This window comes from Pseudomonas japonica (assembly GCF_013522925.1).
Classification (GTDB): Bacteria; Pseudomonadota; Gammaproteobacteria; order Pseudomonadales; family Pseudomonadaceae; genus Aquipseudomonas; species Aquipseudomonas japonica_A.
On record NZ_JAAMQU010000013.1, the window covers coordinates 112,137 to 169,807 of the forward strand.

At 57.2% G+C, this 57,671-nt stretch carries 57 protein-coding genes (1 of these 57 only partly in view); 14 read left to right on the forward strand and 43 right to left on the reverse strand.

Annotated features, from left to right (window positions below; all coding sequences use genetic code 11):
- Positions 1–102: 102 nt before the first annotated feature.
- The 13 genes from tssB (at position 103) to tssA (ending at position 18,942) form a co-directional block, all read left to right on the forward strand.
- On the forward strand, positions 103–633 hold the full coding sequence (tssB, locus tag G7016_RS20155) for a type VI secretion system contractile sheath small subunit (protein WP_181117501.1): 531 nt from the start codon (positions 103–105) through the stop codon (positions 631–633).
- A 2-nt stretch (positions 634–635) separates the two neighbouring features.
- Positions 636–2,138, forward strand: coding sequence for a type VI secretion system contractile sheath large subunit (gene tssC / locus G7016_RS20160; protein WP_181117502.1), 1,503 nt, complete (start codon positions 636–638; stop codon positions 2,136–2,138).
- A gap of 25 nt (positions 2,139–2,163) precedes the next feature.
- Positions 2,164–2,646 carry a type VI secretion system baseplate subunit TssE gene (tssE, locus tag G7016_RS20165; RefSeq protein ID WP_181117503.1) on the forward strand — a complete coding sequence of 161 codons (483 nt, stop codon included), beginning with the start codon at positions 2,164–2,166 and terminating at the stop codon, positions 2,644–2,646.
- Positions 2,646–4,475, forward strand: a complete 1,830-nt coding sequence (gene tssF / locus G7016_RS20170) for a type VI secretion system baseplate subunit TssF (RefSeq protein WP_181117504.1) — start codon at positions 2,646–2,648, stop codon at positions 4,473–4,475. Before tssE ends, tssF begins: the two co-directional genes overlap by 1 nt.
- The gene (gene tssG, locus G7016_RS20175; protein WP_181117505.1) at positions 4,439–5,509 is read left to right on the forward strand and encodes a type VI secretion system baseplate subunit TssG; all 1,071 of its coding nucleotides are present in this window, start codon (positions 4,439–4,441) and stop codon (positions 5,507–5,509) included. Before tssF ends, tssG begins: the two co-directional genes overlap by 37 nt.
- Complete coding sequence (gene tssH, locus G7016_RS20180) at positions 5,506–8,079, forward strand: type VI secretion system ATPase TssH (RefSeq protein ID WP_181117506.1); 2,574 nt, start codon at positions 5,506–5,508, stop codon at positions 8,077–8,079. Before tssG ends, tssH begins: the two co-directional genes overlap by 4 nt.
- A gap of 104 nt (positions 8,080–8,183) precedes the next feature.
- On the forward strand, positions 8,184–8,807 hold the full coding sequence (gene tssJ, locus G7016_RS20185; RefSeq protein ID WP_258195262.1) for a type VI secretion system lipoprotein TssJ: 624 nt from the start codon (positions 8,184–8,186) through the stop codon (positions 8,805–8,807).
- Positions 8,804–10,147 carry a type VI secretion system baseplate subunit TssK gene (tssK, locus tag G7016_RS20190; protein ID WP_181117508.1) on the forward strand — a complete coding sequence of 448 codons (1,344 nt, stop codon included), beginning with the start codon at positions 8,804–8,806 and terminating at the stop codon, positions 10,145–10,147. Before tssJ ends, tssK begins: the two co-directional genes overlap by 4 nt.
- Positions 10,144–10,857 (forward strand): type IVB secretion system protein IcmH/DotU, encoded by a 714-nt coding sequence (gene icmH / locus G7016_RS20195; RefSeq protein ID WP_181117509.1) that lies wholly within the window; start codon positions 10,144–10,146, stop codon positions 10,855–10,857. Before tssK ends, icmH begins: the two co-directional genes overlap by 4 nt.
- A 19-nt stretch (positions 10,858–10,876) precedes the next feature.
- Positions 10,877–14,524: a type VI secretion system membrane subunit TssM gene (tssM, locus tag G7016_RS20200; RefSeq protein ID WP_181117510.1), complete on the forward strand. Its 3,648-nt coding sequence runs from the start codon at positions 10,877–10,879 to the stop codon at positions 14,522–14,524.
- Between the two features lie 70 nt (positions 14,525–14,594).
- Positions 14,595–17,069: a type VI secretion protein IcmF/TssM N-terminal domain-containing protein gene (locus tag G7016_RS20205; protein WP_181117511.1), complete on the forward strand. Its 2,475-nt coding sequence runs from the start codon at positions 14,595–14,597 to the stop codon at positions 17,067–17,069.
- Positions 17,070–17,186: 117 nt separating this feature from the next.
- Entirely contained in the window at positions 17,187–17,705 is a 519-nt protein-coding gene (locus G7016_RS20210) for an Hcp family type VI secretion system effector (protein WP_181117512.1), read from the forward strand.
- 163 nt (positions 17,706–17,868) lie between these two features.
- The gene (tssA, locus tag G7016_RS20215) at positions 17,869–18,942 is read left to right on the forward strand and encodes a type VI secretion system protein TssA (protein ID WP_181117513.1); all 1,074 of its coding nucleotides are present in this window, start codon (positions 17,869–17,871) and stop codon (positions 18,940–18,942) included.
- 587 nt (positions 18,943–19,529) lie between these two features.
- Here the strand turns inward: tssA and G7016_RS20220 are convergent.
- From G7016_RS20220 to G7016_RS20270, 11 genes are all read right to left on the reverse strand, one after another.
- A complete protein-coding gene (locus G7016_RS20220; protein WP_181117514.1) occupies positions 19,530–21,164 on the reverse strand; it encodes a type I restriction-modification system subunit M in 1,635 nt (544 codons plus the stop codon).
- Positions 21,161–22,300, reverse strand: coding sequence for an AAA family ATPase (locus G7016_RS20225; RefSeq protein ID WP_181117515.1), 1,140 nt, complete (start codon positions 22,298–22,300; stop codon positions 21,161–21,163). The genes G7016_RS20220 and G7016_RS20225 overlap by 4 nt, the downstream gene beginning before the upstream one ends.
- Entirely contained in the window at positions 22,297–23,583 is a 1,287-nt protein-coding gene (locus G7016_RS20230; RefSeq protein ID WP_181117516.1) for a restriction endonuclease subunit S, read from the reverse strand. The genes G7016_RS20225 and G7016_RS20230 overlap by 4 nt, the downstream gene beginning before the upstream one ends.
- Positions 23,573–26,569, reverse strand: a complete 2,997-nt coding sequence (locus tag G7016_RS20235) for a type I restriction endonuclease subunit R (RefSeq protein WP_181117517.1) — start codon at positions 26,567–26,569, stop codon at positions 23,573–23,575. Before G7016_RS20235 ends, G7016_RS20230 begins: the two co-directional genes overlap by 11 nt.
- Positions 26,570–26,614: 45 nt before the next feature.
- A complete protein-coding gene (locus tag G7016_RS20240; protein ID WP_181117518.1) occupies positions 26,615–26,806 on the reverse strand; it encodes a hypothetical protein in 192 nt (63 codons plus the stop codon).
- Between the two features lie 2,286 nt (positions 26,807–29,092).
- Positions 29,093–29,554, reverse strand: coding sequence for a hypothetical protein (locus G7016_RS20245; RefSeq protein ID WP_181117519.1), 462 nt, complete (start codon positions 29,552–29,554; stop codon positions 29,093–29,095).
- A 1-nt stretch (position 29,555) separates the two neighbouring features.
- Entirely contained in the window at positions 29,556–31,616 is a 2,061-nt protein-coding gene (locus G7016_RS20250) for an integrase (protein ID WP_181117520.1), read from the reverse strand.
- Positions 31,609–33,171, reverse strand: a complete 1,563-nt coding sequence (locus G7016_RS20255) for a site-specific integrase (RefSeq protein WP_181117521.1) — start codon at positions 33,169–33,171, stop codon at positions 31,609–31,611. The genes G7016_RS20250 and G7016_RS20255 overlap by 8 nt, the downstream gene beginning before the upstream one ends.
- Positions 33,164–34,450, reverse strand: coding sequence for a tyrosine-type recombinase/integrase (locus tag G7016_RS20260; RefSeq protein ID WP_181117522.1), 1,287 nt, complete (start codon positions 34,448–34,450; stop codon positions 33,164–33,166). Before G7016_RS20260 ends, G7016_RS20255 begins: the two co-directional genes overlap by 8 nt.
- Positions 34,451–34,582: 132 nt before the next feature.
- Positions 34,583–35,095, reverse strand: a complete 513-nt coding sequence (locus tag G7016_RS20265; protein ID WP_181117523.1) for a single-stranded DNA-binding protein — start codon at positions 35,093–35,095, stop codon at positions 34,583–34,585.
- A gap of 9 nt (positions 35,096–35,104) precedes the next feature.
- Entirely contained in the window at positions 35,105–36,499 is a 1,395-nt protein-coding gene (locus tag G7016_RS20270; RefSeq protein ID WP_181117524.1) for an MFS transporter, read from the reverse strand.
- 199 nt (positions 36,500–36,698) lie between these two features.
- On the opposite strand from G7016_RS20270, the gene uvrA reads away from it, so the two are divergent.
- Positions 36,699–39,536 carry an excinuclease ABC subunit UvrA gene (gene uvrA / locus G7016_RS20275; protein WP_181117525.1) on the forward strand — a complete coding sequence of 946 codons (2,838 nt, stop codon included), beginning with the start codon at positions 36,699–36,701 and terminating at the stop codon, positions 39,534–39,536.
- A gap of 62 nt (positions 39,537–39,598) precedes the next feature.
- Here uvrA and bfr read toward each other — a convergent pair whose 3' ends face one another.
- The 32 genes from bfr to fusA all read right to left on the reverse strand — a co-directional run.
- A complete protein-coding gene (gene bfr / locus G7016_RS20280; RefSeq protein ID WP_181117526.1) occupies positions 39,599–40,069 on the reverse strand; it encodes a bacterioferritin in 471 nt (156 codons plus the stop codon).
- 156 nt (positions 40,070–40,225) lie between these two features.
- The gene (locus tag G7016_RS20285; protein ID WP_181117527.1) at positions 40,226–41,674 is read right to left on the reverse strand and encodes a catalase; all 1,449 of its coding nucleotides are present in this window, start codon (positions 41,672–41,674) and stop codon (positions 40,226–40,228) included.
- A gap of 172 nt (positions 41,675–41,846) precedes the next feature.
- The gene (gene rplQ, locus G7016_RS20290; RefSeq protein ID WP_181117528.1) at positions 41,847–42,233 is read right to left on the reverse strand and encodes a 50S ribosomal protein L17; all 387 of its coding nucleotides are present in this window, start codon (positions 42,231–42,233) and stop codon (positions 41,847–41,849) included.
- A gap of 43 nt (positions 42,234–42,276) precedes the next feature.
- Positions 42,277–43,278: a DNA-directed RNA polymerase subunit alpha gene (locus G7016_RS20295; RefSeq protein ID WP_040261517.1), complete on the reverse strand. Its 1,002-nt coding sequence runs from the start codon at positions 43,276–43,278 to the stop codon at positions 42,277–42,279.
- A gap of 22 nt (positions 43,279–43,300) precedes the next feature.
- Positions 43,301–43,921 (reverse strand): 30S ribosomal protein S4, encoded by a 621-nt coding sequence (gene rpsD, locus G7016_RS20300; protein ID WP_181117529.1) that lies wholly within the window; start codon positions 43,919–43,921, stop codon positions 43,301–43,303.
- A gap of 18 nt (positions 43,922–43,939) precedes the next feature.
- Positions 43,940–44,329: a 30S ribosomal protein S11 gene (rpsK, locus tag G7016_RS20305; RefSeq protein ID WP_002555466.1), complete on the reverse strand. Its 390-nt coding sequence runs from the start codon at positions 44,327–44,329 to the stop codon at positions 43,940–43,942.
- Between the two features lie 30 nt (positions 44,330–44,359).
- Positions 44,360–44,716 carry a 30S ribosomal protein S13 gene (gene rpsM, locus G7016_RS20310; RefSeq protein ID WP_181117530.1) on the reverse strand — a complete coding sequence of 119 codons (357 nt, stop codon included), beginning with the start codon at positions 44,714–44,716 and terminating at the stop codon, positions 44,360–44,362.
- Positions 44,717–44,846: 130 nt separating this feature from the next.
- Entirely contained in the window at positions 44,847–44,963 is a 117-nt protein-coding gene (gene rpmJ, locus G7016_RS20315; RefSeq protein ID WP_002555468.1) for a 50S ribosomal protein L36, read from the reverse strand.
- A gap of 28 nt (positions 44,964–44,991) precedes the next feature.
- A complete protein-coding gene (gene secY, locus G7016_RS20320) occupies positions 44,992–46,326 on the reverse strand; it encodes a preprotein translocase subunit SecY (protein WP_181117531.1) in 1,335 nt (444 codons plus the stop codon).
- The gene (gene rplO, locus G7016_RS20325; protein ID WP_040261513.1) at positions 46,327–46,761 is read right to left on the reverse strand and encodes a 50S ribosomal protein L15; all 435 of its coding nucleotides are present in this window, start codon (positions 46,759–46,761) and stop codon (positions 46,327–46,329) included.
- A 3-nt stretch (positions 46,762–46,764) separates the two neighbouring features.
- Positions 46,765–46,944, reverse strand: coding sequence for a 50S ribosomal protein L30 (gene rpmD / locus G7016_RS20330; RefSeq protein WP_181117532.1), 180 nt, complete (start codon positions 46,942–46,944; stop codon positions 46,765–46,767).
- Positions 46,944–47,444 (reverse strand): 30S ribosomal protein S5, encoded by a 501-nt coding sequence (rpsE, locus tag G7016_RS20335; protein WP_181117533.1) that lies wholly within the window; start codon positions 47,442–47,444, stop codon positions 46,944–46,946. Before rpsE ends, rpmD begins: the two co-directional genes overlap by 1 nt.
- Positions 47,445–47,447: 3 nt before the next feature.
- A complete protein-coding gene (rplR, locus tag G7016_RS20340; protein WP_040261511.1) occupies positions 47,448–47,798 on the reverse strand; it encodes a 50S ribosomal protein L18 in 351 nt (116 codons plus the stop codon).
- A gap of 10 nt (positions 47,799–47,808) precedes the next feature.
- On the reverse strand, positions 47,809–48,342 hold the full coding sequence (rplF, locus tag G7016_RS20345) for a 50S ribosomal protein L6 (RefSeq protein WP_181117534.1): 534 nt from the start codon (positions 48,340–48,342) through the stop codon (positions 47,809–47,811).
- A gap of 12 nt (positions 48,343–48,354) precedes the next feature.
- Entirely contained in the window at positions 48,355–48,747 is a 393-nt protein-coding gene (rpsH, locus tag G7016_RS20350) for a 30S ribosomal protein S8 (RefSeq protein WP_181117535.1), read from the reverse strand.
- A 190-nt stretch (positions 48,748–48,937) separates the two neighbouring features.
- Positions 48,938–49,243 (reverse strand): 30S ribosomal protein S14, encoded by a 306-nt coding sequence (gene rpsN, locus G7016_RS20355; protein ID WP_181117536.1) that lies wholly within the window; start codon positions 49,241–49,243, stop codon positions 48,938–48,940.
- 13 nt (positions 49,244–49,256) lie between these two features.
- A complete protein-coding gene (gene rplE / locus G7016_RS20360) occupies positions 49,257–49,796 on the reverse strand; it encodes a 50S ribosomal protein L5 (protein WP_181117537.1) in 540 nt (179 codons plus the stop codon).
- Positions 49,797–49,816: 20 nt separating this feature from the next.
- Positions 49,817–50,131, reverse strand: coding sequence for a 50S ribosomal protein L24 (rplX, locus tag G7016_RS20365; protein ID WP_040261506.1), 315 nt, complete (start codon positions 50,129–50,131; stop codon positions 49,817–49,819).
- 11 nt (positions 50,132–50,142) lie between these two features.
- Positions 50,143–50,511, reverse strand: coding sequence for a 50S ribosomal protein L14 (gene rplN, locus G7016_RS20370; protein ID WP_003243907.1), 369 nt, complete (start codon positions 50,509–50,511; stop codon positions 50,143–50,145).
- 23 nt (positions 50,512–50,534) lie between these two features.
- On the reverse strand, positions 50,535–50,801 hold the full coding sequence (rpsQ, locus tag G7016_RS20375; RefSeq protein WP_181117538.1) for a 30S ribosomal protein S17: 267 nt from the start codon (positions 50,799–50,801) through the stop codon (positions 50,535–50,537).
- Between the two features lie 2 nt (positions 50,802–50,803).
- A complete protein-coding gene (rpmC, locus tag G7016_RS20380; RefSeq protein ID WP_181117539.1) occupies positions 50,804–50,995 on the reverse strand; it encodes a 50S ribosomal protein L29 in 192 nt (63 codons plus the stop codon).
- Positions 50,995–51,408 carry a 50S ribosomal protein L16 gene (gene rplP, locus G7016_RS20385; RefSeq protein WP_009397508.1) on the reverse strand — a complete coding sequence of 138 codons (414 nt, stop codon included), beginning with the start codon at positions 51,406–51,408 and terminating at the stop codon, positions 50,995–50,997. The genes rpmC and rplP overlap by 1 nt, the downstream gene beginning before the upstream one ends.
- Positions 51,409–51,420: 12 nt before the next feature.
- Positions 51,421–52,107, reverse strand: a complete 687-nt coding sequence (gene rpsC / locus G7016_RS20390) for a 30S ribosomal protein S3 (RefSeq protein ID WP_168085194.1) — start codon at positions 52,105–52,107, stop codon at positions 51,421–51,423.
- Between the two features lie 13 nt (positions 52,108–52,120).
- Positions 52,121–52,453 carry a 50S ribosomal protein L22 gene (gene rplV / locus G7016_RS20395; RefSeq protein ID WP_168085195.1) on the reverse strand — a complete coding sequence of 111 codons (333 nt, stop codon included), beginning with the start codon at positions 52,451–52,453 and terminating at the stop codon, positions 52,121–52,123.
- 11 nt (positions 52,454–52,464) lie between these two features.
- Positions 52,465–52,740 (reverse strand): 30S ribosomal protein S19, encoded by a 276-nt coding sequence (rpsS, locus tag G7016_RS20400; RefSeq protein ID WP_040261498.1) that lies wholly within the window; start codon positions 52,738–52,740, stop codon positions 52,465–52,467.
- Positions 52,741–52,755: 15 nt separating this feature from the next.
- Positions 52,756–53,580, reverse strand: a complete 825-nt coding sequence (gene rplB, locus G7016_RS20405; protein ID WP_181117540.1) for a 50S ribosomal protein L2 — start codon at positions 53,578–53,580, stop codon at positions 52,756–52,758.
- Between the two features lie 14 nt (positions 53,581–53,594).
- A complete protein-coding gene (rplW, locus tag G7016_RS20410; RefSeq protein WP_168085197.1) occupies positions 53,595–53,894 on the reverse strand; it encodes a 50S ribosomal protein L23 in 300 nt (99 codons plus the stop codon).
- A complete protein-coding gene (gene rplD, locus G7016_RS20415; RefSeq protein ID WP_181117541.1) occupies positions 53,891–54,493 on the reverse strand; it encodes a 50S ribosomal protein L4 in 603 nt (200 codons plus the stop codon). The genes rplW and rplD overlap by 4 nt, the downstream gene beginning before the upstream one ends.
- Before the next feature lie 12 nt (positions 54,494–54,505).
- On the reverse strand, positions 54,506–55,141 hold the full coding sequence (gene rplC / locus G7016_RS20420) for a 50S ribosomal protein L3 (protein ID WP_181117542.1): 636 nt from the start codon (positions 55,139–55,141) through the stop codon (positions 54,506–54,508).
- An 81-nt stretch (positions 55,142–55,222) separates the two neighbouring features.
- On the reverse strand, positions 55,223–55,534 hold the full coding sequence (rpsJ, locus tag G7016_RS20425; protein WP_003186070.1) for a 30S ribosomal protein S10: 312 nt from the start codon (positions 55,532–55,534) through the stop codon (positions 55,223–55,225).
- 140 nt (positions 55,535–55,674) lie between these two features.
- Positions 55,675–56,868, reverse strand: coding sequence for an elongation factor Tu (tuf, locus tag G7016_RS20430; protein ID WP_181117543.1), 1,194 nt, complete (start codon positions 56,866–56,868; stop codon positions 55,675–55,677).
- Between the two features lie 30 nt (positions 56,869–56,898).
- Positions 56,899–57,671, reverse strand: the end of a protein-coding gene (gene fusA / locus G7016_RS20435) for an elongation factor G (RefSeq protein WP_181117544.1). Its footprint extends 1,348 nt past the window's final position; the window shows 773 of its 2,121 coding nt (coding positions 1,349–2,121); its start codon lies off the right edge, out of view; its stop codon occupies positions 56,899–56,901.

Below are 57,671 nucleotides of genomic sequence, written 5' to 3' on the forward strand. Positions count from 1 at the left end.
GCTCGGCGGCGCGCCTTGCTCCTGATGAGGGCTCTAACCCACTCGGCGCCCAGGACCGACCAGCAAACGATTTGCAGCGACTTGCTCGCATTGGAGATGACGATGGCGAAGAAGGAAAGTACTCAACACAAGCTCAACCGTGTTCGTGCCCCCAGAGTGCATATCACGTACGACGTGGATATCGGCGACGCTCAGGAAAAGAAAGAGCTGCCATTCGTTGTGGGCGTGCTGGGTGATTTCTGCGGAAAGCCGCTTGAAGCATTGCCGAAGCTGAAGAACCGCAAATTCGTTTACATCGACCGCGACAACTTCAACGGGGTGCTAAAGGGCATCAAGCCGCGCCTGAGCTATAGGGTGGAAAATACATTGGCCAAGGATGGGAGCCAATTAGGGATAGAGCTCAACTTCAATCGCATGGAAGACTTCGAGCCGCAGAACGTGGTCAAGCAAGTCGAGCCCTTGCGAAAATTTCTTGAAGTGCGAAACAAGCTGGCAGACCTGCGCAACAAGATGGGCGGCAACGACAAGCTGGAAGAGCTGCTGATGGACGTGCTGCAAAACACCGAGAAACTCAAGGAGCTTGGACAGGAATTCGGCAGAGCGGCCGTCGACGGCGAGTCAGCAGGAGCGTGATCATGAACGACAAACCAGACATGAGCGAACAGGGCACAACTTTTGTATCGGCCCAACCGCTCGCGCCTCATTCCCCCCTCTTGGATAGCATCATTTCCGAAAGCCGCGTGGCCCGGTCCGACACCGAGCGTAGCCGTACCCGGGATCTCATCGGCGAGCTGGTAGGACAGGTCCTGGAAGGCGAACTTACCCCCAACAAGGATTTGATCGCGGTGCTGGATGCGCGGATCGCCGAGATTGACGCGATGCTGTCCGAACAGATGAACGAGATCATGCACTCACAGGAATTCCAACGACTGGAAGCTTCCTGGCGAGGCATGAAGTACCTCGTGGACCAGACCGAGACCAGCACCACATTAAAGGTGCACTTGCTGAACGCCTCCAAGAAAGACCTGGTACGTGATCTCAAATCAGCCTCCGATTTCGACCAGAGTGCATTGTTCAAGAAAATTTACGAAGAGGAATACGGCACGTTCGGTGGTGCGCCTTTCGGCATGTTGCTGGGGGACTATGAATTCACCCGCAGCCCCGAGGACATGTATCTCCTCGAAGAGATTTCCCATGTAGCTGCCGCAGCTCATGCGCCTTTTATCTCGGCGGCATCGCCGGAGCTATTTGGCTGGGATTCGTTTACAGACATGTCTGGCCCGCGGGACTTGGCGAAGGTCTTCGACACGGTCGAATACACCAAGTGGAAGTCCTTCCGCACTTCGGAGGACTCCCGCTATGTAGGCTTGACACTCCCCCATGTACTCGGGCGCCTGCCCTACGGGCCGGAGACCGCCCCAGTCGAAGAATTCAACTTCGTTGAAAGCGTCGATGGCCGAGACCACGGCAAGTACTTGTGGATGAATGCGGCCTATGCACTGGGCACCCGAGTAACCAGCGCCTTCTCCCGCTACGGCTGGTGCGTTGCCATTCGCGGGGTGGAAGGCGGAGGTTTGGTCGAAGGTTTGCCGACTCACGCCTTCAAGACGGACGACGGCGAAATCGCGCTCAAGTGCCCGACTGAAATCGCAATTACCGACCGCCGTGAAAAAGAGCTTTCCGACTTGGGTTTCATCCCATTGGTGCATTGCAAGGGCACCGACTATGCAGCGTTCTTTGCCACCCAGTCGGCACAGAAACAGAAGCACTACAACACGGACCTTGCTAATGCGAACGCACGGCTTTCCGCGCAATTGCAATACATCTTCGCTACTTCGCGTATTGCCCACTACATGAAAGCCATTATGCGGGACAAGGTTGGCAGTTTCGCCTCGCGCAAGGATGTCGAGCGCTTCCTGAATAAGTGGCTGGCCAACTACGTGCTGCTGGATGACACCGCCAGCCAGGAAGCCAAGGCCAAATTCCCACTGCGCGAAGCGCGTTCCGAAGTGGCTGAAGTCCCCGGCAAGCCAGGCGTGTACAAGGCTGTGACATACCTGCGCCCGCATTATCAATTGGACGAGCTGACTGCATCCTTGCGGTTGGTAGCGGAGCTGCCGCAATCGACCCGCGGCTGAACATGACCACCGCCAGGAAGGCACCATGAGTAGTCAATATAAGCTGTTGCCATCCCTGCTGGATCGGCTACTGGACGATCATCCCCAGCGGGCTGGCGAAACGGCTTCACAACGTTTGTGTTCGCTTGCCGACTATAAAGCCAGTGTAGTGCGTGACCTGGAAATCCTGGTGAACACGCGCCAATCCCTGGTCGCTGATAAATTGAAAGATTTTCCTCAATTGGCTGGGACCGTCCTCGAATACGGGATGCCAGACTTCATCAGCAAAAGCGTACTTGATCCCCAAGACCGTTTAGTTATCCAGCAGGAACTGGAGAGGGCCGTCAGCCTCGGGGACCGCCGGTTCAGCAGCGTGAAGGTGCAATTGCTCGCGCAACAAGCGAGCCGGCGCACGCTCACGTTCCGCGTAGACGCCGTGCTGCGCTTGCAGGACGTTTCCAGGCAGGTGTCTTTCGATGCGGTGCTACAGGTCAACACTCAAGAATACAAAGTGCAAAACCTCAACTGATGATCGACGATCTGCTCCCCTACTACGAAAAAGAACTGTCGCACCTGCGTTTTCTCGGCCAGGAGTTCGCGAGCCAGTACCCGAAAATCGCCTCCCGGTTGTTGATCCAGGGCGATAGTTGTGAAGACCCTCACACCGAGCGCCTGATACAGGCTTTCTCCTTCCTGTCGGCACGGGTGCATAAAAAGCTGGACGACGAGTTTCCGGAAATCGTCGAATCATTTCTCGAGGTCCTGTATCCACATTACCTGCGCCCTACCCCCTCTATTTCCATCGCGCAGATAAACCTCGGCACCCTAGAGAAAGTCACCGAAGGCTACCGAATCGAGCGGCATACGGAATTACACGCCAACCCGATAGATAAAGTGGTGTGCAAGTTTCGCACTTGCTATCCGGTGGAGCTCTGGCCAGTGGCAGTATCCCAGGCAACTTTCGTGGAACTGGAGCGTTCGGCGTTCAACGGCCACAGTGCCGACCTCGTCGCTCGCTTGCGCTTGGGCCTTGCGGCTACATCCGACACGCTCCTGGGCCAGATGCCACTGACGCAACTGAGGTTTTTCCTCGACGGCGAAAGCTCGCTGATGCAGCAGTTATACGAACTGCTGTTCAACAACCTGGCCAGGGTCACTCTGGCTTATGAGGACCAGGGGCACCCTCGAGAGGTCGCCTTACCTCTGGACGCGTTGAAACCCGTAGGTTACGGATTGGATGAGGGCTTGGTGGACTACTCCGAGCGCTCGTTCCCGGGTTACCGGCTTCTACACGAATACTTCACGTACCCCGACAAGTTCATGTTCTTCGACCTGGGTGGTTTCGACAGGTTGGCGGGGAAAGCGCTGAAGGGGGTAGAGGTCAATTTTTATTTCTCGAAGTACGACCTCGGCGATCGTCTGGCCAGGCTCGCTCAAAACCTGGGCCGGAACAATTTCAAGCTCAACTGCACGCCCATCATCAATCTGTTCCGGCAGCAGGCCGAACCTATCAAGCTGACTCATACCCAGCACGAATATCCGGTAAAGCCGGATGTACGTCTCCAGAGTGCCGCAGAGGTGGTGTCCATTGATCGCGTACGGCGTATCAAGAGGGTTGGGGAGACGGATCAGGTCGACATTTGCCATTCGTTCTTCGAGCCACGAGGTGAACGTGGTCCGAACGCCAGCTACTGGGTCGCTCGCAGGCGGCCGACGACGATACATCGGTGCGAGGGCACCGATATGTTCATTCGGGTGGTGGATCAGGACCTGGACCTGCTTAGTGCCAGCAATGACGCGCTCAGCCTGCGCCTGACCTGCAGTAATCGCGACCTTCCCGCGCTGCTGCCATTCGGCACCGAATGCGGAGATTTCGATATTCCTTTCAACTCGGTCGTATCGCACATTCGCTGCCTGCGCAAACCCACCTCGGCAGTCCGAGTACCTCTGGGCAATGGGTTGATCTGGCGGCTTGTCGCCCATCTGTCCCTCAACCATATGTCGTTGGTAAGCCATGGCCGCGATGTGCTGCTTGAGCTGTTGTCGCTGTACAACTACCGCAACGCTTCAGCCGTTCGCAAACAGATCAATGGCATTGCGGCGGTGGACAGTGAACCCGCAGTGGCACTTATCGGCCATCCACGCCCGAGCTTCGTTCGTGGAGTGGGCATCACCCTGACCTTCGATGAAAGCCAATACACCGGTAGCGGCGTGTTCCTGTTCGGCAGGGTGCTGGACCATTTCTTTGGCCAGTACTGCAACGTGAACAGTTTTACCCAGTTGACGCTACGTACCCTGCAACGTGAAAAGAGAGTGGTCCAATGGCCAGCCAGAACCGGCGATCAACCCCTGGTCTGATCGACCAGGCCAAGACGGAACCGCACCGATTTGAGTTCTTCCAGTTGGTGCGCTTGCTGCGCTTGCATTACTGCCAGATGGAGCGCACTGATCCGCAAGCCGGGCGGAACAATGACCCGTTACGGTTCCGGTCATTATTATCGCTCAACTTCCCTGCCAGCGAAGTAAGCGACCTGCGCTTTGATCCGGAGACCCTATCGTCTCCAGTGGGCCTGCCGCTGACCGAAGTGCAGGTCACGTTCATGGGTTTGGTCGGCCCTTCCGGCGTACTACCGCAGCCTTACACCGAATTGCTGATGGAGCGGCATATCCAGCACCGCGACGACGCGGCCCATGCGTTCCTGGACCTGTTCACGCACCGGCTGACTTCGCTGTTCTACGAAGCCTGGCAGAAATACAAGTTTCACATTGAATACGAGCGCAACGGTCGTTCGGCATTTGATCGCTACCTGCTCAACCTGACGGGCTTCGGTCCGGTAGCCCAGCAACGAAAACTCAATGGGGAACGCACCTCCTTGCGATGCGAGTTGTTCAGTTATTTCTCCGGGATGCTCACTCAGAAGCCGCGTAACGGCCTGAACCTCAAAGCCATCCTGAGCTTCTGGTTCTCCTTGCCGTTCGATGTCAAACCCTTCGCTGGCCGCTGGTTGAAACTCGACGCGAGCCAATGCACTCAGCTTGGCCGCAGAAATGCGGTACTTGGGCAGAACGCCCTCGCTGGCTGGCGTGTATGGGATTACCAATCCTGCGTCCGTATTGAAACCGCTCCGTTGACGCTGGCCGATTACCAACGCTTCCAACCGAATACGCCCGACTACCGCAAGCTGGTGGAGCTGGTCCGCTTTTATGTGGGGGCGGAACTGGACTTCCAGTTCGCCCCCCGGCTAAAGCGTGAAGCGGTGCCATCTGCGCGCCTCGGCCGCCAAGGCAATGTTGCTCTTGGCTGGCTCGGCTGGCTCAAGCGCTCTGGGGTGGCGATCGAACCTGACCGTTGCGCCCTCTTTAACATTCCTTTCGATGGGGTGTCTCTGTGAACCTGAAGTCCCTGTTCGCCAAGCTGAACGACACCGCTCGACGCGCCACCGAAAGCGCCGCAGCACTGTGCCTTTCCGAACGTCATTACGATGTGGAGGTGGAGCACCTGCTGCTGCAGTTGCTCGAACGCGACGACAATGACCTTCCCGCCATACTGCGCCGTTACGACATCTTGCCGGAACGCTTGCAGGCACAGTTACGAGTTACCCTGAGCACCTTAAAGGCCGGCAACACCCGCACGCCGGCATTGTCCTCCTGCCTGACGCGAATGATCGAACAGGCATGGTTGCTCGCATCTATTGAATTCAACCAGGCTCGAATCCGTACCGGTCACCTTCTTCTGGCATTGCTGTCCGATGCGCAATCGCAGCAGATACTATTGGCTTCGGCTCCGGTGCTCAGCGACATCAATGTGGATGATCTTCGGGCAAACCTGGCTGCATTGATGGTCGTTGGCGCGGAGAGCCAGGAACCCGGGGCCGACGTCCCGCTTAAAGGTAACGGCAAAACTCCAGCGCTCGACCAGTACACCATCAATCTCACCGAGCAAGCCCGGGCGGGCGGGATTGACCCTGTGCCGGGGCGTGAGTTCGAGGTGCGGCAAATAGTCGACATACTGACCCGCCGCCGTCAGAACAATCCTATCCTGACCGGAGAGGCTGGCGTCGGCAAAACTGCCGTCGTTGAGGGCCTGGCGCTGCGCATCGTCAAATGCGAAGTGCCCGCCGTACTCAAGGACGTCGCCATCCATACCCTGGACCTAGGGTTACTGCAGGCAGGTGCCGGGGTAAAGGGCGAGTTCGAGAGCCGCCTCAAAGGAGTAATCGAAGAAACCAAGCGCAGCCTGCACCCCATCATTCTGTTTATTGATGAGGCGCACACCCTGATCGGGTCCGGTGGCCAAGCTGGGCAGAACGATGCTGCCAATCTGCTCAAACCGGCACTGGCCAGGGGTGAGTTACGCACCATCGCTGCAACTACCTGGGCGGAATACAAGAAGTACTTCGAGAAGGATGCCGCCCTTGCCCGGCGCTTCCAGGTGGTCAAGGTCGAAGAACCTGACGAAGACAGCGCTGTGCATATGCTGCGCGCCTTACTGGCCAAGATGCAGGAACATCACAAGGTCACGATCATGGACGAAGCCCTCGTGCAAGCCGTTCGCTTGTCGAACCGCTATATCACCGGGCGCCAATTACCGGACAAAGCGGTAAGCGTGTTGGATACAGCGTGCGCACGGGTCGCCCTTGCCCAAGCGGCGCAACCCTGGGCGCTGGAGGACTGCAATCGCCGGCTGGATAACCTAAAAGCAGAAATTGCGGTGCTCCAACAGGAGAGCACCAAGGGTAGCGACCATGGCCTACGTCTAGTAGCCCTGGAAGCCTCGCAGCAAAGCGAACGACGGGCTTGCGCTTCCTTGGAAAAGCAGTGGCTAGAGGAGCTCGAACTTGTACGTAAATTGAACGCGCTTGGTGCAGAGGCCAACTGTGATCCCCGAGCCCTGGAAGAAGTGAAGGCGGAGTTGGCGAGCGTGCAGGGCGACTGCCCACTGGTCCACGCCCTGGTGGACGGCAACACCATTGGTGAAGTGATCTCGGGCTGGACCGGTATCCCTCTAGGCAAGATGCTGCGCGATGACCTCCAGACCGTTCACCAATTACCCGCTCTGTTAGCCGAACGCGTGCTGGGGCAGGACCACGCCCTGCAAGAGATCAGCAAACGCATCAAGATTTCCCGGGCCCGCATGGAGGATCCGAACAAACCCATCGGAGTATTCCTGCTACTTGGTCCCAGCGGGGTAGGCAAGACCGAGACAGCGCTGGCGCTGGCCGACATTTTGTATGGCGGCGAACGTAACCTCATCACCATCAACATGTCCGAGTACCAGGAGGCGCACACGGTGTCCAGCCTCAAGGGCTCCCCACCAGGCTACGTGGGTTACGGGGAAGGCGGCGTACTCACTGAGGCCGTGCGGCGCAAGCCATACAACGTAGTACTGCTCGACGAAGTGGAGAAAGCCCATCCGGACGTACTGGAGCTGTTCTTCCAGGTCTTCGATAAAGGGGTGCTGGATGATGGCGAGGGCCGGGAGATCAGCTTCCGTAATACCGTCATTTTGCTCACTTCCAATCTGGGTACCGAGCATATTCTGCAGGCCTGCGTCGATCCCCTGGAGCGGCCAACGCCCACTCAACTGATTGAGGCCTTGCGCAACGAACTCAATCACGTATTCAAACCGGCATTTCTCGGCCGCTTGACTATCGTCCCCTACTACCCCGTTCAGGATGCTGTGCTCGAACGCATCGTCGAGCTGAAGATGCAGCGCATCGCGCAGCGCTTCAAGCGCAATCATCAAGGCGTTCTGAGTTATGGCCCGGGGCTGATAAAGGCCATCACCGCACGCTGCACTGAAGTCGATAGCGGCGCCCGCGCTATCGACAACATTCTGTCCGGAACGCTTATGCCCGACCTCGCCCAGCGAGTGCTGGAACACATGGCGCTGGCGGCACCGATCCACCACTTGAGCATCGAGCCAGGCAGCGGCGGTGACTTCGCCTACCACCTGGCCTGATTCGAATAATCCATAGGTAAGTAGTCATGGATATCACCGCAAGTAACAAGGCGCTGGCGGGCCTGGCCGGCTACGCCACGGCTATCGCAAAGCTCATCGGCGCCATGGCGCTGGTTTGCGGGTTGATGGCCTGTGGGGTTAGCGATCGGATAGGCAAGCAAGTCGATGGCACTTGGGCAGGCGACATGCTCCATGCCGATAACGAGCAAGTAGTGCTTACTTCGGACGGCGGTGACCAGCTCAACCCGGATGCTACTGGGGCACCGCTATCGGTAGTACTACGCGTATACCAGTTGGCGGCACTTGAGCGCTTCGCTTCTGCCAGTGCCGATGGCCTATGGCATATGCCGAATCAGGTGTTGGGCAATAGCCTGATCGAAAACCATGAGCTGACCGTGTTGCCCGGCCTTGGCCAGGTTGACAAGTGGCCGCTGAACAAAGCGGCCCGCTATGTGGGTGTAGCGGCCTTCTTCCGAGAAAACACGGATGCGCGCTGGAAAGTGGCGTTTGACGCTAACTCACTGCGCAAGGACGGCATTTTGTTTTCCAGCAACGGCATGCGGGTATTGGTGAACCGTAATGAAGTGATGGCCACGCGGGGCATCGACGTGTTGGGAAAACCAAAGGCACTCGAACCCTCAGCCGAAAGCCTCAAGTCATCGGGACCACACGATACCGCGGGTCCGTTGACCTCTATCTCCAAAACTCCGTTGGAAAGCATCGAATGAACAAGCGCAGCCGCGTGATGTGGTCCGAGGGAATGTTTCTCCTGCCACAGCATTTCCAGTATCAGGATGAGTTCCACCAACATCAGCTCGCCGAATCCAACTTACGTCACACGCCTTTCCATTGGGGTGTGCAGCGGCTGCTGATCGACGAAGAAGCGCTGGCCACCGGATCGTTGCAGTTGAAGGCACTGAAGCTGGTGTTCCCCGACGGCAGTTTGTTCGATGCGCCGCAGCACGACCCCTTACCAGGCGCCCGCGACTTGCACGGCCTGCCCAAGGGTGACGACTTCAAGATCTACGCGGCGTTGAAGCTGAGAGACCCTTACGGGCTCAACTACCTCGAAGACGGTCACGAGCAAAAGGCGGGGCGACGCTTTCGCAAGCAGTTCGATACCTTGCCGGACCTGAACGAAGGCGACCTGGAAAACGAGATCACCAGCCTGCGCCTGAACGTTGTCATGCTGGCCGATGGCGACAACCTGGACGGCTACAGCTATTGCCCGATCGCCAGGCTTTCCCGCAATGGCACGGGAGGCTTCAACGTAGAAGCGCAGTTCATCCCGCCCGCGCTGCACATCGACGCCCACGCTGGTTTACTGGAGGTGGGCAAGCGCTTGCTCGGCGCCTTGCAATCCAAGAGCACAATGCTCTCCGGGCGCCGGCGCGAACGTGCGGACCAGATCGCCGAGTTCGGGGCCAGCGATGTTTCTCTGTTCTGGCTTCTAAATACGGTGAACCGGGCATATCCAGCCCTGGCCCACCTCTTGGCTCATCCGCGCCTGCATCCTGAAAGGTTGTACCAGTTCCTAGCCGAACTGGCTGGGGGGCTATTGACGTTCTCGTTGGGCACGCCGCTGAGCGCCATCCCGCCTTATGACCACCGTGACCCGGGGGCTTCACTCGCACGCCTCGACGAGTTGGTCCGCAGCCTGCTTGATAACGTGATTCCCGATCAGTGCGTGTTCATTGCACTGAACCAGACAAAGCCCTCGTACTGGCAGGGTCGGTTGTTGGACCCACGCCTGCTTGAGGCGAGCTTCTATCTGTGCGTGCATGCCGACATGCCTGGCTCCACTTTGCTCGAACTGGTACCACGCGCCATCAAGCTGGGCTCTCCAGAAGACATTGAGGTAGTGGTCAACAGCGCGATGCCTGGTGCCTCCCTGTGCCACGCTCCGCGCCTGCCGAATGCCATTCCGTTACGCCTGGATAACCATTACTTCGCAATCGAGCCCCATGGCCGGGTGTACCAGCGAATGCTGGAAGCCCAAGGTGTCTCGATCTACGCCCCCAGTGCCTTTATCAACCTCAAGCTTGAATTGATGGCAGTACTCAAATGACCGAAGCAGTGGCGCAGGAGGCTGTAACGGCCGCAACGGAAAAACCCAGCTTGAAAAGCCTCACTCATGACTTCATCAGCATGGCGCTGATAGTGCGCAAGGGCCGCCAGGCCACTTGCATCGGAGATTTTACAGCCAGTATCGAGGCTTTTTTTATCCAACTGGAGCGTGAAGCCCGAGCGGCGCATTACAGCGTCGAACAGGTGCGTGATGCGCAATACGCGCTGTGTGCATTCCTGGACGAAAGCGTGCTGAGCACCGAGGACAGCGAGCTGCGCCGCCACTTCGAACTCCAGCCCTCGCAATTCCGTTATTTCCAAGTACACCTGGCAGGTGAAGGCTTCTTCGAAAAAATCGAGACGCTGCGGGCCGACATCCAGGAGAACCTGGATGTGCTGGAGGTGTATCACCTTTGCCTGGCGCTGGGGTTCGAGGGGAAATACAGCATTGGCGAGAAAGACCAACTGCGCTACCTGGCCAATACCCTGGGTCAGGACATTGCCCGCTATCGCCCCGCCTCTCACGCACTCTCGACAGATTGGGCCCTGCCCGATCCGGTGCCGCATGTACTTCGCCGTGATGTGCCGTTGTGGGTGTATCTCGCGCTGATCGTCCTGGTGTGCCTGGCGGTATACCTGGCTCTGGACCACCTGCTGAGCAAGGACGTTGCTCGCTTGGCCGAACAGATCGATCAACTGTTCGGTAAGTGAGCCGTCGAGTCAGGAAGACATGAAGACATTACCCCGCTTTTTGAAAGATTTTTGGTTCGTCACCCCCTTAGTGTGGGCGGCCAGCCTGCTGGCGTGCTGGCTGGCCTTCTCACGCGTGTCTGGCTGGCGTCCTTATACCTACGAAGCACTGGCGATCCTCAGTGCCTTCCACCTGTTGATCATCGTGCTACGCCAATACCGGCGTATCCGCACCGAACACAACCTGGAAAACCTGTTTCAACGACAGGTGGATCGCTCGCTCGTCTCCAGGGGCCAGGTGCTTGACCATCAGGTCCTTCGTGACCGGCTCGAACACGCCCTGGCCCTGTTGCGCGCCCAACGCTCCAAGGGCGCAGGCTCCGACGGGCTCCACGACGTGCCGTGGTACCTGGTAATTGGTCGAAGCGGTGCGGGTAAAACCTCGCTGCTCAGCCGTTCCGGTTTGTCGACGATCCTGGCTAACGGCATGGGGGAACACGATACCGCCCTATCTCATGAAACCGTTTCGCAGGCCGCTCCAGGAACCAGCCATTGTGACTGGTACCTCAGCCCCGAGGCGGTAATGATTGATACCGGCAGCCGGTACCTGTGTGACGAGCAATCGGCCGTCGAATTTGGAGCCTTCCTGCGCCTGCTGGAAAAACAGCGAGGCAAGGCGGCCATCAGTGGCCTTGTGCTTGTGGTGAGCCTGCCTGAGCTGCTCACCGCCAGTGTCGCCGGACACCGCGAGCTTGCAGCTCAGCTGGTTGCTCGCGTGGAGGGCTACGCCGACAGCTTGCAGGTGTGCCCCCCCATTTACCTGGTGCTGAGCAAGACCGACGCGCTCCCTGGCTTCGCTCAAGCGTTCGATGGGCTGGACAGCATTCAGCGGCAGAAGCCGTTGGGCATGACCTTCGAAGTGGGGGCCTGCCAAGGCGAAAACGTGCGGGCAGTACTGAACGCCGAACTCGCCAACTTGCAGCAGTACATTCAGCTCCATGTGGATGCTCGGATCACCGCCTTGGGTGAGGAGGTGGACAGCGCATTGCTGAGTTTTCCCAATTACTTCGCTGAATTGTCTGCGGCGCTACAAGAGCTGCTCGAGCCCTTTACCAGTTCAGGCGCCCGGCCCACACCGCTGTTGGTCCGCGGGCTGTATTTCACTAGTGCTTTGCAAACCAGCGATCAACTGCGCCCGGTGTATGAGGAAGGGATTGCGGAGACCTTCGCGCTGGTAGCGGAACGCGAGCCTGTCGAGTCGCCCAGCTCCGATGCCGGACGAATGACCAGCCGTAGCTACTTCATCACCGACACTTTCCGCCGCGTGCTTTTCGCAGATCGTGACCTCGCGCTGCATCACTGGCGGGCCAATCGTTCACCAAAGCTGAAGCCAGCAATCATTGGTCTGGCAGTGGCCGTTGGTGTGGCGGTGATCGCTTGGCAGGGGCTGGCCTTCGCCAACAACCGGCAGTGGCTGGAAGCGCTCTACCTACCACTCGATACGCTGCGACTGGCTCCGGACCGCGATGAGCGGCTGGCCTCCATGGAAGGGTTGGAACTGCTGCGCCGGCCGTTCGCGGCCTTGGCAGAGCGCCGCGCCAAAGGACTCCAGCCAGTACTCGGTGGCGGCCCATACCACAGAGATGATCTTTACGAGTCACTACAAGGGGCCTATCTGCGGCAACTGCGTCGCCAGGCGCTGGAGCCCATCGCGCTACGATTGGAAGCACAGCTTCGTGAGTTCAATGGATTCGCGGTTCCTCTGGAACACCGAGTTGATCCCATTCAGGCAGACGCTGTGATCAGCGCCTATGACGCGTTGAAGCTTTACCTGATGCTGACCGAGCCCCAGGCGCATTCGGAGACGAGTTTCGTCGCCGCCGCGCTCCCCGCCGCCTGGGCCCGCACGGCTAGGGAGCTGAACCCACTGAGCGATCAGGCGATCCACGCCAACACGTCCATTTACCTAAGGCTAATGGCCGCTGGCCAAGCCCCCAGCGTGCCTCTTAACGACCAACTGGTGAGCGAAACTCGCCAGCGCCTCAAGAGCTTGATGATTGCCAGTTCGCTGGTAGACCGTGAATACCTGCGCTTGCAGCTTGAAGCCAGCCGGCAGTTTCCAGCCTTGGGCTTGGCGGACCTGGTGCCGCCCCCCGGTCGAACACTACTAGCTGGTGACGCGATGGTTCCGGCGATGTTCACCCGCCAAGGTTGGGACACTTTCGTGAAGCCCGAGCTGATCAAGCTGGTATCAGACAACCTGCAGAGTGAAACGGACTGGGTTCTGGACGGCGACCACGGAGGCAGCGTAGTACGGAAGGCCAACTTCGTGCGTGATTTCATGATGCGCTACAAGCGTGACTATGCCGAAGCGTGGTACCGCTTGATGAACAGCGTGAGCGTGCGCCCATTCAGCGACATGGCCACGGCCATTAACCGGCTATCGCTACTGAGTGACGTGCAGAATGCACCCGTCAAAGCCCTGCTGGCCGCAGTAGACGAACATACCCAATGGGATCGCCCCGCCCCTCGCAGCGCCGTACCGGTTGGGTTGCCTGCCGATGACGGCTTTTGGAACAAGGTCAGCGGCCTGTTCGACGCCCAGGAGGCGGCCCCCTCATTAGCGACCTCGCCACTGCCGGCGGTGGACGACGGCAACCTGGCAGAGCAATTTGAACCGATTGCCCGGTTGTTTACGACAGAAAACGCGGAGGGCGCTGACAACACGGTCATGGACCGTTACCTGGCGGCCCTGCGCAAGCTCAAGGTGCGTTTGAACAATATCCATCGCTCCCAGGATGTTGGCAAAAGCAGCAAACAGCTGATCAGCGAAACCCTTGAGGGACAGCCATCGGAGATCACCACGGTCCGCAATTACGTGGAAGCGACCGTGGATATCAGCCAAGGCGAGTTATCCAGCGCGCTGCAAGGTTTGTTCACCCTGCCAATCCGTTATACCTGGGAAACCCTGCGCAAGCCGGCCGGCGAACACATCAGCACGGCATGGACGCAACAGATCGTGAAACCTTGGGACGATGTACTCGCCCACCGTTATCCGATCGCCAATGGCAGCGACAACGAAGCCTCGGTCAAGGACTTGCAACGTTTCGTAGACCCTCATACAGGCCTGCTGCCTACCTTCAAGCGCAACGAAATCGGCAACCTGGCGGGTGGCGAGGGCTTAGGCGTCGCCAGCCCTAAGGCGGCGCCATTGGTCAATCCTGGCCTGCTTTCCAATATCGACAGGGCCAGCGCGTTGGGCCAGGTGATCGCAAGCCTGTCGGACCGCGAAAACGGCTTCGAGATCATGCTGCAACCCTCCCCGTACTACACCGACATCCTCCTTACCTTGGACGGCCAAGTACAACACTACCGCAACGGCAAGCCCAGCTGGATCCGCTTTTCATGGCCTGTAGCGACTACCACGCCCGGCGCGCGGCTGGAAGCCATTACCCTGACCGGCGAACGCATCACAGTATTCGATTATCCCGGTCGTTGGGGCTTGCTGCGTATGAGCGACAGTGCCCGCGTGGCAGACCTGGACCGCGTTCAACAGCGCATGAGCTGGACCACGGTCAACGGTCCAGTAAGTCTTGTAGTGCGCAACTACGGCGGTGTGAAGCTGACGGACCTCGGCAATGTCAAGAACCTGGGCAGCCTCAGCATGGCAGAGGGATCGAGCAAGTGAAGCCGGATTCGAACCGTTCTTTTAATGGCAGGGTGGCCCCGTGCGTCGATGGGCTGGATGTGAAGCCTGTATGAATACCTTCAAGCATTACTTTTTGCGCTATTTACCCTATCTCCCAAGCATCTGCTTCTTCCTCATAAGCTTCTTGGTATGGGGGCTAGGCCGAGCTCTGGGATTCGCCTCGCTTAATAGCCTGCTTAGCGGAATCGGGATCTTTCTGTTGCTATCGATTGGGTATGTGCTGCTGTACCGAGGCGCAGTCCGACGGGCTGCCCTTGAGCGCGCGCTGCGTCCTATCCAGGACCCAAGCGCCCCCGATGGCGGTGATGGGGTCAATGCGCAAATGGATGAATTGCGTCAGCGCCTGCTGCATTACGCCGAGGGGCGCCCCAGCATTCCCGGTCGAGGTGCCAATAACGTACTGCCCTGGTATCTGGTGATGGGAGACTCGAGCGCAGGCAAGAGCACCCTTCTGGCCCAGGCAGGGCTGAATTTTCCCTATGCCGAGTGTAATGGGGAACAGGCTGGCGGTACGCGAAACTGCAATGTGCTGCTGAGCACCGAAGCGGTATGGCTGGACACAGCAGGGCGCTTCATGAACGACCCGCAAGCGGCATCTGCATGGCGGGGCATGTTGGACCTATTGCGCGGGCATCGACCCCGGCAACCGCTCAATGGCGTGATTGTGACTGTAAGCATCCATAGCCTCCTGCATGACAACGCCGAAGCGCAGGCACGCAGCGCCAGGCTTCTACGTGAACGTCTTCAGCAGGCCCAGAAGTTGTTGGAGGCACGCCTCCCTCTCTACCTGGTATTCACTCAATGCGACTCGATACCCGGGTTCACCTCTTTCTATCAAGGAAAACGGACCGCCGGGCACAAGGAAGCTCTAGGTAAGACCTTCTCCCACGCTGGATACCAGCACACGGACTGGTGCGTGCGCTTCAGCCAGGCCATGGACGAGTTGATCGAACATCTGCGGCATACCGCTGCCCGCCGAGTGGCGCTGCAAGATGTACAGGTCACTCGCCGGGATCCCGCCCCTTACCGCTTCCCGCTGGAGCTGGCGGCACTCAAGCCGCGATTGGAAGCGTTCATCAATGCCCTCTTGCGAGCTAACCCCTACCAACCGCCAGAGCTATTGCGCGGCTTTTATTTCACCAGCGCGCTGGAAACCGAGCAACAAGTGGAAACGGGGGTGCATAGCCAGCAGGTAGTGCAGCGTTTTTCACTGATCAGCGATCTACAGAGCGTTAATGCCACTGGCCACCCAGGCCCTTTATTCGTTGAAGGGCTGTTTCGTGACGTGATCATCGCCGACCGGCACTTGGCTGGGTGGTATGCCTGCAACTACAGCGAACAAAAGCGCAAGGTTGCCTGGGCCGCCGGCACGATGATCGCAGCCATGATGCTTTGCAGCCTTTGGGGATGGGCGTGGTGGAGTAATACACAGAATCTGGAGGTTATCTCCGGGGAGATCGCTCAGGCGGTAACGGACGACAATGCTACCGAGGCGCAATACACCAGTTGGCATCGCCTCGACCGCCTGCGTGCCTGGGCAGCACATTACTATGTGCTGCACCGCAACGCTGGCGTGCCGCTCGCATCGCGAATGGGCTTGTATCAGGGATACAAGGTAGAGGCTCTGATACGAAGCGGTTATTTCGCCCAGCTCAAGCAAGTGATGCTGCAACCGACGGCGGATAACCTCACCCGCTCGCTTACCTTATTACCTACCATCAAGGTGTACCAACGCAGGGCAAAAAGCGCAGGCCCTATAACTGGCCTTGATAGCGTGGAACCCACCGCATTGCCGTCTGACAACCGGGCACAATCGGTGGCCGAGTTCGGCAAGGCGATGCTCACAACTTACGTGATGCTGACACCTGCCCAGCGTGAGCAGGCTGAGCCGGCTTTCCTGAAGAAGCGGATTCCCGAGTACTGGTACCCCGCCATCGCCAAGCGAAGCAGCGCAATCACTCGCAACGACTATGAGTTCGCCAGCCGCCAGATCGACTTCTATAGCGAACAGATCCGTGAGCCGGACGTGCCGCGGATCATTGGCAACGCGTTCCTGATTTCGAGCGCCCGCAACTACATCGACAGCCTGTTGAGCCAGTCACTGCGCGCCCTCGAAACCATCACGCTGGAATCCGACACCTTGTTTGCGTTCGCCCGCTCCGACTTCCAGAGCCTGAAAGCCGAGGGCCAGAATCAATTAAGTGCGATCGCCAGCAAGCTGCTCAACACCCCCAATCTGGGCAAGGTCATCATCTCCGGCCACGCCGACCAGTTGGGTGACCCCCATACGAACCTGCAGGTGTCGATGCAGCGCGCGGAAACAATCAAGACTTACCTGGCAGGCAAGGGTGTCCCTATCGAGAGAATGGTTGCCATTGGCAAAGGCAGTGGGAAACCGTTGGTGTACTGCGAACCGCAACAATCACGCACCCAGCTGATCCAGTGCCTTGAGCCGAACCGCCGAGTGGAAATCGAAGTCCGCGCGCTGGACGTACCCAGTGGAATGAATACAACGCCCACTTAATGAAAAGAGATCGGGCGTGGCAAGAACCTCTCCTGGCGAACCCAGGAAGGTGTGAAGAAAAGCGCGTGGGCCATCAGGTCCGCTGCTTTCAAATGTGGGGAAAAGGAGAACTAAGAAATGGCATTTGACGCTTACATTGAAATTGCGGATATCCCTGGGGAAGTCTTGGATGACAAACACAAGGGCTGGATTGAGGTACTTGGCTATGAGTTCGGTGCTACTCAAGCAACTTCGGCTACCGCTACCTCTTCGGGCGGCGCTTCGGCTGAGGGCGTGGTGCTGAGTGACTTCAGCATTTGCAAAGTAGTGGACAGTGCATCGCCTAAGCTATTTGAAGCCTGCTGCAAGGGTACTCACTTCAAGGAAGTAACACTGAGCGTCAACCGCGCTGGTGGCAAGAAAGTCGCCTACCTCACGATTGCTATGGAACAGGTCCTCATCTCGTCGGTCAAGAGCGTGGCAAGGCGCAATCGGAACGGTGGAGATAACGCTATTAGCGATTTGCCGCTCGAAGAGATCAGCTTCAACTATGCACGGATCAAAAAAACCTATGCCCGTCAGAGCCGTGAGGATGGCGAAGCCGCGGGGAATATCTCCGGTGGCTGGGACCGCACGAGGAACCAGCCTTTCGCCTAAGCCTAAGGTGCGCGCATGTGGCCGAAGCTAAGGAAGAGACATGAACGTCGCCTGACCTAGCTGAGGCCTGTTGCATCACGGAACAGGCTGTGAAAGCGGCCTGGAAGCGGCACGGCGCCCTCAGTTTACGGGCTCCGTGCTTTCATTGGAGCGAAACGTCCTTATGCCTGACATGCTTGACGGTCTCGGTCTGTCCGAATTGATCATCCCCATCGACGGAGCCGCCGGCGAAGACCTGAGCTTCTCCAACCTGTTCGATCAAATAAAAGAAGCCCGGCGGGCCGACCCTCACTATCTGGCCCAAGGCGAATGGCAGACCGACCTGAAGACCTCGGATTGGGAACTGGTCACCACCCTGGCCACCCAAGGCTTGGCACAGCGAAGCAAAGACCTGATGCTAGCGGCTTGGCTTGGCGAAGCCCTGGCCCACATGCACCATTTCCCTGGGATCGCGCTCGGCCTTGAATTAATACAGCAGTTGCTCGATCGTTTCTGGCCAAGCTTGTTTCCTTCACTGGAGGAAGGTCTCGAGGAACGCGCCGCTCGCTTGGCATGGTTGAACACCACGCTTGCCCAGGTCGTCAGCGAATTGCCCATTACCCAAGGGCAAGCGTTTAGCTTACTGCGCTATGAGGAATCCCGCCTTGTGGAGAACCTCGCCTTGCAGAACCCGCAAACCATGCAGGCGGCGCTGGGCGAAGGCAAGATCAATGCCGAGATATTCCAACGCTCGGTAGCGCTGACTGATTCGGCACATCTTCAGCTAAAGGCAGCGGAAATAAGTACGTGCCAGAATGCGTGTGAGCAATTGCAAAACTGTGTCGATACGCTTTTCGGCAGCGAAGCCCCCCGCTTCAGCGCGCTTGCTCACAGCCTTCAACGCACTAGCCATCTTGTGGAGCGCTTGCTCAAGGAGCGCGGTTTGGACCCTACACTGGCGGCGGTTTCCAGAGTAGACGCACAGGAGTCAGCTCCTGATCCTGCGAAAGGTCAGACCGAAGCCGAAGCGCGGCCCTCCCTACGCTCCATCCCCACCAACCGCGAAGAAGCGTTTACCCTGCTGGAAAACGCGGCGCAATATTTCAAGCACGCCGAGCCGCACAGCCCCGTCCCGTATCTGATCGAGCGCGCAATCAAATGGGGCAATATGCCTTTGGAGGGTTGGCTGCAGGAAGTGATCAAGGATAATGGTGTAGTGGAAAACATTCGCGAACTACTAGGTACTCGCCAAGGGTGACGATAGGACCGCCAGGTAAACGCAATAAAAAACCGCAGCGGGTCACGCTGCGGTTTGGAGGGTTGCGGCGGGCTTACACTTAGAACGGTTGTACTCACGAAAAATCGTAAACAAGTCAGATTTTCCTTGTGAGTCAACGCTTTGGTGATGAGGCACGTGTCATCCGCCCAAGAAACGTAAACACAAATAAGATTTGAAGCTCTGTTGTTTACACTTTTCCCCAGCCGGGCGCATGCCTAAGTCAGGACCAGAATGGCCGGATCTCCCAACCTGCAACCAGCCAAGCTCGGCCGTGGTTTGACCAGCTTTCGCTAGGTCGGCCGTAGAACGGTGGTTTCGCAGGCTTGAGGAAATAGAGGGGTGCTTGCGGTATGCCAAAGCATCCTGCAGGGCACGGAGGGGCCAAAAGCAACTAACCCCCTGGTGCGCAGTACGGGACAAGTCCCGCCCGAGGCGTGGGGGCTATTCTTGAGGTCAATACTAACACGGTCCTAACGGTTGACCGACTTTGATCAACCTGTCATCGCTGGTGCCAGCTGAATCGGTAGGGGTCCATATGACACGCAACTTAGGTTAGCTGCCGCAGACTATGGCAGCAGGGGTAAATCCAAGGCACTTAGATACTCGTTGTGCTTCTCCGTTGCCTTCCTGATGCTTTGATCTATCGAAATTAGCTCTTCATGAACCGCCTTAAGGTCTATTACCTCCTCCGCCTCTGCAGTACTCACATAGCGCGAGATATTTAGGTTGAAATCGTTCTTCTCGATTTCATCCATGCCTACTCTGCGCGAATAACAAGATTCTTCCTTACGGTACCGGTAGGTATCGATGATCTTTTCAATATGCCCCATTTCACCGTTAGGCATCTGGTCTGTTTTAAGCAGTCGGTTCTGCCGCTTACCCTTCTCGAAATACTCAGCAGCATTGATAAACAACACGTCGTCAGGTTTCTTGCATTTCTTCAACACCAGGATGCACACCGGAATACCGGTAGAGAAGAACAGGTTGGCAGGCAGGCCAATGACGGTGTCGATGTGCGCATCCTTCAGCAGCTTGGTGCGGATGCGAGCCTCGGCGCCACCCCGGAACAACACCCCGTGAGGCAGGATGATGGCCATCACTCCGTCTTGCTTAAGGAAGTGGAAGCCGTGTAGCAGGAACGCGAAGTCCGCTGCCGACTTAGGCGCCAGACCGTAGTTCTTGAAACGCATGTCCTCGGTGAGTGATTCCGAAGGCTCCCAGCGGTAGCTGAACGGCGGATTGGCCACCACTGCATCAAACTTAGGCATCTTGGCCGGATTGGACTCGCGCAGGTCGTCCCACTCGTTGAGCAAGGTGTCGCCGTGAAAGATGTCGAACTCGGAGTCCTTCACGCCGTGCAGCAGCATGTTCATGCGCGCTAGGTTGTAGGTCGTTATGTTCTTTTCCTGCCCATAGATCTTGCCGATGCCGTGCGGCCCCATGCGGTGACGCACATTCAGCAGCAGTGAACCTGAGCCGCACGCAAAGTCCAGCACGCTGTCCAGATGAGCGCGCTGGCCGGTTGCTGGCTCTTGCCCGTCCAGGGTGACGATGGCTGAGAGAATGCTTGAAATGGGCTGCGGGGTATAAAACTCCCCGGCCTTCTTGCCCGAGCCTGCCGCGAATTGACCGATCAGGTATTCGTAGGCATCGCCCAGCGTGTCACTGTCGGTCGAGAACTGGCTTAGCCCGTTCGCGATTTCCTTGATGATCTTACATAACTGAGCATTCCGCTCGGCGTAGGTCTTGCCCAGTTTGTCGGAGGCGAGGTTGATCTCAGAGAACAACCCCCGAAAGCTGCTGGCGAATGATTCCGTCTCGATGTAGCCCAGGCCCCTCTGCAGCGTGTTCAGGAGCATGGCATCTTGCGTGCGCGCCATCTCGGCGATATTGCCCCAGAGGTATTGCGGTTCGATCACGTAATGCACCTTGCGGCGCATCTGCTTCTCGAACTCCTTGACATCGCCTTCGTTGGCCTCGTACCAAAGCTGTAGCGGCGTAGTTACAGAGCCGTCGATCTGCATCGGGTAGTCTTGGCCCAACTCTTTCCTGGCTGCAGCCTGGTAGTTGTCCGACAAGTAGCGCAGGAATAGGAAGGCCAGCATGTAGTCGCGGAAGTCGTCCGCGTTCATGGCGCCGCGTAGTTGGTCGGCAATCGCCCAGAGTGTCTTGCCCAGTCTTTGTTTTTCGAAATCAGTCATGGTGTGCCTGCTGGTCCAGCAGCCGGTGCAGGCTGGGGGAACAAATCGGGGTTGAACGGGTAACGATTCAGGAAGCCATCAAGAATCGTCTTGAAATGGTCCTTGTTCTCTTCGCCCATCGGCACGGGCTCGAACAAGGAATAGTCTCCGTGGCTTAAGATGTTGATGAGCCGCGCATGGAGTACGCCTTCGGGGTCGTCCGCATCGTCAGTAGGGATGCACGCCGAGAACTTCGAGAAACCATGAAAGCTCGCAGACTTCTCCAGCACTGAGCGCAGCATGTTGAAGTGGTAGGTATACAGCTCGCCCGACTGGGCCGCTTGGTACAAATCCGTCAGCACCGCCACGTGGTGAAAAAACGGTGTCGCCCCGGTGTAGGCTAGCTTGTATGCTCCATCCGCCTTGGACCGTGTGAGAAAGTGCGCCGAGACTTTCTTCGACTTTCGAGCATCCAGTTCGTTATGCATCACGTTGAAGAACAGTGGATGGTGCGACGAGATGACGACCCTCAGCGGGTTGTCCGTCTTGTTCAACAGCTGCGCTAGGTGGTTGCCCACGGAGATCGCGTTGTGCTCGTCGAGCGACGAAATCGGATCGTCGATGTAGACGTACTTAACCCAGCGGTAGGCCTCGATCTCCGGGTCCATCGCCAGCCGCATGACAGCGAGGAAGAAGCACCAGACGAAGAGGTTCTCTTCGCCGCGCGACACCTTGATGTTGTCGATGACGTCCCCGTTCACCGTGCGTGAGAACCGCACTGCCCATTCCTGGGTGTCGATGCGGAAGTCGAAGTCCGCGTAGCGCTGCAGCAGTGGCCGGATGCGGTTGTCCATTTCCAACTCGGCCAAGCCGGCGAAGAAGCGCGAGTCGGCGTTCAGCGTCAGCTTGCGGTCGCTGTCACCATCCAGGTCGTTGTCCCAGTGGAAGAGGTCCTCGGTGAAGGCATTGAAGTACAGGGTGTCACGCGCTTCAGCGTCGGTGGCGCCCAGTTTGCCAATATCCTTGAACGCCATGGAGAGGCGTGTTTTGCCGGTGCCGTTATATGCGTATAAGACGATAGTCTGCTTGCTTTCCAGTTCTTTGCGCAGATGGCTTGCTAGCGTTGGCAGATCGGCGAAAGTCTGCCCCGGCTTCATTCCTGTGCCTCTTCAAGTGCTGGAAGTAACTGCTGCATCAAACCCTTTTTATGGGATCTGAGCGCGTCGACTCTTTGCGCCTGAATGGTAATTCGAAAGTCGAGAGAAGCCAGACAGTCGGCAATCATCTTCTGTTCAGGCAAAGTCGGCAGAGCCAGTCTCATGTTAATAAAAAATGGAAGCCCGATAGTTTTGATTGTGCTTCCACTGGCGATCCCCTCAAACAGCGGCTTTTTATGCTGCAGCGTGTAATAAAGAAACCAGTTGTAAAGCCGGTCCGGCTTGCAGGTCCACACGATGAAGTGCTGACTCACTGCCATATCTAACCCCATAACGGCACTTTTCCCAACGCCTGCGTCTCGACTCAAGAGCACTGATCCCGCTGGATGCAAGACAGCGGATGAATTTTTAATGCCAACGGATGAGATTTCCGTTTCTGTTTCATCAATGAGCCCAGCGTCCAGTCGCTTAGAGTCGGCGAGCGATACCCACTTTATGCCCCCGCCATAGTATTCGGGGTGCGCTTTGCTGGGCGTGTGTCCTGAACCTCGCTTCGCCAGTTCTTCCAGACGAACTTCGGTCCAATCCGCCGTATTCGAAAAATCAGGAAATCGCAAGCTCGGAACTGTAGCACCTTCGGTTGGCAAAAGTTCGTTCATCACGCCTCGCTTTTGCACCTTGAGTGCTTCAAGCTTCTGGCCTTCAGCGGCAATCAGTTCATCCAGAGATGACAGGCAATCTGCAATTCTCTCTTGTTCGACTTTGTCCGGGACCGAGACTTTGAGGCCCAAAAATGTCTTTTCGTTGAGGCGCTTAGAGCCAGTGCCAGTCATTTTCAGTGCTAACGCGCCATAGATTTCTTCCCGGGCGAAGTAGTAATAGAGCCAAAGAGGATGACAGCCTTCTTTGAAGTCAAAGCAGGGTAGGTCCTGGGACGTTTGATGACCATCGAGACTTTCTGGAATTATTCCAAATGCACCTTTATGGATATTCTGTTTGCCGTATATAAACTGCCCTGCTGCCCGAAGGAAGTGATTGGTCGCCTCGCTGGATTCCGTGCCTCGGTAGGCCCTTGGCTCTACACCTTGTAGGTGAAGTCTGACGGTTATTCTTTTGGTGGGGTCATTCGTTTCGGTGGGTCTTCTAGATTCCGAAACGAGCTGATCGAGTGCCATCACCACCCAAGGTCCTGCTGCCTGGAACTCTGGGAAGCGGAGCCGCGGCAAACGTGACAACTTGTTGTTACGCTGGTGCCCCATAGTCGGGATATATTTATTGCTCATACGCGCTCAACCCTGAAATTTCTCGCCCTTGTGCCAGTTTGTGCAGTAACGGCGTGAGTTCTTCCATCAACGCCAGTTCCTTTTGCGTGCGGGCTTTCCAGCCCAGGTCCAGCGGCGTCATCAGCTCGCTCAGTGCTTCGCCGTCAAAGATGCGGCGACGCAGCACGCCATCGACGAAGTTTTGGAGCGCCTCGACTCTCAGACCATGGCGTTGGGCCATCTCGGACACTGCCTGGGTTTTTTTCTCGGCCTTGAAGCAATCAAAGCCTCTGCGAATGGCGTCTTCGTCCAGGGCCTGGCCCACGGGCAAACTACGGATGTACTCGGCGATGTCGTCTCGGTCGTCGATGAACTTGGCATCGGCTTGGATCAGGCCGATGAGCTGCTCGCGGTTCAAGTTCAGCTTGCCAGGTTTCTGCTGCGTCATGCGCGCGATCAGGACCATGATATAGTCGTAGTCGATCACCGCCGAGGCGAAGAGCACGAACTCGAAATCGAGCTGCTGCACTTCTGGCAGGGTCTGGTCGCGGTCTTGCAGGGCCTTCAGGCGCTTGGCCGTCTCTAGGTACACGCCCTTGAAACCCAGCATCTGGTCGGGCGGCACAATCTGAATGATCTGCGTTTTCTGTTCTTCCGAAAGGTCGGTGTACTGGTCGAGCTGCGTCTTGAGGCGCTGTACTTCCTTGAACAGGTTGACGAACTGGCTACGGGCGGCATCGCCCTTCAGGTTGGCAACGTCTTCCGGGGCGTTCGCCAGCCCTTGTGACAGCATAAAGTCCGCCAACTTCTGTGTGGCGGCTTGCAGGGTGTCGATGACCTTGGGGGCTGGGTCCACGAGCCAGATCTCGCGTGGGTTGTCTGTCTTCTCGCCCGAGAACAGCGCAATGGCATCTTCCACGGGCTGTTGCTGCTGGCGGAAGTCGAGCACGTTGCCGTAGGGCTTGCTATCGTTCAAGACGCGATTGGTCCGCGAGAACGCTTGGATCAGGCCGTGGTACTTGAGGTTTTTGTCCACGTACAGGGTGTTCAGGTACTTGGAATCGAAGCCGGTGAGCAGCATGTCCACCACGATGGTGATGTCGATCTTCTGGCCGTGCGGGAGATCGGCATTCGGGTATTGCTGATCCTTGATGCGCTTCTGCACATCTTGGTAGTACAGGTCGAACTCAGCAATGCGGTGGTTGGTGCCGAAGCGCGCGTTGTAGTCGGCCATGATGCGCGTGAGCGCGGCTTTTTTGGCTTCAGGATCCTGCTGGTTGTCGGCCTTCTCCTGGGGCAGATCTTCCTGAATCTGCTGCACATCCTTATTGCCCTCGGCAGGTGGCGAGAAGACACAGGCAACGTTCAGCGGCACGAAGCTGTCATCCTCTACCCGCTTCTTGTCCTGCAGTTGCTTGAAAGCCTCGAAATACTCGATGGCGTCGTTGATGCTGGCAGTAGCCAGCACGGCATTGAACTTGCGCCCATTAGTGGCGGCGTCGTGCTTGGATATGATGGTCTCGGTGACCTTGGCCTTCGGCAACCCCTCGCCCGGCTTCGGCGGCTTCTTGCCCTCGGGCTTGAAGAAGTCGATATGGAACTTCAAGACGTTCTGGTCTTCGATGGCGTGCGTGATCGTGTACTCATGTAAGCAGCGCTGGAACAGGTCGTCTGTTGTACGGTAGCTGGCCTGCTGGCCTTCGATTTGCACAGCCGTGGCGTTGTCTTTGAAGATCGGGGTGCCGGTGAAACCGAACAACTGGGCCTTTGGGAAGAATTCCTTAATGGCCTTATGGTTGTCGCCGAACTGCGAGCGGTGGCACTCATCAAAGATGAACACGACGCGCTGTTCGCGCAGAGGCCCAAGGCGCTGCTTGTAGGTCTCGTGACCTTGCTTTTCCTTCTGTTTGTTGCGCTTGCTGTTCTCGTCCAGCGCCAGGCCGAGCTTCTGGATGGTCGTTACGATCACCTTGTCGGCGTAGTCGTCGGACAGTAGGCGCCGCACCAGTGCTTCGGTGTTGGTGTTCTCTTCGACGCAGCCTTCCTGGAAACGGTTGAATTCTTCGCGGGTCTGGCGATCCAGGTCTTTGCGGTCCACCACGAACAGGCACTTGTCGATTTCCGGGTTGTCCTTGAGCAAGGTGGAGGCCTTGAACGAAGTCAGGGTCTTGCCCGAGCCGGTGGTGTGCCAGATATAGCCGTTGCCGCAGTTCTGGTGGATGCACTCCACGATGGCTTTGACGGCATAAATTTGATACGGCCGCATCATCAGCAGCTTCTGCTCGCTGGCGACCAGCACCATGTAGCGGCTGATCATCTGGCCCAGGGTGCATTTGGCCAGAAACTTGTCTGCGAAGCTGTCGAGCTGGGTGATCTTCTTGTTGTCTTCGCTGGCGAACTGGTAGGCCGGCAAGAAGCGCTCATCCGCATTGAAGCTGAAATGCCGGGCGTTGTTGTTGGCGAAGTACCAGGTGTCGGTTCGGTTGCTGACTATGAAGAGCTGCAGGAAGCACAGCAGCGTCTTGCCATGCCCGTTGCCAGGGGCCGCCTTGTAGTCGACGATCTGCTGCATGGCGCGGCGCGGGCTGACTGCCAACGTCTTCAGCTCGATCTGCACCACCGGCACACCATTGATGAGCAGCATCACGTCGTAGCGGTGATGGCTGTTGTCAGTGTTTATGCGCAGCTGGTTGACAACTTCGAAGTCGTTCTTGCACCAGTCCCGGGTATTCACCAGGGTGTAGTTCAGCGGCGTGCCGTCGTCGCGCTCGAAGGCGTTTATGCCGCGCAGCGTCTGGGCGGCGCTATAGACATCAGGCGTGATGATGCAGTCCAACAAGCGTTGGAACTCGCTATCGGTCAGCCGCATCCGGTTGAGGGCTTCGAACTTGGACCGGAAGTTGGCTTCCAGCGCATCGCGGTCGCGGATGTCTGGACGGTAGGTGTACTTGAGTTCGCCGAGCTTGGCGATCAGGTCCAGCTCCATTTGGTGTTCTGTGGCAGTCATAAATTGGTTCCTGACAAGGTCCCGCTTGCTCACGAGTGAGTCATTTCAGGCACCATTTTGTGTGACATCCCTTTCGTTCTGCTCCAGCTTCAGTCCGTGCGACCTGGCGTATTCCAGTACAAGAATCTCGACCATAGAAGCGATCGACCTGCGCTCTTGCTCAGCGGCCAAACGCAGCAGTTGCTTGATTTCGGCAGAGGTGCGGATGGAGAGGGTTTCGTCCTTCAAGCGTGACATGACGTCACCTCGGTGGTGATGTCGTGCAAATGTACTGCATTTAGCAGTGCATCGCCATTGACATTCGTTGACCCAACCGGAGACTTGGCAATCGATGCCATTGCGTGAGATTTCAAATGCTATGTATAGGTCAGCAAATTCAGCAGCTGGGGCGAAATCGTACCCGCGCCGATGATCGCCCTGCATCGGCCCTGACGGCAAACTCTCAGCAACGGATTTCGAATTGCTGAGCAGTGCGCTGAGGAAGCTGCTTAGCAGACCAAAAACAAAATTTTCCAATATAGCGATTGCGTCTGCGTCTTAACGCAGGTTCACCTTTTGCTCATAGGTCGTTAGCCGGTTTCCACCGCAAGCCATAGGCGGCGTTACCGTCCGACGTTTTTTCATAAACCTCACAGTTCTCGGCAAGCAGCAACACCTCATTGATGCGATCAGGCGCAGAGCAGAGAATCGCGGCAATCGACGAAAACAGCAGGTCTTTGGGTTGGGTGGCAACGAGGAACGTCTTAGTCCTATACGGGTATACAGGCACTGCGCCCCTTGCTCCTGCTTCAAGGCCTACCAGCACATCAGTGGTGGAAAGCTGCCTTAGCAGTTGAGCCTAACGAGGACGATTGGCAGACCCTCGGAAAAACCTAATTGCCCGTGAAGGGCTATCGTTTCCTACACGGCCCGGACGGAGACTGATACAAAAATGCCCAGTACCTGCACTAGCTTGCGCGGATACAGCCAGGGGTTGAAGGGCGACTTGAAGCGTTCTGAGTGACATATCGAAGCATACGCCGATCGATTTTCCACGTCGTTCAGCGGCAAGTTGATCAAAAACACCATTCCTCGCCCAATTGGACAGCATCGTGCTCCTCGCTAACCACGATCAACGCCTTTCCACGATGCACGAGGCAGAAACTGGACACAAGTCCTGCGTCCGGCGGTTGCTCCGCAGGTTCTCCTTTCGAAGTGCCAATCCATACGAAGCGCCCGGTTTCGAAGCAAGCTAGGTAGTAGCTGATTGATTCCATCTTGCTTTCCTGGTGGCATGGGGTTTCCCTGGATACTAGCCGGCAAAGGATACCTCTGTCCTACTTGATTGCCCCTCAATGCCTTTTGTACCTGGGGGGGGGGAAGGCCTTACACCGCCAAGAAGGTTGGGGGCATAGGTCCCGCCGGTGAGGCTTGCCATGGGATAAACACAGAGTCCTCTAAAACACAAGGTGCAATAGCTGGGCCTGGATATGTCGGCGATATACGACTGCGGCGATAAAACCAGACTGGTCACCCAGCAGTAGTTCGTGGAAACCACTCGTTCCATCAGGTGCTAGGATCGTCACGCATAAATCGTTTTTGGACGATTTTTTTCCGATGCAGATTGTACTAAGTATACGATCTGCATTAGAGTTTGGTGTAGCGAATGCTTCACAGAGGTAATGCTTGTTGGCCTCATCCATACAAGCGTCACAAAGACCGCCCTACCAAAGGGCGGTTTTTTTGCATACTCAGACGTGTGATGATTGATGCGACAGGGCCTCCTGCTTCTATGGAGAAAATACGCCAAAGCGTGTCCAATGAGGCTAATTGAGACTGCAAACTCGTATTTCACCGACATCATCTAAAAGCCTACGAAACGGATATTATCTATAAAAATTAGCAGATTACGTAAAACCGAATAGCGTCGGCGATATACGAATGCTTTCGTTAGTCACCAAAGTCACGACCGCTACGAGTGCTGCTCAATGGCCCGGCACGCGCCCTCCCTCCCACGCTCGGCGTCCACTTAGCCAACAGGTCAGGCCGTATCCTTAAGTCACCGCCGTAAACTGCCAAGGTTCTACAAGCCGTCTGACGATGGGCCGATGCTGGTTAGTGAGAGCGCCGCCAGCGGTTGCCGCCATGGTCGAGTGTACGAGCCGTTATGTAATAGCGTGGCTGGCCAGGCCATTTGAGCCTGCTGATCCGTTATCACCGACAACATATGCAAGTCTGCGAAACTGTAATTATCTATAAAAATTAGTAAATTACGCGTAACCAAGGAGCATCGGCGATATACGAATGCCCTGCTAGTCAGCAGAGTCGCAACCGCTCTGAGTGCCCCTCAAAGGGTGCCGCAACGTGTCCCCTATCCCACGCTCTGCGTCCAATTCAGCTAATAGTTCTGACCGTATGATTAAGTCACCGGCGTAAACTGCCAAGGTTCCACAAGACGTCTGACTATGGGCCGATGCTGGTTCGCGAGAGCGCCGCCAGCCCAATCGGCGTATCAAGTTATTAAAACCAGATACGTTGTAAAGCTTAGACTTTTCCATTACCCCTCCTACCAAGTGTGCCTAGAGTCACTTCACGATTCACCTGGGGAAGAGGAGTATTCAGATACTCCTTCGTCAATCCCTTTAAATGTGCATTATAAGCCCAAGTCACGAACTGTTCTAACATATGCCAATTTTCCGCTCGCAGACGAGCGTTCTCTGCAGCCAATCGCTCAAGACGCTCCATAATCGGCCCAAACTCTTGGGAAGCTGGTTTTCTTTCGTGGTTAAGAATGTGCGTCTTTCCTAGCCTTTGCTTTGTGCATTGATACGCAATTTTTATCCGAGCGTGCTTATCGAGTGCCTGACGCGTGTAACGAATGCCCATGCGTTTCTCGATCTCATCAATCAACAAGTCCCAGGAAAGCTTAGCAGCCCATCCATCCAATACACTAACAATTTTTTGGATCGTCCAGTCATCGATATTTTTCGCCCGCCTCTTAACCATATTATTGCCCTTTCATAAGGCTAGTTTCCGCCATCACCAAGAGCTCCAGCGTCGTACTCCCATCAGATGCGCCACGCCCCTCTAATACTTGCTCTGGTTCTGGCCAAACCAAAGCCGGAACATCCGTCAATTGAATAACAGCGCCAACCGCAACCGCCGGATTGTCAAAAACATCCGTGAGTTGGGTTAACCGCTGTACTGTCTTCTGGTGATGCTCCATCCATCGATCAGCGCCGTAATAACCTTGTGATGTTGCCTCCTCAGCACGACTCAAGAGCTGCTTCGCCTCTTCAAGTCGACGCCTCACCCTCATGGCTTTAACTTCGTCGCCCTTAACACAGACGTGCTCATTGCAATTGATGCAATCCGCATGTCGTTGACATGGCGTCATCGTGTAATCATGCACGCAGAAGCCTAAATCCGTCGTGTGCGCCGTCGGAATTTTAAGCCGTGCAAACTCATCTCGTGAAATCGGCATATTTTCTGGCAACCTGGCAAGCGGACCAAACATGAGGGTTTGATCGCCAATCGACTCACGAATTTTCGCCACCATTTGATCTGCGGTCACGTGGTCATACGCCTCGTTCTGGCGGACATCCAAGCGCCCCGACCACTTTGCGATATCCAATTGACTCATCCCACCTGCCTGAGCAAGGGTATTCAGGTAGTGGCGGAATTGATGGGTAGAAACTCGGATTGGACTCCCGTCTGGCTCAGTAAATCCAAGGCGGTCAAAAATCGATTCAAAGCCATGCGCACTTCTCGTTCCGAGTGCTGTATTGACCTGATTTATGCTAAGTGGCTCAATGACACAGCCAAATGTAGCTTTCGCTGAGTGTAGTTCATTACGTCTTACTACAATAAGCGCCTCAGAGAATCTGATGCCCATCTCCGCATTTAGCAGCGGGAATCCGGCCGAAAGTAATGCTATCGCGGCCTGTTCGACATCAGTAAATTGCGCGTGTACCCGACTGCCTTTTTTAGTCAACAACACACCATTTGCCAAACACCATAGTCTCGCAGATGAAGCCGTTCCTTCCTCCAGAAATAGCACCTGTTGAACTTCATCCATCGTTAGAAGCTCCTGGCGTCTTAGGTACTCTAACTCCTGCGGTAGATACAGTTTTTCAGGATTAAACTCGTACCATCTAGCAATACGTCGTGCGCCTTCCGTCAAACGCCTAATTTTGGCGATGGCCTCAGCGACAACCGGAGCCATCGAGGGAATAATCCATTTAACCATTGGTTCCCCCCCCTTAGCCGGTCGCCACCGCAGGCCATAGGCATCTTTTCCGCCTGACGTTTTGTCATGAACCTCACAGTTCTCAGCAAGCAATAACACCTCATTGATGCGGTCAGGCGCAGAACAGAGAATTGCGGCAATCGACGAAAACAGCATGTCCTTGGGTTGAGTGGCAATGTGGAACGTCATAGGAAGCGCGTCTAATACGGCTTGAGATGGCATTTTTTCGCTGCGGCGCTTGTCGAACTCGCCCCCCACTCGGACCGAGTCAAGCGGTCGCTTGATAGGACTACGCCACGAGAGTGGAACCGCTGTCAGACAGTGTTCTGACATGAACCTAGCAATCAACTCCAGCTGCGAACCCACACGATAAGCCGTAGATCCTGTCAGCCTCTCAGCGATAACTCGCGCCGCTCGATTGAACGTTTCGCCATCCATCAGGAACGGGCTGAATCGACCGCTCTCACGATGAGCAGCATCAAGGGCGCGAAGCGCGGTGACTCGAAACGCAGGATTCTTCGTCGGCCGCAATCCCTGCATGTAGCGGACGTACGCCTTTGCGAACGATACAAACGGCTCAGCCATCTGAGTTGGCATGATGTCGTCTACCGTTTCTTGAGTAGAAAAATAGATGCGCACCCGCTGGTTCCCATGCCCCTTTGGCAGCGTGGTGTCGGTGACGTCCCAGGCCATTTCGTCGAAACGAAGATCGGCACCGAAAATGGTTAGTCGAGAGCGACTCATCGCGACGAACTCGCCCAGGTTTTCTGCAGCATCCCACTCTGCCTTTGGGGTGAACACCACTATTTTGTCAGGCATCCTTCATCTCCCCACGCCTCTCTCGAGCGAGCTGAACCACCTCGGCAACGGCAAGAATCGTACGGTCATTTACTGTTGCGATGCGCGTGTCTACCTCGTCGATCAGACGTTCCCGTTCGGCCAGCAGGTAATTCAGCACCGTTTCATGAGGGCCATCGACCCAAGCCTGGAAGTTTCTACAGGTGTAGCAAGCGATAGGAGCCATAAAACCACACGGTCCGCTGCGGCCACAGTTTCCCATCGGCTTCATCGTTTCATCGAATCGGGGATCGACAATGCGACTCGTCGGATCATCGCCTCGGGTTGCCGCTAACTCGCTCCCAATGACTACGCCGGCAAAAGCATGGGCAAGCGGTGCCATTCGAAGCGCCACGGCCCGATCGATTCGCTCGATAATTTCCGGCGTAGCTTTCACATAGATTCCTACATTCTGAGTGTCGCTGTGGTCGAGCAATTCAGCGATGATCAGCTCGCCATGCCCTTCTCTTGCCGCGGACGTAGCCACCGTATGTCGTAGCCGTTTAGAGCTAATCCTGATGGGCTCACCGGTCCGCTCCGAATACACCCGCAAGGCTTCAAATACCGATCTGATTCTGTTGCTAATTTCCTTAGGTGATGTGTGTTCATGAAAACCTGGACGAGCTTTTTTTGTCGTCCTCTTCTGGGGAAACAGCGGCGCTTGCGATGGATCAGGGGAGAACTCGGCGCCATCCTCAAATCGTGTGCGAACACTGCTTGCGTAATCTATGAGCATTTTCCCGATGCTGGGGATAACAAGTCGCTCTTTGAATTGCACCCGCCGGGCCTCCGCCCCTCCCTGCTTAACCCTAGGGACCCGAAGCACATACTCGATAGACCCATCGGTCTTCGTAACTTCCCGGATATCGCCTACCTTCAACATTGCGTATTGGATATTCCTCTGTCCCAACAGCAAACAAAGCCAGGCCAAAAGATAGTCATCCAGAGCAATCGTCCTGGCGGCAAAGGCACCGTTCAGTGCCGCTTGCGTGGCCGAGCGCTCAATGTCAGTAAGCGGTCCTTTGAGCGGGTCCATCGTCAGGACTGCAGTGCCCTTGCGGTTCCCTTTGAGGCGGATACTTTTCAGAAAGCGCACGGCAGATTTCGTCACGCCAGGGACGCCCAAACCGTCCCATTTTTTGAAAAAGGCGCTCAAGGCTCCCAGCTTCCACTCGGTTTCCGATGTCAGGGAAGCTCGAAAGCTAGCGAGCAGCGGCGCATCGATGATACTGACGGGCTGACCCTGAGCAGCCGATATCGATTCCAGCAATCGCCTAAAATGGCCAAACAGGTTGACAACAGTCATCGCTTCAGCATTCTCGGCATACCAAATCAAGGGAAATTTCGTAGCCGCGATTAACTCATCTGTCGCACATTCCCTCAGTCTCTCGAAATTCACACTGATTGGTTGGAGACCATCATGGAACGTCCAACGTTCGGCACTTGGATCGAAAACTGCCCCGCTGCGCGCCCTCACTGTGGTTGGCAGGCTCAGATAATTCGACGATTGACAGGTAATCGCGAGATTTTCAGTCATCACTGGACTCACCCTCCACTTGCTTAGCCTGCATCGCTAGGGAGACCTGTTGAGCTTTCAGCCGGACGTGCCGGCGGGTGTAATTCACGGAGGTCTGCGAAGTCGGCGCCCATCCCATCAGGAACGAACGCATACGCTCCTCTTCGGCTTCGGGAACCTTCGAATTGTCCATTACCTCCGAGAATCGGTCGTTCCAAGTGTGGCGAAGAACATGCGGAGTTACAGTATCGAACTGACCATTAAAAGCATTCCGCAGTTCGGCGAAGATCGCGTTTACGGCACTGAGCGATAGAGGTGCGCCGGTACCCATGGCGATGAATAGAAATGGGTGACGTCTAGCGCCCTCACAGGATCGCCGTGTGCTCGTGATGTATTCGTGCGTCAGCTTGCAAAGGCCTGGGGATAACGGAATCTTTCGGTCGCGCGTCTTGACCAAAGGCTGGTCCTTTCGGGGATCCTGCGGATCATCTGCTCGCCTAGCCACCGTTAGCTGCTCCGACTGAAAGTCAATGTCGGGAATCCTTACGTTCAAAACTTCGCCACGACGCAGGCCAAGCTCGTAGAACCAACGGAATAGGAGAGCGTTTCGAATGCAAGTGCCTTCCCCTTTCCAAGGGTTCTCTGGCGATGTTGACGACGTAACGTTGAGAAGTCGCTCTACCACCTCTGGCTGAAGCCCTTCCCGCTGTCCGATAGAATTCCGGCCCTTATGACGCGGCAGCCGTGCGTCCAGCGCATCTTTGCAGGACGTCCATTCATTCCAAAGCCGCTCTCGCTCAGTTGCCCCCAAGCGACAGCTGACCATGTGGTATCTCACTAGCCAATCGAGATAGTTGCGGATGACCCGAATACGGTTAGCAGCGGTATGGCCCGCCACCTCCGCGTCCGCAGGTTGTCGTTGAAGAAGCCGCACACTTTCCGCAGACGTTTTGCGATGGGATTGCGGAGAAGGCGGAAGTGAACTGTGCTTCAGCTGATCCGCAACAGGCCGCCTGCAGTGCCGGACGAGTTCGTCGAGCTCGTTCAGACGAAAAACCTCGCCCTGGCGGATACGCTGCTGGATATCAATCCCGCTCGAGTCGAGGAATAGCTGCAACACCATGATTGATCGCAAGACCTGGTCAATCGTGTTGCTCGCTCTGTTGGTAGCCCGAATCTCGCTGAGCACGTAAACAGACGGCTCGAATAGGGGGGCCCCCGTGGCCAATGCAATCAGCACCGGCAACCGCTCCCCGGAAGTCAATACGAGCGTCTTTACCGCGTAGGGATTGAGGGCCATTTGTTTACACCTTTGAAAGGTGAACGCTTAACAAATGTAGCTCCTACTCCGCAAAAATCTGTAAACAATAAAAAAGCGAAGCCAAATCAATGGCTTCGCTTTTCATATTTACTGTTCTGAAAAACCTACACTTCAGAACGGAATATCATCATCAAAGCTGTCGAAGTCATTCGACGGCTGTTGCGCCGGCTGCTGCTGGGGCGCCGGGCGGGATTGCTGAGGCTGGGACTGCGGGCGCGGGGCCTGTTGGCGAGGCGCCGGGGCCTGGTTGTAGTCGCCACCGCCTTGTTGGTCACCCTGCGGGCGGCCACCCAGCAGCTGCATGGTGCCTTGCATGTCTACGATGATTTCCGTGGTGTAACGCTTGATACCGTCTTTTTCCCACTCGCGGGTTTGCAGCTTGCCTTCGATGTATACCTGCGAGCCTTTACGCAGGTAGTTACCGGCGATTTCGGCAACCTTGCCGAACAGGGACACGCGGTGCCATTCGGTGCGCTCGACCTTCTGGCCGCTCTGCTTGTCGGTCCACTGCTCGCTGGTGGCCAAGCTCACGTTGGTCACCGCGTTGCCGTTGGGCAGGTAGCGTACTTCAGGATCCTGGCCGCAAGTGCCGACCAATATAACTTTGTTAACCCCGCGGGCCATAACGTTCTCCTAGGCGCCGCACGTGCTCTGGCGCGGGTTTACCAGCGCGTCCAGGGCGGTGCGGTCCAAAATTTTCGTATCAAATTTGATGTAGATGGCGGCCTCATTGGCCACCACCACGGCGTCTGTCACCCCGGGGGCGGCCATCAACCGCTCGCTCAACCCGGCATCCTTCACCGACTCGGGCGATAGCGGCAGGCGCAGGCTGGTGACATAGGGTGGTTCGCGCATAGTACCAGCAATGGCCACCCACAGCATGAGCAATACGGCGCAGCCGAGGAACACCCCGCCCAGCCCGCCATGCTGGAACATCCAGCCGCCGAGTATCCCGCCCAGCGCCGCGCCGAGGAACTGGCTGGTGGAGTACACCCCCATGGCGGTGCCCTTTCCACCGGCTGGCGACACCTTGCTCACCAGCGACGGCAGCGAGGCCTCCAGCAGGTTGAACGCGGTGAAGAACACCACGGTGCCGATCACTAGCGCGGTCAGGCTTTGCGCGAACGCCCAGAAGTACAGCTCAGTCAGCGCCAGCACCACGATCGCCCCCACGAGGACACGCTTCATCTTGCGCTTTTTTTCGCCGTAGATAATGAACGGAACCATTGCAAAGAATGAGATGAACAACGCGGTGAGGTACACCCACCAGTGTTGTTCCTTCGGCAGCCCGGCGCGCTCTACGTAGGCCAGCGGCAGTGCGACAAAGCTGGACATCAAGATGGCGTGCAGAATGAAGATGCCCGCGTCCAGGCGCAGCAGGTCCGGGTGGCGCAAAGTAGGGCCCAGCGCCTGGCGGGCAACGCCAGATTCCCGGTGTTGCAGCACGCGGGTGGACCGCGGCACTACGAACGCGATGATCAACATGCCCACCAGCGCCAGCACGGCGGTAGCGATGAACAGGCCCTTGAGGCCGAACGCGCGGGTAAGCAATGGGCCTACTACCATGGCGACGGCGAACGACACGCCGATGCTCATGCCGATCATGGCCATGGCCTTGGTGCGGTGCTGCTCGCGGGTGAGGTCCGACAGCAAGGCCATCACGGCGGCCGATATCGCACCGGCGCCTTGCAGCACCCGCCCGAAGATCACGCCCCAGATGGTGTCTGCCTGGGCTGCGACCACGCTGCCGATGGCGAAGATCACCAACCCGACGTAGATCACCGGCAGCCGGCCGATACGGTCGGACACCATCCCGAAGGGGATCTGCAATACCGCCTGGGTAAGGCCGTAGGCGCCGATGGCCAGGCCAATCAGCGGCAGCGTGGCACCGGGCAGGTCCATCCCGTAGGTGGCCAGTACCGGCAGCACCATGAACATGCCCAGCATGCGAAAGGCGAACACCAGCGCCAGGCCGGCGGCAGCGCGGGTTTCGCCGCCACTCATGCGTTCGCTGTGGAGATCTTGCATGGAATTACCTCGTGTGAACCGGCCGAGATTCTACCAGTCCGATCGTGTAACGGCACATTGAGTGACGCTATGCCACATGAACGGATCTTCATGGCTAGCGCCCCATGACCAGCCCTTGGGCTTATAAGCCGCAGGGAAGTACTGCTTCCCTGCCCTGCCCCGTATACTTCCGTGTTTATGCCCGCCGAGCGAGGCCGCCTTGGACAAGATCCTGATTCGTGGGGCACGTACCCACAACCTGAAAAACATTGACCTTACGCTTCCCCGCGACAAACTGATCGTTATCACTGGCCTCTCTGGCTCCGGAAAGTCGTCGCTGGCGTTCGATACGTTGTATGCCGAGGGCCAGCGCCGGTATGTGGAATCGCTGTCTGCCTACGCCCGCCAGTTCCTCTCGATGATGGAAAAGCCGGACGTCGACACCATCGAAGGGCTTTCCCCCGCCATTTCCATCGAGCAAAAATCCACGTCCCACAACCCGCGTTCGACCGTGGGTACCATCACCGAGATCTACGACTACCTGCGCTTGCTGTATGCCCGTGTGGGCACGCCGCGCTGCCCGGACCATGACATCCCGCTGGAAGCGCAAACCGTGTCGCAGATGGTCGACCTGGTGCTCGCCGAGCCGGAGGGCCGCAGGCTGATGCTGCTGGCCCCGGTGATCCGCGAGCGCAAGGGCGAGCACCTCAGCGTACTGGAAGAGCTGCGCGCTCAGGGCTTTGTGCGCGCGCGCATCAACGGCAAGCTGCATGAGCTGGATGAAGCGCCCAAGCTGGACAAGCAGAAGAAGCACACCATCGATGTGGTGGTGGATCGCTTCAAGGTACGTGCCGACCTGCAACAGCGCTTGGCTGAATCGTTCGAGACCGCGCTGAAGCTGGCCGACGGTATCGCCTTGGTTGCGCCGATGGACGAAGACGACAAGGGTGAAGAGATCATTTTCTCCGCCCGCTTCGCCTGCCCGGTGTGTGGCCATGCTATCAGCGAGCTCGAGCCCAAGCTGTTCTCGTTCAACAACCCTGCAGGCGCCTGCCCTACCTGCGACGGCCTGGGCGTGAAGCAGTTCTTCGACCCCAAACGCCTGGTGAACGGCGAGCTTACGCTCGGTGAGGGCGCCATTCGTGGCTGGGACAGGCGTAACGTTTATTACTTCCAGATGCTTGGCTCGCTGGCGGCTCATTACAAGTTCAGCCTGGAGAAGCCCTTCGGGGAGTTGCCCGCCGAGAAGCAGAAGCTGCTGCTGTACGGCAGCGGGCGCGACAACGTGGACTTCCGCTACCTCAACGACCGCGGCGATATCGTCAAACGCTCGCACCCGTTCGAAGGCATTGTGCCGAACCTGGAGCGGCGCTACAGGGAAACGGAATCCGCCAGCGTACGCGAGGACCTGGCCAAATACCTCAGCACCCAGCCGTGCCCGGAGTGCCGCGGCACCCGGCTGCGCAGGGAGTCGCGCCATGTATGGGTGGGCGAGAAAACGCTGCCGGCGGTAACCGGTTTGCCTATCGGCGAAGCCTGGGACTATTTCGGCGGCTTGCAGCTGACCGGCCGCAAGGGCGAGATCGCCGACAAGATTCTCAAGGAAATCCGCGAACGCCTGCAGTTCCTGGTGAACGTGGGCCTGGACTACCTGACGCTGGACCGCAGCGCCGATACCTTGTCTGGCGGCGAGGCCCAGCGCATCCGGCTGGCCAGCCAGATCGGCGCCGGCCTGGTGGGGGTGATGTACATTCTGGACGAACCGTCCATTGGCCTGCACCAGCGCGACAACGACCGCTTGCTCGCCACGCTCAATCACCTGCGGGATATCGGTAATACGGTGATCGTGGTGGAACATGACGAAGACGCCATTCGGCTTGCGGACTATGTTGTGGACATCGGGCCTGGCGCGGGCGTACATGGGGGCTCTATTGTCGCCGAAGGCACCCCCGAGGAGGTGATGGCACATCCGGACTCCCTGACGGGCGCTTACCTGTCGGGCCGCAAAAAGATCATCTATCCGGAAAAACGCACCCCTCGTGACAAGAAGCTCTCCCTGACGATCAAGGGCGCGCGCGGCAATAACCTGCGCAATGTGGACCTGGAAATCCCTATTGGCCTTCTCACCTGTGTAACGGGTGTGTCTGGCTCGGGTAAGTCCACGCTGATCAACAATACCTTGTTCCCGCTCAGCGCCACTGCGCTTAACGGCGCCACTACGCTGGAAGCGGCTCCGCACGACAGCATCGATGGGCTGCAGCACCTGGATAAGGTGGTGGACATCGACCAAAGCCCGATCGGCCGCACGCCGCGCTCCAACCCTGCGACCTATACCGGGCTGTTCACACCCATCCGCGAGCTGTTTGCCGGTGTGCCCGAGGCGCGCGCGCGAGGCTATGGCCCGGGCCGCTTCTCGTTCAACGTGAAGGGCGGCCGCTGCGAAGCGTGCCAAGGTGACGGCCTGATCAAGGTGGAAATGCACTTCCTGCCGGACATCTACGTGCCTTGCGATGTGTGCAAGAGCAAGCGCTATAACCGCGAAACCCTCGAAATCCGCTACAAGGGTAAGAGCATCGACGAAGTGCTGGAGATGACCATCGAGGAGGCACGCACCTTCTTCGATGCCGTACCGGCACTCGCTCGCAAGCTACAAACGCTGATGGATGTAGGGCTGTCGTATATCAAGCTGGGGCAATCGGCGACGACGCTGTCCGGTGGTGAGGCCCAGCGGGTCAAGCTGTCGCGGGAGCTGTCCAAGCGTGACACGGGCAAAACCCTGTACATCCTCGACGAACCGACGACGGGCTTGCACTTCGCGGACATCCAGCAGCTGCTCGACGTGCTTCACCGCCTGCGCGACCACGGCAATACAGTGGTAGTGATCGAGCACAACCTGGATGTGATCAAGACGGCGGACTGGCTGGTTGACCTGGGGCCGGAGGGCGGTTCACGTGGGGGGCAGATCATTGCCTGCGGCACGCCGGAACAGGTCACGAAGATGTCGCAATCCTATACCGGCAAGTACCTCAAGCCGCTGCTGGAGAGGGATAAGGCATAACGGGATCGCCTGCTCCTGCGCACCGCGCGTAGGAGCAGGCGAAGCCTGCGGACCAAAACCTATCAGTTACCCATCTGTGATTGCAGGTAATTCTGCAATCCAATGCTCTTGATCAGGCCAAGCTGCTTTTCGAGCCAGTAGGTGTGGTCTTCCTCGGTATCCGAGAGCTGAACCTTGAGGATGTCGCGGCTGACGTAGTCGCGGTGTTGCTCACACAGGGCAATGCCTTTGCACAGCGCGGCCCTCACCTTGTACTCCAGGCGCAGGTCGCTTTCGAGCATCTCCGGGACAGTAGTGCCCACATCGAGATCGTCTGGGCGCATGCGCGGCGTACCTTCAAGCATGAGGATGCGGCGCATCAAAGCGTCCGCATGGCCAGCCTCTTCTTCCATCTCGTGATTGATACGCTCGTAGAGCTTGGCAAAGCCCCAGTCTTCGTACATGCGCGAGTGAATGAAGTACTGATCGCGGGCAGCGAGTTCGCCGGTCAGCAGCGTATTGAGGTAGTCGATTACATCCGGATGACCTTGCATGGCCCACATCTCGTCACGTTTGAAAGAAGTATAGTTTGAACCAATGCCGGGCCCGGGTCGATCCGCAGGCGACTAAAAATCGCGATTTTCTGCAATTAAGTAGCATACAGATGCGAAAACCGCCCAAATGAGGGCGGTTCCTGTTCGCGTTTCGACTTAGCTCAGCGATACCCCCAAGGCGCTCGCGATGCCTTCGCCGTAGGCCGGATCAACCTGATAGAAGTGTTGCAGCTGGCGGTTTACCACATCTTCCGTGACCCCGCGCATGGCCCCTGCGATGTTGCTGATCAGCAGCGCTTTCTGATCCTCACTCATCAGCTGGAACAAGGCGCGCGCCTGGCTGTAGTAGTCACCGTCGGTGCGGTGGTCGTAGCGGTCCGCGCTGCCGCTCAATGCCAATGCTGGCTCGACATAGGCCGGTACCTGCTTGGGCGCAGAGCTGTAGCTGTTTGGCTCGTAGTTAGGCAGCGGGCCGCCGTTGCTTCCGAACCGCATGGCCCCGTCGCGCTGGTAGTTGTTCACCGGGCTCAGCGGAGCGTTCACCGGCAGTTGCTGGAAGTTGGTACCTACGCGGTAGCGGTGGGCGTCGGCATAGGCGAATACCCGCCCTTGCAGCATCCGGTCAGGCGAAAGCCCTACGCCCGGGATCATGTTGCTTGGGCCGAAGGCAGCCTGCTCGACTTCAGCAAAATAGTTGAGCGGGTTGCGATTGAGCTCCAGGGTACCGACTTCGATCAGCGGGAATTCCTTCTGCGACCAGACCTTGGTGACGTCGAAGGGGTTTTCGACGCGCTGGTTAGCCTGCTCTTCCGTCATTACCTGGATGCACACGGTCCAGCGTGGATAGTCTCCACGGTCGATCGCGTTGAACAGGTCGCGCTGTGCATAATCCGGATCAGTGCCGGCGATACGTGCGGCGTCGGCCGGGGCCAGGTTCTTGATGCCCTGCTGCGTCTTGTAGTGCCACTTCACCCAAACCCGCTCACCACGGGCATTGATCAGGCTGTAGGTGTGGCTACCAAAGCCATGCATGTGCCTGTAGCCGTCCGGGATGCCCCGGTCACTGAACAGAATCGTCACCTGGTGGAGCGCTTCAGGCGAGTGAGACCAGAAGTCCCACATCATTTGCGCGCTCTTCAGGTTGCTTTGCGGCAGGCGCTTCTGGGTGTGGATAAAGTCCGGGAACTTGAGCGGGTCGCGGATGAAGAACACGGGGGTGTTGTTACCCACGATGTCCCAGTTGCCCTCTTCGGTATAGAACTTCACTGCAAACCCGCGCGGGTCGCGTTCGGTATCTGCCGAGCCACGCTCGCCACCCACGGTAGAGAAGCGCAGGAAAATGGGCGTCTGTTTGCCAATGTCGCTGAACAATTTGGCGGAAGAGAAACGGGTGATGTCCCGGGTTACGGTAAAGGTACCGTAGGCGCCTGAGCCCTTGGCATGTACACGGCGCTCAGGAATGTTCTCGCGGTTGAAATGAGCGAGCTTCTCGACCAGGTGAAAGTCGTCGAGCAGCAGCGGGCCACGGGGGCCAGCGGATCGGGAATTCTGGTTATCGGCAACAGGCGCACCACTGGCGGTGGTGAGGGTCTTTGTATCGCTCATTTCGTACTTCTCCATCTAACGTGCGTTCCGGTGTAGGCCGGTTGCAGCAAGTATCCGGAGTTGTAGCGAAGCGGGCCAATTTATTAACCCGAGCTGGCTGATAGAATTTTACTAACCTACAGAAAACAAAAAACCGAGCCTAAGCTCGGTTTTCTGTGAGTCGAAGCGCGCCTTATTCGGCTGCTTCAACGACGCCGCCGACCGGACGGTCAACCAGCTCAACATAGGCCATAGGCGCGTTGTCCCCGGCGCGGAAACCGCACTTGAGGATGCGCAGGTAGCCACCTGGACGGGTGGCGTAGCGCTTGCCCAGGTCGTTGAACAGCTTGCCTACGGCGGACTTCGACCGGGTACGGTCGAAAGCCAGACGACGGTTGGCAACGCTGTCTTCCTTGGCCAGGGTGATCAGCGGCTCGGCAACCCGGCGCAGTTCCTTGGCTTTCGGAAGGGTGGTTTTGATCAGTTCGTGTTCGAACAGCGACACCGCCATGTTTTGGAACATGGCCTTGCGGTGCGCGCTGGTGCGGCTCAGATGACGACCACTTTTACGATGACGCATGGTTCATTCCTTACCGAAACTCTACGTTCGGTGATTACGACGATCAGGCCGTAGCCTTGTCGTCCTTCTTAAGACTTGCCGGCGGCCAGTTATCGAGGCGCATGCCGAGGGAAAGACCGCGGGAGGCCAAGACGTCCTTGATTTCGGTCAGGGACTTCTTGCCCAGGTTCGGAGTCTTCAACAGTTCTACTTCAGTGCGCTGAATCAGGTCACCGATGTAGTAAATGTTTTCCGCCTTAAGGCAGTTAGCCGAACGTACAGTCAACTCCAGATCATCAACCGGGCGAAGAAGGATCGGATCGATCTCGTCTTCCTGCTCGATAACGACTGGCTCACTGTCACCCTTCAGATCCACGAACGCGGCCAGCTGCTGTTGCAGGATGGTCGCGGCACGACGGATAGCTTCTTCCGGGTCCAGGGTACCGTTGGTTTCCAGGTCGATGACCAGCTTGTCCAGGTTGGTGCGCTGCTCGACACGGGCGTTTTCCACCACGTAAGCGATACGGCGAACCGGGCTGAACGAAGCATCCAGCTGCAAGCGACCAATGCTGCGGCTTTCGTCATCGTCGCTCTGACGCGAGTCAGCCGGCTCGTAACCGCGACCACGAGCTACTACTAGCTTCATGTTCAAGGCGCCGTTAGACGCCAGGTTCGCGATCACGTGTTCGGGATTGACGATCTCGACATCATGATCCAGCTGAATATCGGCAGCGGTAACCACCCCCGAACCTTTTTTGGACAAGGTCAGCGTAACTTCGTCACGACCGTGCAGCTTGATGGCCAGACCTTTCAGGTTGAGCAGGATTTCAATGACGTCTTCCTGAACACCTTCAATGGCGCTGTACTCATGGAGTACACCGTCGATCTCGGCTTCTACAACTGCACAGCCAGGCATGGAGGACAACAGGATGCGACGCAGCGCGTTGCCCAGGGTGTGGCCGAAACCGCGCTCGAGAGGCTCGAGCGTGATCTTGGCGCGGGTTGGGCTGACGACCTGCACATCAATATGGCGGGGCGTCAGAAACTCATTTACCGAAATCTGCATGGATGCACCTACTTTCTAGCCCTTACTTGGAGTAGAGCTCGACGATCAGGTTTTCGTTGATGTCGGCGGACAGATCACTGCGAGCCGGAACACTTTTGAAAGTGCCGGATTTCTTCTCGGTGTCTACGTCAACCCACTCAACGCGGCCACGCTGGGAACACAGCTCAAGGGCTTGAGCGATGCGCAGCTGGTTTTTTGCCTTCTCACGAACTGCAACCACGTCACCTGCGCGAACCTGGTAGGACGGTACGTTTACAGTCTGGCCATTGACCGAGATCGCTTTGTGCGAAACCAGTTGGCGGGACTCGGCACGGGTAGCGCCAAAGCCCATACGGTAAACGACGTTGTCCAGACGGCACTCGAGCAGCTGCAGAAGGTTTTCGCCGGTGGCGCCCTTCTGGCTGGCGGCTTGCTTGTAGTAGCCGCTGAACTGACGCTCGAGCACGCCGTAGATACGACGAACCTTTTGTTTCTCACGCAGCTGGGTGCCGTAGTCGGACTGACGGCCACGGCGCTGGCCGTGGATACCTGGGGCTGCTTCGATATTGCACTTGGATTCCAGAGCGCGGACGCCGCTTTTCAGGAACAGGTCAGTGCCTTCACGACGAGCCAGCTTGCATTTTGGACCAATGTAACGAGCCATTATCTATCGTCTCCTGAATTACACGCGGCGCTTCTTCGGCGGACGGCACCCGTTATGCGGGATTGGCGTCACGTCGGTGATGCTGGCGATCTTGTAGCCACAGCCGTTCAAAGCACGGACAGCGGACTCACGACCTGGACCTGGACCCTTGACGTTTACGTCGAGGTTTTTCAGGCCATATTCCAGCGCAGCTTGCCCAGCACGTTCAGCAGCTACCTGAGCAGCGAACGGAGTGGACTTGCGTGAACCGCGGAAACCCGAACCACCGGAGGTAGCCCAGGACAGGGCGTTACCTTGACGGTCGGTAATGGTCACGATGGTGTTGTTGAAAGACGCGTGGATGTGGGCGATGCCATCAACCACTGTCTTTTTGACTTTTTTACGAGGACGAGCAGCAGGTTTTGCCATGACTATATTCCTGTCGATTCGCTGGCGCGATTACTTGCGGATCGGCTTGCGCGGGCCCTTACGGGTACGGGCGTTGGTCTTGGTACGCTGACCGCGAACCGGCAGACCGCGGCGATGACGCAGGCCACGGTAGCAACCCAGGTCCATCAAGCGCTTGATCTTCATGTTGATGTCGCGACGCAGGTCACCTTCGGTGGTGAACTTCGCAACTTCGCCACGCAGCAGTTCGATTTGCTCGTCGCTCAGATCCTTGATCTTCGCAGCCGGGTTTACACCGGCGTCCGCGCAGATTTTTTGCGCGGTGGTGCGACCAACACCATAGATGTAGGTCAGCGAGATAACAGCATGCTTGTTATCTGGAATGTTAACGCCTGCAATACGGGCCATTCAGTGGGACTCCAATTGACAGCTACCTGCGCCCCGGAAGCCAAGAAATAGGGCGCGAGATGATATCGCTGTAGAAACAATTAATCAACCCGGCAGCACACTAGCTGCCGGGCTTAAACACAGCTCACAATCAGCCTTGGCGCTGCTTGTGACGTGGTTCCGCGCTGCAGATCACCCGCACGACGCCTTCGCGGCGGATAATCTTGCAGTTGCGGCACAGCTTTTTCACCGATGCACGAACTTTCATCACCAACTCCTCGAACCTTATGGGCGACTCAGCGCAGCAGGTTGCTGCCGCCGTAGCCCTTCAGGTTGGCTTTCTTCATCAGGGATTCGTACTGGTGCGAAACGAGGTGGGATTGTACTTGGGCCATAAAGTCCATCACAACCACTACCACAATCAGCAACGAGGTCCCGCCAAGGTAGAACGGAACGTTTGCCGCAACCACAAGGAACTGGGGAAGCAGGCACACGGCCGTCATGTATAGAGCACCGAACATGGTCAAGCGGGTCAGAACGCCATCAATGTAGCGTGCCGACTGCTCGCCTGGACGGATGCCCGGAATAAAGGCACCGGACTTCTTCAGGTTTTCCGCTACGTCTTTCGGGTTGAACATCAACGCTGTATAGAAGAAGCAGAAGAAAATGATCCCTGCGGTAAACAGCAAGATGTTCAACGGCTGACCAGGAGCGATCGACTGCGAGACGTCCTGCAGCCAGCCCATACCTTCAGACTGACCGAACCAGGCACCCAGCGAAGCCGGGAACAGCAGAATGCTGCTCGCGAAAATGGCCGGGATTACCCCCGCCATGTTCACCTTCAACGGCAGGTGGCTGGTCTGCGCAGCAAAGACCTTGCGGCCCTGCTGACGCTTGGCGTAGTGCACCGCAATACGGCGCTGACCACGCTCGATGAACACCACGAAACCGATGATCGCTACTGCCAGCAAACCGATCGCAATCAGGGCAAAGATGTTGATATCACCCATGCGTGCAGACTCGAAAGACTGCCCGATCGCTCTCGGAAGACCGGCCACGATACCCGAGAAAATCAACATCGAGATACCGTTGCCGACACCGCGTTCGGTAATCTGCTCGCCCAGCCACATCATGAACAGCGCGCCCGCCACGAAGGTGGAAACTGCCACGAAGTAGAAACCGAAGCCTGCAGAAAACGCGACACCCTGGTTGGCCAGGCCAATGGACATGCCAATGGCTTGAACCAGTGCCAGGGCGACAGTGCCGTAGCGGGTGTACTGGCTGATCTTGCGACGGCCAGATTCACCTTCCTTCTTCAACTGCTCCAGCTGCGGGCTGATCGCGGTCATCAGCTGCATGATGATCGATGCCGAGATGTACGGCATGATCCCCAATGCAAAGATGCTCATGCGTTCAAGCGCGCCGCCGGAAAACATGTTGAACAGGCTAAGAATGGTCCCCTCATTCTGTCGGAACAGGTCCGCCAGCCGGTCAGGGTTGATGCCTGGCACCGGGATGTGTGCGCCGATCCTGTAGACGATGATCGCCAGGAACAGGAAACGCAAACGGGCCCAGAGTTCGGACAAACCCCCACCTTTGCTGAGCGCTGAGAGAGCACCTTGCTTAGCCATTTATTCCTCGAACTTGCCGCCAGCTGCTTCGATAGCCGCACGCGCACCTTTGGTGGCGGCGATGCCCTTGAGGGTGACCGCACGAGTAACCTCGCCCGACAGCATGATTTTCACACGCTGTACGTTCTGGTTGATCACGTTGGCATCCTTGAGGGATTGCAGAGTGACGACATCGCCTTCCACCTTGGCCAGCTCGGACGTACGCACTTCTGCGCGGTCCATGGCTTTCAGCGAAACAAAGCCGAACTTCGGCAGACGACGGTGCAGCGGCTGTTGACCGCCTTCAAAGCCAGGAGCAATGGTGCCACCGGAGCGGGAGGTCTGACCCTTGTGGCCGCGGCCACCGGTTTTGCCCAGACCGCTACCGATACCACGACCCGGACGATGCTTCTCGCGACGGGAACCCGGCGCTGGACTCAGATCATTGAGTTTCATCGATTAACCCTCGACGCGCAGCATGTAGTAAGCCTTGTTGATCATCCCGCGATTCTCGGGAGTATCCAGGACTTCCACGGTGTGACCGATGCGACGCAGACCCAGGCCTTTAACACACAGTTTGTGGTTAGGCAGGCGGCCGGCGGTGCTCTTGATCAAGGTAACTTTCAAGGTTGCAGACATTACAGAATCTCCTCGACGCTCTTGCCGCGCTTGGCGGCGATCGAATCAGGGGACTGCATGGCTTTCAGACCATTGAAAGTGGCGTGCACCACGTTGACCGGGTTGGTCGAACCGTAGCACTTGGCCAGAACGTTCTGAACACCAGCAACTTCCAGGACGGCACGCATTGCGCCACCGGCGATGATGCCGGTACCTTCGGAAGCGGGCTGCATGTACACCTTGGACGCGCCATGGGCGGCCTTGGTAGCGTACTGCAGGGTGGTGCCGTTCAGATCTACCTGAATCATATTGCGGCGAGCGGCTTCCATTGCTTTCTGGATAGCTGCAGGCACTTCGCGGGACTTGCCACGGCCGAAGCCGACGCGGCCCTTGCCATCACCTACCACGGTCAACGCGGTGAAGGTGAAGATACGACCGCCTTTTACGGTCTTGGCAACGCGGTTAACCTGAACCAGCTTCTCGATGTAGCCTTCGTCGCGCTTTTGATCGTTATTTGCCATAACTTAGAACTCCAGCCCGCCTTCACGAGCAGCATCAGCCAGCGCCTTGACGCGGCCGTGGTACTTGAAGCCAGAACGGTCGAAAGCCACTTGGGAAACGCCAGCGGCTTTCGCACGCTCAGCGACCAGCTGGCCAACCTTAGTGGCGGCGTCGATGTTGCCGGTGGCGCCATCACGCAGTTCTTTGTCCAAGGTCGAAGCGCTTGCCAGGACCTTGCTGCCGTCGGCCGAAATGACCTGGGCATAAATGTGCTGCGAAGAGCGATACACGCACAGACGCACGGCTTCGAGCTCGTGCATTTTCAGGCGTGCCTTGCGAGCGCGACGCAGACGAGTAACTTTTTTGTCGGTCATTTGCTAGGCCCTACTTCTTCTTGGCTTCTTTACGGCGGACGACTTCATCCGCGTAACGGACACCCTTGCCTTTGTACGGCTCTGGACGACGGAAGTCGCGGATTTCCGCGGCAACCTGGCCAACGAGCTGCTTGTCGATACCCTTGATCACGATATCGGTCTGGCTTGGAGTTTCAGCGGTAACGCCTTGCGGCAGCTGATATTCAACCGGGTGCGAGAAACCGAGTGCCAGGGACAGAACTTCACCCTTGGCCTGAGCCTTGTAACCTACGCCAACCAGCTGGAGCTTGCGCTCGAAGCCTTGGCTTACGCCCTGCACCATGTTGTTGACCAGTGCACGAGTGGTGCCGGCCATTGCGCGAGTCTGCTGGTCGCCGTTACGAGCGGAGAAACGCAGTTCGCCACCCTCTTCGACTACTTCAACAGAAGCGTGAACGTTCAGCTCGAGAGTACCCTTGGCACCCTTGATCGACAGTTGCTGACCAGCGAATTTAACTTCAACGCCGGCTGGCAGCCTGACGGGGTTCTTAGCGACGCGAGACATGCTTATCCCCCCTTAGAACACAGTGCAAAGGACTTCGCCGCCGACACCGGCAGCGCGCGCAGCACGATCCGTCATCACACCTTTGTTGGTGGAGACGATGGATACGCCGAGACCGCCACGAACTTTTGGCAGATCATCAACGGATTTGTACTGACGCAGGCCAGGACGGCTGACGCGCTTGACTTCCTCGATGACCGGACGGCCTTCGAAGTACTTCAGCTCGATGGACAGCGAAGGCTTGGCTTCACCGGTGACCTGATAACCCGCGATGTAACCTTCGTCCTTCAGAACTTTGGCTACCGCAACCTTCAACGTGGAGGAAGGCATGCTGACGACGGACTTTTCAGCCATCTGGGCATTACGGATGCGAGTTAGCATGTCCGCTAACGGGTCCTGCATACTCATGGGCTAGACGCTCCTGATACAAAAAAAACGAGCCTTTCGGCTGCAAAAATCGCCTGCTCAATCGCCCAGGAAAATACCCGGGCTCAGGCGAGCCGGTCATTCTAGTCACACCCCGGAAACGAATCAAGCCCCAGAAGGGGCTTGATCGTATTGCGTGACCAGCGGCGGATGACTCCGCCGCGGTTGCGACTTACCAGCTGGCCTTGACCAGGCCTGGTACGTCACCACGCATTGCAGCTTGGCGCAGCATGTTACGCGCCAGGCCGAACTTACGGTAAACACCGTGAGGACGACCGGTCAGGCGGCAACGATTGCGCAGGCGCGATGCGCTGGCGTCACGTGGCTGCTTCTGCAGAGCGACGCTGGCTGCCCAGCGCTCTTCTGGAGTTGCATTCAGGTTGACGATGGTCGCTTTCAGCTCGGCACGCTTTTTGGCGTACTTGGCTACCGTTTGCTGACGCTTCAGCTCACGGTTTTTCATGCTCGTCTTAGCCATGGTCCGACTCCTATCAGTTACGGAACGGGAACTTGAACGCACGCAGCAGAGCGCGGCCTTCGTCGTCCGAACGGGCGGTAGTGGTCAGGGTGATGTCCAGACCGCGAAGAGCATCGATCTTGTCGTAATCGATTTCCGGGAAGATGATCTGCTCTTTGACACCCATGCTGTAGTTGCCACGGCCATCGAAGGACTTGGCATTCAGGCCGCGGAAGTCGCGAACCCGAGGCAGGGAGATCGACAGCAGACGATCCAGGAATTCATACATACGATCGCGACGCAGGGTTACCTTGACGCCGATCGGCCAGCCCTCACGCACCTTGAAGCCTGCAATGGATTTGCGGGCGTAGGTGACGACAGGCTTCTGGCCAGTGATCTTTTCCAGGTCGGCAACAGCGTGCTCGATGACTTTCTTGTCGCCGATCGCTTCGCCCAGACCCATGTTCAAGGTGATCTTGGTAACGCGCGGAACTTCCATCACGTTGCCCAGCTTAAGTTCTTCCTTAAGCTTGGGAGCGATTTCCTTCCGGTAAATCTCTTTCAGTCGTGCCATTGTCTTCTACCTAGCAGTGTTCAAGCATCAACCGCTTTCTGGGTCGACTTGAAGACACGAATTTTCTTGCCGTCTTCTACTTTGAAGCCAACGCGGTCAGCCTTGTTGGTTTCACCATTGAAAATGGCAACGTTGGAAGCGTGCAGAGGCGCTTCTTTCTCGACGATACCGCCTTGAATGCCAGCCATCGGATTCGGCTTGGTATGACGCTTGACCAGGTTGACCCCGCCAACGACCAGACGGTCGTCAGCGAGAACCTTCAGCACCTTACCGCGCTTGCCCTTGTCTTTGCCGGCGATCACGATGATCTCGTCGTCACGACGAATCTTTTGCATGTCGGATCTCCTTACAGCACTTCTGGGGCGAGCGAGACGATCTTCATGAACTTCTCGGAACGAAGCTCACGGGTCACTGGCCCAAAGATACGGGTGCCGATCGGCTCTTGCTTGTTGTTCAGAAGAACAGCAGCGTTGCCATCGAAGCGGATGATGGAACCATCAGCGCGGCGCACACCGTGACGGGTACGAACAACAACAGCGGTCATCACCTGGCCTTTCTTGACCTTGCCGCGCGGAATCGCTTCCTTCACGGTCACTTTGATGATGTCGCCAATGCCGGCGTAACGACGGTGCGAACCGCCGAGAACCTTGATGCACATTACGCGACGAGCGCCGCTGTTATCGGCCACATCGAGCATGGATTGAGTCTGAATCATAAAATATCTCCGACCCCTAGCCCTTAGACTTCAACAGCGCGTTCAACGATTTCAACCAGGGCCCAGTTCTTGGTCTTGGCGACCGGACGGGTTTCACGAATGGTGACCTTGTCACCAATGTGGCACTGGTTGTTCTCGTCGTGAGCGTGCAGCTTAGTCGAACGCTTGACGTACTTGCCGTAGATCGGGTGCTTTACGCGACGCTCGATCAATACGGTGATGGTTTTGTCCATCTTGTCGCTGACAACACGGCCAGTCAGCGTACGGACGGTTTTTTCGGCTTCAGCCATGATTACTTACCTGCCTGCTGGTTGAGCACAGTTTTCACGCGAGCGATGTCACGCTTCACTTGCGAGAGCAGGTGAGACTGCCCCAACTGGCCAGTTGCTTTCTGCATACGCAGATTGAACTGGTCGCGCAGCAAGCCGAGCAGTTGCTCGTTCAGTTGCTGTGCTGATTTCTCACGAAGTTCGTTCGCTTGCATCACATCACCGTCCGCTTAACAAAGGAGGTGGCGAGAGGCAGCTTTGCAGCCGCCAGGGCGAATGCCTCACGCGCCAGCTCTTCGGAAACACCTTCGATCTCGTACAGGACTTTGCCTGGCTGGATCTGGGCTACCCAATATTCGACGCTACCCTTACCTTTACCCATCCGCACTTCGAGAGGCTTCTTGGTGACCGGCTTGTCCGGGAACACGCGAATCCAGATCTTGCCGCCACGTTTTACGTGACGAGTCAGGGCACGACGTGCCGATTCGATCTGGCGGGCGGTGAGGCGGCCGCGAGCAACAGCTTTCAGGGCGAACTCGCCGAAGCTGACTTTGCTACCGCGCAGTGCCAGACCACGGTTGTGGCCGGTCATCTGCTTGCGGAATTTTGTACGCTTTGGTTGCAACATTTGGCGTACCCCTTACTTGGCAGCTTTTTTACGAGGCGCAGGTGCTTGAGGTTTCAGCTCTTCCTGGCGACCACCAATTACTTCGCCTTTGAAGATCCAAACCTTGACACCAATCACACCGTAGGTGGTGTGAGCTTCGTAGGTGGCATAGTCGATATCGGCACGCAGGGTGTGCAGGGGCACACGACCTTCGCGATACCATTCAGTACGTGCGATTTCAGCACCGCCCAGACGACCGCTCACCTGGATCTTGATGCCCTTGGCACCAATACGCATTGCGTTCTGTACGGCGCGCTTCATGGCGCGACGGAACATTACGCGGCGTTCCAGCTGCTGAGCTACGCTCTGTGCAACCAACATACCGTCGAGCTCCGGCTTGCGGATCTCTTCGATATTGATGTGCACGGGCACACCCATTTGCTTGGTCAGGTCCTGACGCAGCTTCTCAACATCTTCACCTTTCTTGCCGATCACGATGCCGGGACGAGCGGTGTGGATGGTGATGCGTGCAGTCTGAGCCGGACGATGGATATCGATACGGCTTACGGACGCGCTTTTTAGTTTGTCTTGCAGGAACTCACGCGTTTTCAGATCCGCCAGCAGATAATCTGCGTAGGTCCGACCGTCTGCGTACCAGACGGAGGTGTGCTCCTTGACGATTCCCAGGCGAATGCCAACGGGATGTACTTTCTGACCCATCTGATCGACTCCGTTACTTGTCCGCAACCTTGACAGTGATATGGCAAGACCGCTTGACGATGCGATCAGCGCGGCCTTTGGCACGCGGCATGATGCGCTTCAGCGAACGCCCTTCGTTGACGAAAACAGTCGACACTTTCAGGTCGTCGACGTCTGCGCCTTCGTTGTGTTCGGCGTTGGCAACGGCCGACTCGAGGACTTTCTTCATAACTTCAGCGGCCTTCTTGCTGCTGAAGGCCAACAGGTTGAGCGCTTCGCCCACCTTCTTCCCGCGAATCTGGTCGGCGACCAAGCGGGCTTTCTGGGCGGAGATGCGAGCGCCCGACAACTTAGCGGCTACTTCCATTTCCTTACCCCTTAACGCTTGGCTTTCTTGTCAGCCACGTGCCCGCGATAAGTGCGGGTACCGGCGAACTCGCCCAGTTTATGGCCAACCATGTCTTCGCTCACGAGAACCGGAACGTGTTGACGCCCGTTGTGTACAGCGATGGTCAAACCTACCATTTGCGGCAGAATCATCGAACGGCGCGACCAGGTCTTAACTGGTTTGCGATCGTTCTTTTCCGCCGCCACTTCGACCTTCTTCAACAGGTGAAGATCGATGAAAGGACCTTTTTTCAGAGAACGTGGCACTGTCGTATCCTCAGATTACTTGCGACGACGGACGATCATGTTGTCGGTACGCTTATTACCACGGGTTTTCGCACCCTTGGTCGGGAAGCCCCATGGCGATACCGGATGACGACCACCGGAGGTACGACCTTCACCACCACCATGTGGGTGGTCAACCGGGTTCATGGCAACACCACGAACGGTTGGGCGAACGCCACGCCAGCGTTTGGCACCGGCTTTACCCAGCGAACGCAGGCTATGCTCGGAGTTCGACACTTCACCCAGGGTCGCGCGGCACTCGGAGAGCACTTTACGCATCTCACCGGAACGCAGACGCAGGGTCACGTAGGTGCCTTCACGGGCAACCAGCTGAGCGGAAGCACCGGCGGAACGGGCGATTTGAGCACCCTTGCCTGGCTTGAGCTCAATACCGTGAACGGTGCTACCAACAGGGATGTTGCGCAGCTGCAGGCTGTTGCCCGGCTTGATAGGAGCCAGAGCGCCAGAGATCAGCTGGTCGCCAGCACTCACACCTTTCGGCGCGATGATGTAGCGACGTTCGCCATCGGCGTAACGCAGCAGAGCCAGGTGAGCAGTACGGTTCGGATCGTATTCGATACGCTCGACAATGGCGGCGATGCCGTCCTTGTCGTTGCGACGGAAGTCGACCAGACGATAGTGCTGCTTGTGGCCACCGCCAACGTGACGGGTGGTGATACGGCCATTGTTGTTACGACCGCCGGACTTCGACTTCTTCTCGAGCAGCGGAGCGTAAGGAGCGCCTTTATGCAGCTCCTGGTTGACCACCTTGACCACGAAACGGCGGCCAGGGGAAGTCGGTTTGCATTTAACGATTGCCATGATGCACCCCTTCCTTACTCAGCACTGCTGCTGAAATCGAGATCTTGGCCTGGCTGAAGAGCGACAACGGCCTTCTTCCAGTCATTACGCTTGCCCAGACCCCGAGCGGTACGCTTGGTCTTACCCAAAACGTTCAGGGTAGTCACGCGCTCCACTTTAACGTCGAACAACGTTTCGACGGCCTTCTTGATTTCCAGCTTGGTAGCGTCGGTCGCAACCTTGAAGACGAACTGGCCTTTCTTCTCAGCCAGGCCGGTGGCCTTCTCGGATACGTGCGGGCCAAGCAGAACTTTAAATACGCGTTCCTGGTTCATCCCAGCAGCTCCTCGAATTTCTTCACGGCCGACACGGTGATCAACACCTTGTCGTAGGCGATCAGACTGACCGGATCGGAACCTTGAACGTCACGTACATCGACGTGCGGCAGGTTGCGAGCAGCCAGGTACAGGTTCTGATCAACGGCTTCGGAAACGATCAGCACGTCAGTCAGGCCCATGCCATTGAGCTTGCCCAGCAGTTCTTTGGTTTTTGGCGCTTCAACAGCGAAGTCCTGAACCACGACCAGACGATCAGTGCGTACCAGCTCAGCGAGGATGGAGCGCAGTGCTGCGCGATACATCTTCTTGTTGAGCTTCTGCGAGTGATCCTGAGGACGAGCAGCGAAAGTAGTACCACCGCCGCGCCACAGCGGGCTACGGATAGTACCGGCACGAGCACGACCCGTGCCCTTCTGGCGCCATGGGCGCTTGCCGCCGCCGGACACGTCCGAACGGGTCTTCTGCTGCTTGCTGCCTTGACGGCCACCGGCCATGTAGGCAACAACTGCCTGGTGAACCAGGGTCTCGTTGAACTCGCCACCAAAGGTCAGTTCGGAAACTTCGATCGCTTGCGCGTCATTTACATTCAATTGCATGTCAGCTTCCCCTTAACCGCGAGCCTTAACAGCCGGACGCACAACCACGTCGCCGCCAGTAGCACCAGGAACGGCACCCTTGACCAGCAGCAGGTTGCGTTCAGCGTCAACGCGGACCACTTCCAGGGACTGCACGGTCACGCGCTCGGCGCCCATGTGACCGGACATTTTCTTGCCCTTGAAAACACGACCAGGAGTCTGGCACTGGCCGATGGAGCCTGGAACGCGGTGGGAAACGGAGTTACCGTGGGTGTTGTCCTGACCACGGAAGTTCCAGCGCTTGATGGTACCGGCAAAGCCTTTACCCTTCGACTGACCGGTAACATCTACCAGCTGGCCTGCTGCGAACAGTTCCGAGTTGATCAGGTCGCCTGCCTGGTAATCGCCTTCTTCAAGGCGGAATTCCCAGACACCACGGCCAGCGGCTACGTTCGCCTTGGCGAAGTGACCAGCTTGTGCAGCGGTTACGCGCGAAGCGCGACGCTCACCCACAGTGACTTGCACTGCACGGTAGCCATCGGAATCTTCGGTTTTGAACTGAGTGACGCGATTCGGTTCGATCTCGATGACCGTAACCGGAATAGAGACACCATCTTCGGTGAAAATGCGGGTCATACCGCACTTACGACCGACTACACCAATAGTCATGTTGTAAACCTCATGAGTGTACGGGGCTTTCACCCGCTATGGCCGCCCATTTCAGAGCGTTACACGACCAAGACACGGGTCTTAGCCGAGGCTGATCTGTACTTCCACGCCTGCCGCGAGGTCGAGCTTCATCAGCGCATCAACGGTTTTGTCCGTTGGCTGGACGATGTCCAGGACACGCTTATGAGTGCGGATTTCGTACTGATCACGCGCGTCTTTGTTGACGTGCGGGGAGACCAGAACAGTGAACCGCTCCTTACGGGTAGGCAGTGGAATCGGACCACGCACCTGTGCCCCAGTACGTTTCGCGGTTTCCACGATTTCCTGGGTGGATTGGTCGATCAAGCGATGGTCAAATGCCTTCAACCTGATACGAATTTGCTGATTTTGCATTGGATTTCAGACTCCAGGCTCATTCCCAACAGACGGACTACGCCCGTTAAAAGGAGGCGTGATTCTATAGACGCCCCTAACAGGTGTCAACCCAATAAAAAAGCCCCCGCTAGGCGGGGGCTCCTTTTGGAACGGAGGACTTACTCGATGACTTTGGCTACAACGCCAGCGCCAACGGTACGACCGCCTTCACGGATTGCGAAACGCAGGCCGTCTTCCATTGCGATGGTCTTGATCAGGGTAACAGTCATCTGAATGTTATCGCCTGGCATTACCATTTCAACGCCTTCCGGCAGTTCGCAGTTACCGGTCACGTCGGTGGTCCGGAAGTAGAACTGTGGACGGTAGCCTTTGAAGAACGGGGTGTGACGACCACCTTCTTCCTTGGACAGCACGTACACTTCTGCAGTGAACTTGGTGTGCGGCTTGACGGTGCCGGGCTTGACCAGAACCTGGCCACGCTCAACGTCGTCACGCTTGGTGCCGCGCAGCAGCACGCCGCAGTTCTCGCCAGCACGACCTTCGTCGAGCAGTTTGCGGAACATTTCAACGCCGGTGCAAGTGGTCTTGACGGTTGGACGCAGGCCAACGATCTCGACTTCTTCCTGGATCTTGACGATGCCACGCTCAACACGACCGGTGACCACGGTACCGCGACCAGAGATCGAGAACACGTCTTCGATTGGCATCAGGAACGGCTTGTCGATAGCACGCTCTGGCTGCGGGATGTAGCTGTCGAGGGTTTCGACCAGCTTCTTCACGGCAGTGGTGCCCATCTCGTTGTCGTCCTGGCCGTTCAAGGCCATCAACGCCGAACCGATGATGATCGGGGTGTCGTCGCCTGGGAAATCGTAGGTGCTGAGCAAGTCACGCACTTCCATTTCAACCAGTTCCAACAGCTCGGCGTCGTCCACCATGTCAGCCTTGTTCAGGAAGACAACGATGTAAGGAACGCCAACCTGACGGGACAGCAGGATGTGTTCGCGGGTCTGAGGCATCGGGCCGTCAGCGGCCGAGCACACCAGGATCGCGCCGTCCATCTGGGCAGCACCGGTGATCATGTTCTTCACGTAGTCAGCGTGACCTGGGCAGTCAACGTGAGCGTAGTGACGAACAGCCGAGTCGTACTCGACGTGCGCGGTGTTGATGGTGATACCGCGAGCCTTCTCTTCCGGGGCGCTGTCGATCTTGTCGAAGTCAACCTTGGCCGAACCGAATACTTCGGAGCAGACACGGGTCAGAGCAGCGGTCAGAGTGGTTTTACCGTGGTCAACGTGACCGATGGTGCCAACGTTGACGTGCGGTTTGTTACGTTCAAATTTTTCTTTAGCCACGACAGTGAACCTCTTGCCTAAAGGGCTTGGTTAGCCTTGTTTTTTAACCAGGGCTTCGACGATGTTCGAAGGCGCTGGAGCGTATTTGGAGAATTCCATGGAGTAGCTGGCACGGCCCTGGGACATGGAGCGCACGTCGGTCGCATAACCGAACATTTCGCCCAGCGGCACTTCGGCACGGATAACCTTGCCGGAGACGGTGTCGTCCATACCCTGGATCAGACCACGACGACGGTTCAGGTCACCCATCACGTCGCCCATGTAGTCCTCGGGGGTCACTACTTCGACCTTCATGATCGGCTCGAGCACTTCGCCACCGCCCTTCTGGGCCAGTTGCTTGGTAGCCATCGAGGCCGCGACCTTGAACGCCATTTCGTTGGAGTCGACGTCGTGGTACGAACCGTCGAATACCGTCGCCTTCAGGCCGATCAGAGGATAACCGGCAACAACGCCGTTTTTCATCTGCTCTTCGATGCCCTTCTGGATTGCCGGGATGTATTCCTTCGGAATCACACCACCCACAACTTCGTTGGTGAACACCAGACCTTCGGTGATCTTGCCTTCAGCGTCGATATCCGGCTTCGAGAAACGAACCCAGCAATGACCGAACTGACCGCGACCGCCGGACTGACGAACGAACTTGCCTTCGATCTCGACGTTGTCCTTGGTGATCTGCTCACGATAGGACACTTGCGGCTTGCCGATGTTGGCCTCGACGTTGAACTCGCGACGCATACGGTCGACGAGGATGTCCAGGTGAAGCTCACCCATACCGGAGATGATGGTCTGGCCGGTTTCTTCGT

Coding starts and splice junctions, on each gene's coding strand:
- tssB (WP_181117501.1), top strand. CDS start 103: ATGGCGAAGAAGGAAAGTACTCAACACAAGCTCAACCGTGTTCGTGCC.
- tssC (WP_181117502.1), top strand. CDS start 636: ATGAACGACAAACCAGACATGAGCGAACAGGGCACAACTTTTGTATCG.
- tssE (WP_181117503.1), top strand. CDS start 2,164: ATGAGTAGTCAATATAAGCTGTTGCCATCCCTGCTGGATCGGCTACTG.
- tssF (WP_181117504.1), top strand. CDS start 2,646: ATGATCGACGATCTGCTCCCCTACTACGAAAAAGAACTGTCGCACCTG.
- tssG (WP_181117505.1), top strand. CDS start 4,439: ATGGCCAGCCAGAACCGGCGATCAACCCCTGGTCTGATCGACCAGGCC.
- tssJ (WP_258195262.1), top strand. CDS start 8,184: ATGGCGCTGGTTTGCGGGTTGATGGCCTGTGGGGTTAGCGATCGGATA.
- tssK (WP_181117508.1), top strand. CDS start 8,804: ATGAACAAGCGCAGCCGCGTGATGTGGTCCGAGGGAATGTTTCTCCTG.
- icmH (WP_181117509.1), top strand. CDS start 10,144: ATGACCGAAGCAGTGGCGCAGGAGGCTGTAACGGCCGCAACGGAAAAA.
- tssM (WP_181117510.1), top strand. CDS start 10,877: ATGAAGACATTACCCCGCTTTTTGAAAGATTTTTGGTTCGTCACCCCC.
- G7016_RS20205 (WP_181117511.1), top strand. CDS start 14,595: ATGAATACCTTCAAGCATTACTTTTTGCGCTATTTACCCTATCTCCCA.
- G7016_RS20210 (WP_181117512.1), top strand. CDS start 17,187: ATGGCATTTGACGCTTACATTGAAATTGCGGATATCCCTGGGGAAGTC.
- tssA (WP_181117513.1), top strand. CDS start 17,869: ATGCCTGACATGCTTGACGGTCTCGGTCTGTCCGAATTGATCATCCCC.
- G7016_RS20220 (WP_181117514.1), bottom strand. CDS start 21,164: ATGACTGATTTCGAAAAACAAAGACTGGGCAAGACACTCTGGGCGATT.
- G7016_RS20225 (WP_181117515.1), bottom strand. CDS start 22,300: ATGAAGCCGGGGCAGACTTTCGCCGATCTGCCAACGCTAGCAAGCCAT.
- G7016_RS20230 (WP_181117516.1), bottom strand. CDS start 23,583: ATGAGCAATAAATATATCCCGACTATGGGGCACCAGCGTAACAACAAG.
- G7016_RS20235 (WP_181117517.1), bottom strand. CDS start 26,569: ATGACTGCCACAGAACACCAAATGGAGCTGGACCTGATCGCCAAGCTC.
- G7016_RS20240 (WP_181117518.1), bottom strand. CDS start 26,806: ATGTCACGCTTGAAGGACGAAACCCTCTCCATCCGCACCTCTGCCGAA.
- G7016_RS20245 (WP_181117519.1), bottom strand. CDS start 29,554: ATGGTTAAGAGGCGGGCGAAAAATATCGATGACTGGACGATCCAAAAA.
- G7016_RS20250 (WP_181117520.1), bottom strand. CDS start 31,616: ATGCCTGACAAAATAGTGGTGTTCACCCCAAAGGCAGAGTGGGATGCT.
- G7016_RS20255 (WP_181117521.1), bottom strand. CDS start 33,171: ATGACTGAAAATCTCGCGATTACCTGTCAATCGTCGAATTATCTGAGC.
- G7016_RS20260 (WP_181117522.1), bottom strand. CDS start 34,450: ATGGCCCTCAATCCCTACGCGGTAAAGACGCTCGTATTGACTTCCGGG.
- G7016_RS20265 (WP_181117523.1), bottom strand. CDS start 35,095: ATGGCCCGCGGGGTTAACAAAGTTATATTGGTCGGCACTTGCGGCCAG.
- G7016_RS20270 (WP_181117524.1), bottom strand. CDS start 36,499: ATGCAAGATCTCCACAGCGAACGCATGAGTGGCGGCGAAACCCGCGCT.
- bfr (WP_181117526.1), bottom strand. CDS start 40,069: ATGCAAGGTCATCCGGATGTAATCGACTACCTCAATACGCTGCTGACC.
- G7016_RS20285 (WP_181117527.1), bottom strand. CDS start 41,674: ATGAGCGATACAAAGACCCTCACCACCGCCAGTGGTGCGCCTGTTGCC.
- rplQ (WP_181117528.1), bottom strand. CDS start 42,233: ATGCGTCATCGTAAAAGTGGTCGTCATCTGAGCCGCACCAGCGCGCAC.
- G7016_RS20295 (WP_040261517.1), bottom strand. CDS start 43,278: ATGCAGATTTCGGTAAATGAGTTTCTGACGCCCCGCCATATTGATGTG.
- rpsD (WP_181117529.1), bottom strand. CDS start 43,921: ATGGCTCGTTACATTGGTCCAAAATGCAAGCTGGCTCGTCGTGAAGGC.
- rpsK (WP_002555466.1), bottom strand. CDS start 44,329: ATGGCAAAACCTGCTGCTCGTCCTCGTAAAAAAGTCAAAAAGACAGTG.
- rpsM (WP_181117530.1), bottom strand. CDS start 44,716: ATGGCCCGTATTGCAGGCGTTAACATTCCAGATAACAAGCATGCTGTT.
- rpmJ (WP_002555468.1), bottom strand. CDS start 44,963: ATGAAAGTTCGTGCATCGGTGAAAAAGCTGTGCCGCAACTGCAAGATT.
- secY (WP_181117531.1), bottom strand. CDS start 46,326: ATGGCTAAGCAAGGTGCTCTCTCAGCGCTCAGCAAAGGTGGGGGTTTG.
- rplO (WP_040261513.1), bottom strand. CDS start 46,761: ATGAAACTCAATGATCTGAGTCCAGCGCCGGGTTCCCGTCGCGAGAAG.
- rpmD (WP_181117532.1), bottom strand. CDS start 46,944: ATGTCTGCAACCTTGAAAGTTACCTTGATCAAGAGCACCGCCGGCCGC.
- rpsE (WP_181117533.1), bottom strand. CDS start 47,444: ATGGCAAATAACGATCAAAAGCGCGACGAAGGCTACATCGAGAAGCTG.
- rplR (WP_040261511.1), bottom strand. CDS start 47,798: ATGACCGACAAAAAAGTTACTCGTCTGCGTCGCGCTCGCAAGGCACGC.
- rplF (WP_181117534.1), bottom strand. CDS start 48,342: ATGTCTCGCGTCGCTAAGAACCCCGTCAGGCTGCCAGCCGGCGTTGAA.
- rpsH (WP_181117535.1), bottom strand. CDS start 48,747: ATGAGTATGCAGGACCCGTTAGCGGACATGCTAACTCGCATCCGTAAT.
- rpsN (WP_181117536.1), bottom strand. CDS start 49,243: ATGGCTAAGACGAGCATGAAAAACCGTGAGCTGAAGCGTCAGCAAACG.
- rplE (WP_181117537.1), bottom strand. CDS start 49,796: ATGGCACGACTGAAAGAGATTTACCGGAAGGAAATCGCTCCCAAGCTT.
- rplX (WP_040261506.1), bottom strand. CDS start 50,131: ATGCAAAAGATTCGTCGTGACGACGAGATCATCGTGATCGCCGGCAAA.
- rplN (WP_003243907.1), bottom strand. CDS start 50,511: ATGATTCAGACTCAATCCATGCTCGATGTGGCCGATAACAGCGGCGCT.
- rpsQ (WP_181117538.1), bottom strand. CDS start 50,801: ATGGCTGAAGCCGAAAAAACCGTCCGTACGCTGACTGGCCGTGTTGTC.
- rpmC (WP_181117539.1), bottom strand. CDS start 50,995: ATGCAAGCGAACGAACTTCGTGAGAAATCAGCACAGCAACTGAACGAG.
- rplP (WP_009397508.1), bottom strand. CDS start 51,408: ATGTTGCAACCAAAGCGTACAAAATTCCGCAAGCAGATGACCGGCCAC.
- rpsC (WP_168085194.1), bottom strand. CDS start 52,107: ATGGGTCAGAAAGTACATCCCGTTGGCATTCGCCTGGGAATCGTCAAG.
- rplV (WP_168085195.1), bottom strand. CDS start 52,453: ATGGAAGTAGCCGCTAAGTTGTCGGGCGCTCGCATCTCCGCCCAGAAA.
- rplB (WP_181117540.1), bottom strand. CDS start 53,580: ATGGCAATCGTTAAATGCAAACCGACTTCCCCTGGCCGCCGTTTCGTG.
- rplW (WP_168085197.1), bottom strand. CDS start 53,894: ATGAACCAGGAACGCGTATTTAAAGTTCTGCTTGGCCCGCACGTATCC.
- rplD (WP_181117541.1), bottom strand. CDS start 54,493: ATGCAATTGAATGTAAATGACGCGCAAGCGATCGAAGTTTCCGAACTG.
- rplC (WP_181117542.1), bottom strand. CDS start 55,141: ATGACTATTGGTGTAGTCGGTCGTAAGTGCGGTATGACCCGCATTTTC.
- rpsJ (WP_003186070.1), bottom strand. CDS start 55,534: ATGCAAAATCAGCAAATTCGTATCAGGTTGAAGGCATTTGACCATCGC.